Consider the following 55,237-nt stretch of genomic DNA (forward strand, 5'->3'; position numbering starts at 1 on the left):
CGGGCTTACAACGGAGGGGGGGGGGGGGGGGGGGGGGGGGCCCGCCCCCGGCGGGCCCCGCCCCCGGGGGGGGGGGGGGGGGGGGGGGGGGCGGGGGGGGGGGGGGGGGGGTTGCGGGGCCCCCCCCCGGCGCCGGTTCAGTACTTGGTGACGACCACGCTGTCGCTGTAGAGCACCACGTCCGGTCCGCCCGTCGGGTACGGGATGTTCTTGGCCGGGTTCCAGTTGGCGCGGTAGATACCGGTCTTGAAGTACGGTGCCTGGTTCTGGTGGTAGTTGTTGAGACCGTTGTAGGCGCCGACCTGCACCCCGTCGCGCAGGACGGTGATCGCGCCCGGGGTGGTGTCGGTGGACCAGGCGATGTCGAAGGCCCACTGGTTCCAGTGCCCGAACTGCACCGTGCCGAGCGGGATCACGGCTTCCTGGACGGTGGTCGGATCGGTCAGCCAGTGCACCTTGAGCCGCCAGCTGCCGTCCTTGACGGTGAGCGCGATCGGCGGCTTGGTGTCGCTGCCGTCGGCGAGCGGGTAGCCGTGCCACTGGGCGACGATGGTCTCGGTGGAGGTCTGCGCCCAGTCGGCGGGCAGGTAGTCGGCCAGGGCGAAACGGTAGCTGCCCCAGCCGAGGGCGTTGACGGCGACCTCGGCGCGGTAGGACTGCCCGTCGTTGGGCACGCTGAACCGGGCGGCCTGCCCGGTGCCCCCGGCGGGCGCGCCGGTGACGGTGATGGAGCCGTTGCCGTCGATGCGCTGGCGGGTCCAGTTGGCGACGGTGCCGGACTCGAAGTCGTCGGCGAAGACGACCGAGGCGGCCGTAACGGCACCAGCCGCCGAGGGGACACCGGCCGCCGTGGCGGCGTGGGCGGTCCAGGCGGGTGCGGCGGTGACGCCGAGGGCCAGGGCGGCGGTGAGGACGGCACCGGCGAGGCGGCGCTGGGGCTGGCGGGACATGGGTCGGGTTCTCCTCGGGGCGTACGGACGGGTGACCGGGGTGCGGCCGGCCGACGGCTGCGTCAGCCGGCCCGGCGACAGGACCGCGTCGCCGGCCCGACCCAGGTCGGGCTCGACCAGGCCCACTGGTCGTTCGTCTGCCGGACCCGTACGTGGTAGAAGTCGGCGTCCCCGGCCGGGCGTTCGTCCACCAGGTCCAGTTCGGCGGTGAGCTCGCGGGCGGGCACGGCCCGGTCGAAGCGGTAGGCGCCGGAGACGAACCCGCCGGTGAATCCGCTGCGCGGCCCCTCCAGCAGCTCGGCGACGGACCAGGAGGTGTCGACACCGTTGACGACGGCGGCCAGCCGGGTGCGGGCGTCCCCGGCGACCCGCAGCGAGAAGCCCTGGGTGCTGTCGGTGGCGGTGTTGGGGTTGCCGTCGGTCACGGTGCGCAGCCGTATCTCGGCAGGCCCGGTGCGCTGCCAGTCGGACGGCCGGTGGTCCGCCGGTTCGGCCTCCGCCGGGGCGACCGTCTCGGATCCGCGCAACCTGGGCTGGACGTCCAGCAGTCGACCGCCCTCGACGCGCAGGGTGACGTCCCAGCGGACCGGCTCGCCGCGCCTGCCCCAGCCGACGGCGAAGCCGAGCGTGCCGTCGAATCCGGTGGACGAGCCCTCGCCGCCCAAAAGTTCGTGGCGGCTGACGCGGTGGATCGGGACGCCGTTGCGCAGCACCTCGACATGGTCGAGGGCGTCCCGGCCGTGCACGGTGGCCCGGATCCGGCGGCGGGCCGCGGGGGCGGTCTCGGCGCCCATCGGGGTGTCGTTGACGGAGGTGGCGAGCAGGATGCGGTCGCCCGTGATGGCGTAGGTGCGGCGCTGCTGGATCGCGTCCCAGATCCCGGTGCGGGTCAACTCCGGCGCCCAGACGGCCAGTCGTCCGTGGCCGTGGCTGCCGGGGAAGGCGCTGTGGTGGTCGGTGGAGCCGATCAGGCCGAACCGGTGGCCCAGCCGCAGACCGTGCACGGCGGTGCCGGTGGTGTCGCGTGGGCCCATGGTGTGCAGATAGGCGCGCGGAGCCTCGTCGGACTCGGCGCAGCCGTGCATCGACATCATCTCCACCACCGGGGCGAACTCCTCGGTGTAGGTGGACCAGTTGATGCCGCGCCGTCCGGTGCCGTAGCCGATGTGGTGCGGGATCGCCCAGGTCCGGACGCCCTCGGCGGCGAGCCGGCGCAGCCGGGCGCGCAGTTCCTCCAGACTGCCGGCCCGGATGATCTCGCCGCGCGGGCCGTCGAAGTACACGCAGTGGTCGCCGTAGGCGAGGCTGTGCCACTCGAAGGACTGGAAGGTGACGAAGCGCCCGTCCTGGTGGGCGGCGGCGGTGACCTCCTGAACGTGCTCCCAGCGCCGGGCGAGCCGGGCGAAGCCCTCCGTGTGGTAGTCCACCAGGGAGGCCAGTTCGGGGGTGCGTTCGGGCAGGTCGTGCCACCAGCCGTGGCCGGTGACGCTGGCGAAGTCGAGCTGGAGCCGGGCGTTGGCGTAGGCGTCCTCGATGGACCCGTGGCCGTAGCTGATGCCGCAGTGGTTGTGGATGTCGCCGACGTACAGGCCGAGACCGCCGTAGCCGGGCGCGTCGGTGGTGGGGGCTGTCATCGGGTCGGTCGTCCTCTGCGGTCTTTTCGGGGTGCCGGTGCGAGGGTCGCTGGCCCGACATTTGATTGACTCTGAGAAGAAGTCTTTCCCGATCTTCCGGAGGTGGTCAAGGCCAGAGCGGTCGGTGTTGTCCGATCGCCACAGGGTGAAACACGGGATTCACAGAAGCTCGCAGGCCACACAGGGAGGCGCCCAGGCCACGGCCTGGCGGTGGCGATGGGCGCACCATTCCCTACTTTCTATCGATCTGATAGAAACTGCCGGAGCCCATCACCCGCCTCGACAAGGACGGTCCACCGTGCCCCCCACCGCTCTGCCCACCCCTCCCGACCTCGGCGGCTCGATCGTCGTCCGCGCCCCCGAACGGCCCGAGCCCGGCTACTGGGCCGGCTGCCCGAGCATCCGCTACGAGGCCGACCGCGACCGTTTTCTGCTCACCTACCGCGAGCGCCGCCCGCGCGGCCTGGACGGCGGCGCCGGCGGCGGACGCGACCGCGGCTGGCGCTGCGCGGTGGCCGAGAGCACCGACGGCGTCGAGTTCCGGGACCTCTGGTCGGTGGAGCGCGCCGAACTGGACTCCCCCTCGATGGAGCGCTTCGCCCTGCTGCGGCGCGACGGCTCCTACCTGCTCTACCTCAGCTACGTCGACCCGGCCGACAACCGCTGGCGCATCGACGTCGTCCGGGCCGACTCCCCGGACGCCTTCGACCTCGCCACCCGCACGCCGGTGCTCACCGCGGCCGGCACCGGCACCGAGGGCGTCAAGGACCCGTACCTGCTCGAACACGACGGCGCCGTCCAGCTGTTCGCGACGGTCTCCCGGGCCCGGGCGTTCTCCCCCGAGGAACGCGCCGCCGCCCACGCCGACGCCGACATCCACACCACCGGCCTGACCGTCCAGCCGAGCGCGCTCGCCGTCTCACCGGACGGTCTGCGCTTCACCGCCCCGGCGGGCCGGGGTTCGGAGGTGCTGGACGTGGGCGCGGGCTGGGACGCGTACGAGTCCCGGATCACCGCCGTCCTGCCGGACGGCCGGGGCGGCTGGCTCGCGCTCTACGACGGCTCCGCCGACGCGGGCGGCAACTACGAGGAGCGCTGCGGCCTCGCCGTCTCCACCGACCTGTGCGACTGGCGGCGGCTCGATGAGGACGGTCCCTGGCTGGGCGTCCGCTACGCCGACGTGGTCGCGGCCCGGGGCAGTTGGTACCTGTACTACGAGCAGACCCGCGCGGACGGCGCGCACGAACTGCGGGTCGCGGTGCTGGACGAGTTCGCCGGGCTGCGGCCGTAGCGGACCGCGACCCCGACGAGCCGCAGACGCCGGGGGCGTGGCCCGGGAGCGTGGCGGCGTCACTCCTCCCGGGCCGCGGCCACCACCTCGGTCATGGCCGGCAGAAAACACCGGGCCGTCGCCAGTTCGGCCGCGTCGAAACGGCCCATGGCCCCCACCGGACCGGCGATCAGCGGCCCGAAGAACGCCTGCCCGAGCTCCATCGCGCGTTCCTCGACCACCAGCCGGACCTTCCGCCGGTCCCCCGGATCGCGCTCGCGGCGGATCAGGCCGAGCCGCTCCAGGCGGTCCACCAGCCCGGTGGTTCCGGCCGAGTTCAGCCGCAGCGCCCCGCCGAGCCGGCCGGGCGTGACCACCCGCCCGGCGCGGGCGGCGTCCAAGCAGGGTGACCAGCGCCCGCAGATCGGTCGGGTGCAGACCGTGGCGGCCGGCGAACTCGGCGCCGAACAGGTCGAGTTCGACGGTCAGCCCGCGCAGCAGGTGGACCAGCCGCACCGGGTCCCGCGGTTCGTCCTCACGGCTGTCCACCTCACTGCCCATCCGGTCCTCCACCCTGCCGTCCTTTCGCCCGCACGTCACGACGGTCCCGCGCTCGGCGGGGTGCCGGGGCTGCCGGCCTGGCTGGACGCGGTGCTCGACGGACCCGGCGTCACCGAGGCCGATCTCTGCGGCCACTCGTACGGCACGTGGATCGCCCTGGAGTACGCGCTGCACGCCCCGGCGCGGGTCGGCCGGCCGGCGCCGCTCGACCCGGCCCAGTGCTTCGCGGGCTTCCGCCCCGGCTACCCGCTGCGGGCGCTGCCGCTCTTCCTCCCGCCCCGCAGCGCCGCGCGGGCCCGCTCGTAGCTGGACTGGGAGAGCCGGGGCGACGGCCTCGACGCCGACTGGCGCGAGGTGTACGCGCTCGGGCACGCCGGCTTCCCGGCCTCGCGGGTGGTCACCGGCCCCCGGCCGACCGCCGACCGCCTGCGACGGCTCACCGCACCGGTGCTGGTCCTGCCGGCGGAGCACCGCCGCGCGCACGACGCCCTGCGGGTGGCCGACCGGGCCAGGGGCGCCCTCCCCGAGGCCGCGGTGACCGTCCTGCCCGGGGTCTCGCACCACACCCTCCCGATGGCCCGGCCCGCCGAACTCAACCTCCGGCTCACGGACTTCCTGGCCGCCCGCCCCTGACCGGCACGACAGCAGCCCCCGGACGGACACGGCGAACACGGTCGCCCAGGACTGTCCTTGCCGGCCGCTAAGGTGCGACGCATGCAATCGCTGATCACCGCCATTGTCGAACACGACGAGGCTGCCCGCTTCCTGGCCTGGCCGGGCGACTTCGACCTCGGCCGGGGGGACCACGGCGAGGAGGTCCACCTCGCGTCAGGCGCGGCGCTGGAAGGCTTCGCGGGCGATGGAGCCGGGGGCACGTACTTCTTCTGCGGCGATGGTGCCGAGGAACGTCCAGTCCTGTATGCGGATTCCGAAGGCGGCGCGGCTCTGGTCGCGATCGGCTTGCCGGAGCTGCTGCGGCTCCTCCTGGTCGCACCCTGGTGGCGCGACTGCCGGGCGTTCACCGCGGAGGAGAGCCGCGAGCTGGCGGCCGAGTACGTGGAGGACATGCCCGACCTGACAGTTCGGCGGGACCGCGCGGCTGCGGCTCTCGGCATCGACCTCCCCACTGAGGCCGAAGTCCTGGCTCGCCTGCGCGAGGTCGCCACCGAGGCGGGCAAGGACTTCACTCTGGTCTTCACGCCGGAGGGTGAGCCATACGATCCGCTCATCAGGGGCTGAGCGGCATGCCCCCGTTACCGGCATTTCAGCGTCACCGGCGGTGCGGACCGCCGGCACGTCACGGCCCGCGCCCCGGAGCGGGTCACCGCTGGACGGTGACCGCCTCGATTCGGCTGAAGTCTGCGGCGGCGAGGTCCTCGTCGCGGATGACGTAGTAGAGCGGGCATTCGGTGAAGTCCGGGCGCCCCGCATCGAGCAGGATCCGTTCCGGGCCGAGGCCGTGCGGCGGCACCACGTACTGGTCCGTCTCCCGGTCGGGGCCGAGCAGCACCAGGTACGCGTGGCGCTCCGGCGCGACGTCGAAGGCGGCGGACCCCAGCGCGGCCAGACGGTCGGCGGCCTCGTCGGGGAGGTCGACGAGCGGCTCGTCGTGGAACCGCTCGACCCGCGCCAGCATGGCCTTGCCGACGGCGTACAGCGGGGCCGGCGGGCCGGTGAACTCCCACGGCGGGGCGCCCCAGCCGGCGGTGGCATCGGCGAACGCCGGATCGGAGGCCACATCGTAGGGCGTGGTGTCGGCGGCCACCCCGTCCGGGAAGAAGAGGACGGTCACCGGGTCGCGGCCACCGAAGCCGTCATGGCCGAGGAAGAAGAAGTAGAGCAGGCCGTGGGACGGCAGCAGCCCGTTGACGTCCTCCCGCGAGACCTCCGCCAGATCGATCTGGGCGACGAAGCAGTCCGGCAGCGCATCCGGTCCGGACCCGGTACACGGCCACCTGAAGCCGGGCGGAACGGTCGGCACGCCGCCGCAGCGGGAGAACGGCTCCGGCCCCTCGAAGCCGGCGGGGCGCGGCCCCAGGGCGATTCCGTGCTCGGCCACCTCCACCAGCTCGCGCTCCCACGGCGCGAGCCCGGCCTCGCCGATCAGCCGTCGAAGCGTCCGTTCGTCACCGGCGGTTACAGGGTTCGGGCGCATCATGCCGTCACTCTACGGACCCCCGATGACACACTGCGGCCGTTCGGGCCTTCCCTTCACCCGCCGGCCCCACCGCGCCGTTCAGGGCGAGGAGGCACGCCCCCTCACTCCTCCGCTCCCACCAGGCCGTCGATCAACGCCCGCAACGCCACCGCGAGTTCGGCACAGTGCGCGCCCGGCCCGCGGTACGGGTCCGCCGCCTGGGCGCGGGCCAGGTCCGGCAGCCGCCGGGCGTCGACGGAGGCGAAGACGGTGCGGCGCTGGCTGGGTTCGCGGGGTGGGCTCACCGGGTGGTCGGCGAGCAGCTCGCCGAGGACGAGGTGCCAGCAGGACCGGTAGGCCGGCATGGCCCGGGCGGGCGGGAGGCCGGCGGCCATCAGGTCGGCGAGGCAGGCGTTGCTGAAGTGGAGGGCGTTCTCGGCGACGAGTTCGCCCCGGATCAGGATGTGCAGCACCCAGGCGTGTCCGGCCATGTAGTCGTGGGCGTCACACAGACGCCGCAGCAGCCGGGCCTTCGGATCGGCGCCCGGCACGTCCACCGGCAGGCCTGCGGCGATCTCCTCCAGGACGGCCAGCAGGAGCGCGTCGCGGTCGGTGACATGCCGGTACAACGAGGCCGGCGCGGTACCGAGTTCGGTCGCCACGGCACGCATCGTCAGGGCTTCGATCCCGTCGCGCTCGATCACCCGGCGCCCGGCCGCGACCACCCCGGCCGTCGTCAGCCCGGGCCGGGGGCGACGGCGTCCGTACCGGCCCCGGTCGGCCGCCTCGCCCGGACCGCCCGTCCCGCCGGAACCGCCGGACTCGCCGGATGCGGCCGGACCGCTCTGCTCAGACATCCCGTCATCCTGCCACGGCACCCCCTCCCAGCAGCGCGCTTGCACACGCCATTAAGTAAGGCTTACCTTACGCGAACAATGTTCGCATCGGAGGTCGCCATGCCCCAAGCCGCCCCATCCACCGTCAGGACAGCACCCGCCGGGCCCAGCTCCCCCACCCACGGCCACTCCCGCCCCGGCATCGTCCTCGCGACCGTCTGCGTCTGCCAGCTGATGGTCACGCTCGACGCCAGCATCGTGAACATCGCGCTCCCCGCCATGGGCCAGGCGCTCGGCTTCGCCGACAGCGCGCTGCCGTGGGTGGTCAACGCCTACGCACTCGCCTTCGGCGGCCTGCTGCTGCTCGGCGGCCGGATCGCCGACCTCGCCGGGCACCGCCGCGCGCTGCTCTCCGGGCTGGTGCTGTTCGGGATCGCCTCCGTCCTCGGCGGGCTCGCCCAGACCCCCGCCCAGCTGATCGCCGCCCGCGCCGGGCAGGGCGTCGCCGGCGCGGTGCTGGCTCCGATCAGCCTGACGCTGATCATGGTGACCTTCGCCGAGGGACCGGCCCGCGCCCGCGCACTGGGCATCTGGTCGATGGTGACCGCCGGCGGCAGCGCACTGGGCGTCCTGCTCGGCGGCGTGCTGACCGACCTGCTCGACTGGCGCTGGGTGTTCTTCGTCAACGCGCCCATCGTGCTGGTGGCCGCCCTGCTGGCGCTGCGGTCGATACCGGCCGTCCGCCCGCAGCGCACCGGCCGGCTGGACGTCGTCGGCGCGGTGTTCGGCACCACCGCGATGACCGTCCTGGTCTACGGGCTGATGGAGACCGACCGCCACCCCTGGGGCTCGGCCCGGACGCTCGGCACCCTCGGCGCGGCCCTGCTGCTCGGCCTCGCCTTCGTGGCCTGGGAGGCCCGGTTCGCCGCCGCGCCGATCGTGCGGCTCGGCGTGCTCAAGGTCCGTACGGCGTGGGTCGCGAGCGTGATCGTCACCCTGATCGGGGCCTCGATGCTGGTCGGCTTCTACTTCTGTTCGCTGCACCTGCAGAACGTGCTGCACTACGGCCCGCTGGCGGCGGGCGCGGCGTTCCTCCCGTTCTGCGCCGGGACGATGGCGGGCAGTATGGTCGCCGGCCGGCTCACCGCCCGCTTCGGCGGCCGGGCCGCCCTCACCGGCGGCCTGCTGCTGGCCGGCCTCGGGATGCTCTGGTTCGGCGGGCTCGACGAGTCGTCCGGCTATCTGACCGCGTTCGTCGGGCCGTCCCTGGTGGCCAGTGTGGGCATCGGGATCTGCATGGTCACCAACACCTCGATGGGCACCTCGGGGGTCGCCCCGCACGAGGCCGGGCTGGTCAGCGGGCTGCTGAACGCCGGGCGCCAGTGCGGCGGCAGCATCGGCCTCGCGGTGCTCTCCACTCTCGCGGTCACCGCCACCCGGCACGCGTCCGAGTCGGGTGACACACCGGCGGCGGCACTGGCGGCCGGGTACGACCGGGCGTTCGTGGTGACCGCCGCGCTGCTGGGTGCGGCGGCCGTGATCGCGGTGCTGTTCGTGCCGCGCTCGAAGCCGGGCCCGAAGGCCGTCCCGCAGGGGGAAGCCGCCGCGGCCGGCGAGGTGGCACTCGACGAGGCGCGCGACGCGGCCGCACGACGGTGAACCGCGCCGGGCCGCCGCCTCCGCGCCAGGCGGGGCGGCGGCCACGAGCGGTCCCGGTCAGCCCCGGTCGGTCTCGGTCAGCCCCGGTCGAATCGGCGGGCGACGTCGCGGCCGGTCGCGGCCCGGTAGACGCCGCAGCCGGTAGCTCCGGTGGACACCGCGGTCAGTAGATCAGGTAACCGGGCCGGTGCCCCTCGTCCTCGATCTCCCCGGCCGCCTGGGCCCGCAACTTGCGGGAGAGCGCCTCCAGGGCGCGGGACGCCGCGACCTCCTCGCCGATCCGGGCGAGCGGACGGTCCTCCGCGCTCTTCACGGACTCCCCGTGGGCGCTGAGGCCCGGCGCTCTCGCCCCGGTCAGCCTCGCGTCGCACCCCGTGTGCACACCGTCTTCCTCGAAGCTCAGCTCCACATCCCAATGGTTGTGCATGCCACACCTCCTGGCGCCGGCCCCCGTCGCGCCTGCTCGGACCGGCACGGATGCCGGAGCACACGGCCGCTCACAAAGCCGCTCACACCAGCGTGCGCCCGCCACGCCCACGGCGGCAAGCGCGGCCGGACCGGCCGACGCCCAGCCCCGGCGGTACGCTGGCCAGAGCGCGCCGCGACCGCCGTCGAACCCAGAGACCGCCGGGGCGGCGCCATCAGCAACGTTCGGGTGGTCCCTCCGTGGCGGTCTTCCTTCTCGCATTGAGCGCCGCCTGCTGCCTGGGCCTCGGCTTCGTCCTCCAGCAGCACGCGGCGCAGCGGGCCCCTCGTGCCGATCTGCTGCACTGGCGCCTGCTGCTCGACCTGATGCGGATGCCCGAGTGGCTGCTTGGCACCGGCTTCATGGTCAGCGGTCTGGTGCTCTCCGCGCTCGCGCTCAACCAGGGCGAGGTCTCCCTGGTCGAACCCCTGCTCGCGACCAACCTGCTGTTCGCCATGGCGCTCTCCCGGGTGCTGACCCGTCAGAGCCTCGGCCGCTCGGGCTGGGCCGGGGTGCTGTTGCTCGGCCTCGGGGTGACGGCCTTCATCCTGGCCGGCCGCCCCACCGGCGGCGGTCCGCCGGCCGGGGAGCTGCGGCACTGGCTGGTGGTCGGGACGGTGGTCGGGCTGACCCTGCTGCTGGTCTCGCTCGCCCGTCGGCTGCCGCTGTTCGAGGAGGCCACCCTGCTCGCCCTGGCCGCCGGTCTGCTCTACGGGCTCCAGGACGCGCTCACCCGGACGACGACGCAACGCCTCGACCACGACGGGCTGGACGCCGTCCTGCGCAGCTGGCAGCCGTATGCCGTGGTGGCGGCGGGCGTGGTCGGACTGCTGCTGGTGCAGAGCGCCTTCGAGGCCGCACCGCTGCGGATGTCACTGCCCGCGCTGACGGCGGCCCAGCCGCTCGCCGGGATCGCCTGCGCGGTCGGTTTTCTCGGCGACCGCCTGCGGATCACCCCCGGCGCGCTGGCCTGGGAGTCGGCCGGGCTGCTGGCCATCGTGGTCGGGGTGATCGTCATCGGACGCCACCCGGCGATGCCCGGAAGCGTCGGCGACCCGCCCAAGGACGCCGGCGGGCCGCCCGACCTCGAGCGGGCCGGTGCCGAACGGGCCGGTGCCGAGTCGCCGACGGCCGGCAGCGGCACCGGAACCGAGAACGCCGGAACCGAGAACGCCAGGGCCGGGAAGACCCGGGCCGGGAGCGCCGACGACACCAGACCTGCCCGGTAGCCGGCGGGCCGGCGGATGTGCTGGAGCGCGCAGGCGGATCTGGTCGCCGGCGGAGTGGTCTCGGGCATCGGTGTGCTCTGCCTGGCGAGGCGCTCCGCGCCGGACGGCCGGAACGGCTGCCGCTGGCGGCGCTCCCGCTCGTGCTGGGCGTGCATCAGCTGGTCGAGGCCGCGGTCTGGCTCGGCGCGGACGGTGAACTTCCTGCCGGACCGGCCGGGTGGGCCCGGACCGCACGGGCGGCGATCGCGCTGCCCATGCTGCCGGTGCTGGTCCCGGCCGGGGTGTGGTGCGCGGCCCACGAACCGGGCCGGGCGGGCGGTCCGCACCGCCGGAAGGCGCTCGCCGGCCTCGCCCTGCTCGGCGCGCTCGTCGCCGTCCCGCTGGCGGTGGCCGCCGCGACCCACCCCGTGACGGCCACGGAACACGGCCGCACCCTCACCTACGGCATCGGCGTCCCGCACCCGGCCGCCCTGCTGACCGGCTACCTGCTGACCACCGTCGGCGCCCTGCTGCTCAGCGGCGACCGCCTGCTGCGCCGCCTCGGCGTGCTCACCGGCGCGGGGGCCGTCCTCTGCTCGGTACTGTGGCGGCTGGCCTTCGTGTCGATCTGGTGCGCGCTGCCGGCACTGGTCGGTGTCGTCCTGCTCCACTGGGCCGGCCGCCCGGCCCGCTTCTGACCCACCCGTCGGCAGGTCGGCCCCGCCCCTCCCCAGGGCCCGGATCACCTCCTGACACCCCTACGCCGACACCGCCGACCGCTCGGGCGACGCCGAATCGGGGACGTCCGCCGCCTGCCCCTGGCCGCGGAGACGGTCCATCTCCCGCCACTCCGGGCGGAGGCCGGCCAGCATGGTGGTGGCGAAGTACAGGCCTCCGCTCACGAACAGCACGGGTATCAGCCCGGCGAAGGCCACCGCCGAACCGGCGAGCAGGCCGCCGAGCGGGATCCCGGCCCAGGCCAGGGAGTCACCGAGGGCGCGGACGCGGCCGAGCAGGCGCCGCGGCACGCGCTCGAACAGGACCGCACCGAGGATCGGGTTGAGGAATCCCGAGCCGAAGCCACCCACCGCGAACACCGCGAGCACGGCCCACATCGGCGCGTCCAGCGCGAGGACCAGGAACCTCGGCGCCCCGCAGAGCAGGAAGCCCGCGAAGAACACCGCCCGGCGTGGGAGCCGGTGGGCGACGGCCGCCGCTATCAGGCTTCCGGTGACGGCCGCGATCCCCCAGGCGCTGCCGGTCAGGCCGATGGCGGCCGGGCCGCCGCCGGACTCCCGGGCCCAGACCGGCACCAGTACCGTCATGAAGCCGGCGTCCAGCAGGTTGGTCACCGCCAGCATCACGATGACGGTGAGCAGCAACGGCTCGCCGCGGAGAAAGGTGAAGCCCTCCCGGAACATCCGCCAGTAACCGGCCTGCTCGCCCGGCTCGCCCAGCGCTTCCCGCTCGTCCTGCACCTTGGTGCCCTCCGCCGCCGGCTGCGCGGCGGCCACCGCCCGCCCCATGCCCCGGGGCAGGGCGAGCGCGATGACCAGCGAACCCAGCGCGAAGGCGGCCGCGTTGACCGCCAGACCGGCCATCGGCCCCAGCAGCGCGACCAGACCGCCGCCCACCGCCGGGCCGACCGTGGAGGCCAGCCGTTCGGTGACTCCCGAGAGCCCGGTGGCCCGCTCCAGCGGCACCCGGGCCCGGTCGGCCGCCTCGGGGACCATCACCTCCTTGGCCAAGTCCCCCGGCCCGCGCGCCGCGCCGACCACCGCGACCATGATCAGCAGCAGCCAGAACGGCAGCACGCCCAGACCGTGCAACAGCGGGACGAGGCCTGCGGCGACGGCGCTCACCGCGTCCGTCGTCCAGGAGACGACGCGCGGGCCCAGCCGGTCGATCAGCGGCCCGGTGAACGCCTTGACCAGCACATACGGCGTCATCTCGACGAAGGCGACCAGGCCCGTCATGGTGGCGCTGCCGGTGGTGGCCAGGACGAACCAGGGCAGGGCGATGGCCGAGACCCGGGTGCCGGTCAGCGAGACGGCCGTCGCCGCGAGCACCCCGGCCAGCGGCCGGACGCTGCGCGGCGGTGCGGCAGCCGGCGAGTCCACGGCCGTCATGACCGCTCCCCCGATCCGGCCGAAGCGCCGTCGTCCCCGCCCTCGCCCTCGGGATCGGGCAGCAGCTGGACGACCACCGCCACCCGCTCGGTGCCGTCCGGAGCGGCCCCCTCGGTGTCCGCCCTGCGGTAGCGCCCGACGACGGCCGCCAGCTCCTCCGCCAGCCCGTGGGCCTCCTCGGGGGTGAGCCGCAGCCCCCAGTCGCTGAGATCGAGCGCGTGCCGCCAGTCGCGAGGCATGGTCTCGTACGCGTTCAGGGCCCGCTGCGCGGTCAGCGTGTGTACGGCAGCGATCGACCGCAGGTAACCGAGGGCGGCCTCCGGCTCCTCGTCGGCCAGCTCCATGTCCGTCCACCAGGTGAGTTGGTGGACGGACCTCCACCACCGCTCGCGGGCGTTGCCGCGCTCGGTGTCCTCCGCGACGAAGCCCGCGGCGGCGAGCTGGCGCAGGTGATAGCTGGTCGCGCCCGAGGTCAGCCCCATCCGCTCGGCGAGCCTGGTCGCGGTGGACGGGCCGTGCCTGCGCAGCAGCCCGATCAGCTGGACCCGCACGGGATGGGCCAGGGCCCGCAGGCCCTTGGCATCGAGGACGACATCGGTCTGCGGGTCCGAACTGTGCGGCCACCGGCGTTCTTCGGTCATGGCAGCAGCGTAGAACCGCAAACAGTTCTTCGCAAAGGGTTATTTGCGAAGAAGTATTGGCGGTTCCGTCGCGCACTGCGGACGACAGGCCGACGCCAGGCCCGGGCTCCGGGTGAACGGCAGGAGGAAAGCACGAAGCCCGGGGACGGAACCGTCCCCGGGCGACTGGACCGCGGCCTCGCGCCGCCGGCCCGAGCAGGGCCACCCGAACAGGGCGGCCCGCCCACACGGGTCAGTCGCGGGCCACCGGGAGGGTCAGCACCAGGGTGAGACCGCCGCCGGGCGTCTGTTCGGCCTCCAGACGGGCGCCGGCCGCGCTCACCAGGCCCTGCACCGCCAGGCCGACCGGGCCGCCGGGGCGCCCGCCCTCGATCAACCACGGGCGCGCCCCGGGGAGTTCGCAGGCACCGCGGTCCACCACCCGGATCTCCACCCACGCCTTCTCCTGCCCCGAGTACCCCGACTGCCCCGCATACCCCGAGCGCGTCGAGGACCCCACCTGCCCCGACCGCCCCGGCCCACCCGGTCCGGTCACCGCGTCCGCCCTGACCAGCACCCTGCCACCGAGCGGGCTGCGCCGGATCGCGTGATCGACCAGCCCGGCCAGCGCCGACTCCAGTCGACGGGCGTCCGCGACCACGACCGGCAGACCGACCGGCACCCGGTTGGCGACCTGGGCCGCCCGACCGCCGCCGCGCAGCACCCGCTGCACCAGCTCGGCCACCTGGACGTGGTGCGCCTGCGCGGGGCAGCCCTCCGGGCGGTCCGTCCAGTGCACCCGGTCCAGTTCGGGCCGGGACAGCACCCGCGGCCCGGCCATCGAGCCCGGGTGGGACCGGCCCGGGCCTTCGTCGGGTTCGCCGACGCCGTCCCCGCCCACGCCGAACCCGCCGCCGAAGCCCCCGAACGCGCCGAACCCGCCGAGCGCCCGGGCACCCGACGCGACATAGGCCCAGAGCTTCCCGCGTGCCATCGCTGTACCCCTCGCGCCTCACCGGCGGCCACCGTCAGGTGCGCGGCGGGCCGGAACGGGCCGCCTCACCGGCCCTTCCGCCAAGCCTGCGCCCGCACCGGACGGGTGACAATCCGGCTCCAGGGCGCGAACCAACCACCGCACCCCGCCGAACGGCTGGACCCGTACCCCCCGAGCGGCGGGGCGCGCCCACCCTCCGGCGGAGCGCACCCGACAACACCAGAGCCCCGGCGCACCGGAACACCCCCGCGCCCCCGACCTCCCCGACCGATCGGCCCACCCGGCCCGATCACCCCGCCCGCCCTAAACTGGCCCTGTGCCCCGGCTCAACGACCAGGTCCAGGAACTGCTCCAGGAGTACGCCGACCTGATCTCGATCACCGGCGGGGACGCCTTCCGGGCCCGCGCCTACGAGAAGGCCGCCCGCGCGGTCGGCGGATTCCCGGAGGACGTCGCCGGGCTGGACACCAAGGGGCTCCAGCAGATCCCCGGCGTCGGCAAGTCCACCGCCGAAAAGATCGCCGAGTACCTCGCGACCGGCCGGATGGAGTCCCTGGAGAAGCTGCGGGCCATGATCCCGGCCGGCGTCCGCGAGGTGATGGCCGTCCCCAGCGTCGGTCCCAAACGCGCGCTCGCCCTCTACCGCGACCTCGACATCGCCTCCGTCGACCAGCTCGCCGAGGCGATCCGCGCCGAACGGCTGCGCGAGGTGCCCGGGTTCGGCGCGCGCAGCGGCGAGAAGATCCTGCACGGCATCGAACTGCTGCGGCAGTCCGGCGGGCGGACGCTGCTCGACGCGGCCACCGAGCAGGCCGAGCAGATCGTCGCGGCGATCGCGGCCGTGCCGGGCTGCACCCGCTGCGCCTACGCGGGTTCGCTGCGCCGGATGCGCGAGACCGTCGGCGACATCGACGTGCTCGCCACCGCCGAGGACTCCGCACCGCTGATGGCCGCGCTCGCCGGACTCCCGTACGTGGCCGAGGTGATCGCGCAGGGCCCGACCAAGACCTCGGTGCGCACCGCCAAGGGCCTCCAGGTCGACCTCCGGGTGGTGCCGGAGGAGGACTGGGGCGCGGCGCTGGTGTACTTCACCGGCTCCAAGGCGCACAACATCAAGCTGCGCACCATGGCCGTCCGGGCCGGGCTGAAGCTCTCCGAGTACGGGCTGTTCGGCGCCGAGAGCGGGAAGAAGGTGGTCTCGGCGACCGAGGAGGAGGTGTACGCGGCGCTCGGTCTGCCCTGGATCGCACCGCCGCTGCGCGAGGACCGCGGCGAGATCGAGGCGGCCCTGCGCAGCGAACTGCCGGACCTGGTCACCCAACGCGACCTCCGCGGCGACCTGCACACCCACACCGATCTCACCGACGGCCTGGCCACCCTGGAGGAGATGATCGACACCGCGGCCGCCCGCGGCTACGCCTACTACGCGGTCACCGACCATGCGCCGGACCTGGTCATGCAGCGGATGACGGACGAGAAGATGCTCGCCCAGCGCGAGCGGCTGCGCGAACTGGCCGGCCGGCACCGGCGAATGCGCCTGCTGCACGGCACGGAGCTGAACATCGGCCCCGACGGGGGTGTGGACTGGCCCGCCGAGTTCCTGGCCGGGTTCGATGTGTGCGTGGCCTCGGTGCACTCGCACTTCGGCGCCGACCGGGCCGCCCAGACCCGCCGCCTGATCCGCGCCTGCGAGAACCCCTACGTGCACGTCATCGGCCATCTCACCACGCGGCGGATCGGCCGGCGCGGGCCGATCGACGTCGATCTGGACGCCGTCTTCGAGGCGGCCGCCCGGACCGGCACCGCGATCGAGATCAACAGTTCGCCGCAGCGGCTCGACCTGCGGGACGAGGACGTGCTGCGGGCGAAACGGCACGGGGTGCGGTTCTCGATCGACAGCGACGCCCACTCCACCCCGCAACTGGCCTACCCGGTGTACGGGATCGGCACCGCCCAACGGGCCTGGCTGACCGCCGAGGACGTGATCAACACCTGGCCCTGGCAGCGGCTGAAGCGGTTCCTGCGCAAGGACGCGCTGCGGTGATGACCGCCCCGGGGCCACGCCTCGCGCCACCGGTCCGGAATATTCCCGAATTGCCCGATTCCGGACCGGAAACCCCTGGTGCCTGGGCCATAAGAGGCGCATGATGGTAGTGAACCTGCGAGGTAACAGTGGGAGTTTGACCGCAGGAGGCAGTGGCGACAGATCGAGACGGATCAAGGTCTGCCGCTGGTACCTCGGTCGACGATCGAACTAACAGGCCGGAGGACGTAGTCCGGAGGCCACCCCGGCCTCGCAGGTTCACCGGTGCCCGGAACACCGCAGGCCGACGCCGGACACCCCCGGGGCGTCCCGGGGCCTCCGGGACGGTTCAGGGTGCGCGGCCCCCGGCGGCCGGCACCGGGTACCCCATCTCCCAGGCGTGCACGGCGATGCCGACCCGGTTCGGCACGTCGAGCTTGCGCTGGATGCTGGCGACATGCGTCTTGACCGTGCCCGGTGAGATGAACAGCTCGGCGGCGATGTCCGCGTTGGTCCGGCCCGCCGCCACCTGTCCGGCGATCTCCACCTCCCGCTCGGTGAGCGGCACCACCGGTCCGGGCCGCCGCTCGGCACGCCGGGGCGCGGTGACGTGTTCCAGCAGGCGGACGGTGACGGACGGGCTGATCAGACTCTCGCCGCCCGCCGCCGCCCGGACCGCCTCGGCCAGCAACGCCGGGCCGGAACGCTTCAGCAGAAAACCCGACGCGCCGTACCGCAGGGCCGGATAGACGTACTCGTCGAGGTCGAAGGTGGTCAGCACGACCACCCTGACCGGGGTGACGGCACCCGGTCCGGCCAGCCTGCGGGTCAGTTCCAGGCCGTCCATCCGGGGCATCCGGATGTCGACCAGAGCGACGTCGGGGCGCAGCTGCCCGGCGAGTTCGAGCGCGGCGGCGCCGTCGGCGGCCTCACCGACCACCTCGATGTCGGGCTGGGCGTCCAGAATCCGCCGCACGCTCCGGCGGACCGCCTCCTGGTCGTCCGCGATCAACGTGCGGATGGGCTGCGGGTTCGGGCTCGTCACGCCGAGCAGTCTCGCACGCCGACGGCCCCGGCCACACCGGGCCGCGTCGGCACCACGCCCCCGGGCGCACCACCACCCCACCCGGACACCGGAGGCAAGGACGGCCGGTGTCAGGAGGCGTTGCCCCCGAGGTCGGTCGCCCGGCCGTCGCGCAGGACGGTCAGACCGCGCGGCACCTCCACCCGGAACCTCACATCGCAGTTGGCGATGCCGTTGCAGCCGGCCCTGAGGTCGAGGGCATCACCGTCCAGGCTCCAACTGGCTTCCTTGGAACCGATGACCCGCGCTTCGAACCAGCGGATCACCCTGACATCCTGACGGTCCGTCGCGACCAGGTCGGTGGGGAGGCCGTGGGCACGCACGTCGAGGGTGGTTCCGCCGTAGCTGAAGACCTTCTCCTCAGGGGTGGCGTCCTTCGCCGTCGCGCAGCCGGTGACGGCGGCCGACGAGACGAAGGCGGCCAGGACCAGGGCCAGAACGGTGGCGGGCGCCCGCCCGGAAGACGCCCGGGCAGACATTCGGGGAAACGCCCGGCGGACGGACGGGGTGCTGGTCATGAGGTGGATCCTCCGGCAGGAGCGGGTCGGTGACGACTACGAGCCTCGCCGCTGCGCCCGCCGCTGCCATCTGCCGTTCGGCAGATACCCGGAACCCGGCCGACCGCGCGCCCCGCCCGGGCCGGGCCGCCTACCGCACCGGCAGCACACAGACGGTCCGCCAGCCGGACGGCCGGTGCGGGCCCGCCTCCAGGGTGCCGCCGTGCGCCGCGGCGCGTTCGGCCAGGCCCGCCAGCCCGGTGCCGCCGCCCACGCGACGGCGCAGCAGGCCCTTCGGGCCGCGCGCCGCCCCGCCGTCGTTCGTCACCGACACCTCGACCGCCCGGCCGGGACCGGCCGTCACCCGGACGGCCACCTCGGTGGCGCCCGGCGCGTGCCGCCGCACATTGGTCAGCGACTCCAGGACGACGGCGTACACGGTGGCCTCGGCCTCGGCGGAGAGCGCTCCGGTGGCATCCGGCGCCAGCTCGACGGTGGCGCGGACCTCGGCACCGGCGGGGCCGGTCGTGGTGAAGCGGCCGACCAGCTCCGGAAGATCCGCCAGCCCGCGGATCCGGGTGGCACCGGACGTCCGGCCGGCCGCCGCCGCGTCGGACTGCGGGTCGCGCAGGGCGCCCACCATCTCGTCCATCGAGTCCAGCGCCCGCAGTCCGGCCTCCTCCAGGCGGCGCAGCAGTGCGGCCGTCTCCTCCCGGTCCTGGCCGGGCAGCTGTCCGGCCTGTGCCTCCAGGACGATGCCGGTGATCTCGTGGGCGACGAAGTCGTGCAGTCCCCGGGCCACTTCGAGTCGCTGTTCGCGGCGGGCGCGAGCCACCGCGCGCTCCCGGCGGGTGTCCAGCACGCGCAGGTAGAGGCCCGCCCCGGCGACGCCGACGGCCGGGAGGAGCGAGAGCAGGAGGGCAACCAGCGAGTCCTGCCATCCACCGTGCGGGGTCCGCAGGGTGAAGCGCAGCGGCACCAGGAGCGTCGCCAGGCCGACCAGGGCCGCCACCGCGCCCACCCATCGGCCCGGCACCCGGCGTATCGCCCGGCCGAGCAGCACCAGAAGGGCGAGCCACTCGAAGGGCAGCCAGAACGCGGGGAGCCGGTAGAGGCCCGAGTAGCCCGCGTCGAGTGCCAGCGAGGCGGCGGCCACGACGACGGCGGCCGCCCCGAGCGTCACCCTCCGGGCCGGCCACCGGACCGTCGCCACCAGCACCGCGAGCGCGGCCATGGCGGCGACGAGCAGGGCCGCCGCGCGGTCACCCGGGCGGGCCGGCACCACCGGGGCCAGCAGCACCAGGACGGCGCCGGCGGCCAGCAACCGGCGAACCGGGGCGACGAAGGCCGGGGGCGGAGGGTCGGTACGCATGCGCCCGAGCCTACGGGGCCGGTCCCGGCGGTACGGCGGGCACGGCCCTCCCGGGGGAGGGTGGAATCTTCCCCGGGCGGAGCGATTCCACTCCTGTGCGGCAGAACTGACGGACCGCAGGACACCGGAGCGGATCCGGCCGCAGCCGGGACGCCGTCGCCACGGGCGTGATCACCCGGGGCGAGGCACCGTGGTTCCCCGGTCGCCGGCTCGTGGGCTCCAAGGTCTCGATCACCGTCCAGGACAACGGCCGCGCCGACCGGTGCGGCCGGCTCCGGGCAGCGTTCGGTCGGCCCGTCCCGGACTGCCGGGGCGCGGTAGCGTTCATCCGCACCGGCAGTGGCAACTTCACCGTGCGGGGCTGACGCCCCGGACCATCCCCGGAGGACGGCCCGATGATCGACGACCGCGCGACTCCCGCCGTCCCCGCCGCCCAGGACCGGGCCGCCCACCTGGTCACCGTCGGCCCGCCCGGACACGTCACCCGCTCCGCGCCACCCGCCGTGTTCACCGGCCCGACGGGCGCCGGCCGGTGACCCCCGTGCTGGACTACCGGCAACTGGCCGCCGTCGGACCGTACTTCGCCCTGGACGTCGCCACCGCCCCCGGGGAGGGCCCGCCCCCGGGCTTCCGGCCGCTGCGCGAGCTGTACGCCGGCGGACCGGACTCGTTGCTGGCGGGGCGGGTGCGCGTGGTGGCGCAGCGACTGGGCACCGCCGAGCCCCGGGTGGCGGCGTCGATCCTGCACCTCGGGCTGGCCGCCCGGTTCTGGTCGGTCGGCCTCGGCTCGGCCCTCCTGCTGGGCGTGGTGCCCGACCTGGACCCGGACCGCGCCCGTGTCCGGGTGCCCGACCAGGGGCCGATCGATCTCTGGACGCCGTACGCACCCGCGCCGTCCGGACGTGAACCGCTCACCGAGCGGCTCCACCAGTCCGTCGTCCAGGGCCAGTTGACGCCACTGGGAGCGGCCGTCCGAACGGTGGCGCCGATCGCCGGCCGGCTGCTCTGGGGCAACGCCGCGTCCGCGCTGGCGGGCGCGCTGCGGATGCTGGACGCCCACGGGGCACCCGGCCACGGCCGTGCCCTCGTCGCGGAGTTGCTGGACCGCCCGCCGCTGGCCGGCACCGGTGTGCTGCGCGCCCTCGGACCGCGCGACACCGCGTTCCGCCGGAACAGTTGCTGCCTGTACTACCGCGTCGGCCCGGGCGCCGGGGTCTGCGGCGACTGCTGCTTCACCCGCCCGCCTGGGCCCCGGGCCGGGTAGCGGCCCGCCCCTGACCGGCGGCCCCCGCCCGGGCGAGCACACTGCCGCGGCCCGGGCCCCTCGTACAGGGCCGCGCCGACCAACAGCGTGCCGCCGAGCAACAGCCCGCGGGGCCCCCGGTCAGACCAGCTCGAACACCCCGTAGGAGAAGCCCTCGGCCCGCAGCTCCCCGTCCACCATCCGCACCCCTTGGACGTCCAGCGGCCGGAGCGCGCCCGGCCCGAACCGCACCGCCCCCGGCTCGCGCCTCGGATTGACGGCCACCAGGTACCGCCCGGCCCGGGTGTACACCAGCGGGTAGCCGACATGCCGCACCTCGACCGTGCCGCCGGCGCCGAGGCCGGGGTGGGCGCGGCGCAGCGAGATCAGCCGGCGGACGGTGTGCAGCAGGGAGGTCGGATCGGCCCGCTGGGTGGCGACGTCGGGGCGGTGCGGGTCGGGGTCGACGGGCAGGTAGAGCCGCTCGGGCGGCGCCGTGGAGAAGCCCGCGTTCGGGCCCGGTTCCCACTGCATCGGGGTGCGCGAGCCGGCCCGGTTGTAGTGCGGCCCGAGCACACTGCCCTCGACGTCCGGGAGCCCGGGCAGGTACCGCATGCCGATCTCGTCGCCGTAGTAGACGGCGGGCAGGGTGGGCCAGGTGAGCTGGAAGGCGAAGGCGGGGGCGAGTTGCTCGGCGGTGCGCGGGCCGGTGGCGAGCCGGGAGAAGTCGTGGTTGGCGGTGGGCAGGGCGATATGGCCCGTGCCCCCGGTGAGTTCGGCGGCGGAGCGCCAGGCGTCCAGGAAGGTCTGCGGGGTGCCGCGGCCCTCGGCCTCGAAGTAGCAGGGGCCCTGTGTCCAGCGCTCCTCGGCGGCGCCGGCGCCGTTGTTCCACAGCGAGCGCAGCGGCAGGCCCCGGTCGGGGCCGCCGAACTGGAGGAAGAAGTCGGCGTGGAACCCGGCCGCGACGGCGACGGCCGGGTCGCCCCACTCGGCGAACAGCGCGGCCCCCGGGTGGGCGCGGTCGAGCCAGTCGCGCAGTTCGGTCCAGAGTTTGGCGGTCTCGACGAAGCCGGGGTCGTCCTTGACCAGGGAGGAGGCCATGTCCACCCGGAAGCCGGCCAGGCCGAGGCCGAGCCAGTGCGCCATGATCTCCCGCAGGGCGGCGCGGTTGGCGCGCGGCCCGTCGGCGTCCACCGGCTGGCGCCAGGGCTGGTCGGAACGGCGGTGCGCGTAACCGAAGTTGAGCGCGGGCTGACAGTCGAAGAAGTTCGGCCGGTACCAACCGGGCCGACGGCCGGGCGAGGCGACGAAGCCGTCCACCGGGCGGTCGGACCAGATGTAGCGGTGGTCACCCGGGTCCTCGGCGGCGGCCAGGAACCACGGGTGCCGGTCCGAGGTGTGGCCGGCGACCAGGTCGAGCAGGACGCGGATGCCCTTGCGGCGGGCGGCCTCGACCAGCGCGACCAGGTCGTCCGTGGTGCCGTAGCGGGGCGCCGGGGCGAGGTAGTCGCTGATGTCGTACCCGGCGTCACGGAACGGCGAGGCGAAGCAGGGGTTGAGCCAGACGGTGTCGACGCCGAGCCAGGCGAGGTGGTCGAGGTGCCCGGTGATGCCCGCGAAGTCGCCGATGCCGTCGCCGTCGGAGTCGGCGAAGGTCTGCGGGTAGATCTGGTAGAGGACGGCGTCGGCCAGCCAGTCGGGGCCGGGTCGGGTCGAGGTCATGGGGGTGGATCCTCCTGCCGGGTGCCGGGGGCCGGGCTAACGATTGTCGTCCGATCCCGGCCGTCCCGACAGTCCGCGTCAGGCGGCTCGTGTCGCACACGCCTCCGTGAACGCCTTGGCCCGGCGGGTGATCTCGGCCCAGTCCCCGGCCGCGACGACGGCCGGCGGCACGACGTCGGTGCCGGCGCAGACCGCGAGCGCGCCGTGCGCGAGGAAGTCCGCCGCGTTGCCCGCGTTGACGCCGCCGGAGGCGACCAGCGGCACCTCCGGGTAGGGGCCGTGCAGGTCCTTGAAGTAGCCGGGGCCGAAGGCCCTGGCCGGGAAGATCTTGACGGCGGCGGCCCCGAGGTCGACGGCCTGGGCGACCTCGGTAGGGGTGAGCGCGCCGAGCACGACCGGCACCCCGGCGGTATGTGCGGCGTGCGCCACCTCGGGCCGGCAGCCGGGGGTGACCAGGAAGGACGCGCCGGCCTCGACGCCGCGCTCGGCCTGCTCGGCGGTGAGCACGGTACCGACCCCGACCCGCCAGCCCTCGGCCGAGGCCCGGCGCAGATGGTCCGTCACATCCGGTGTGGTGTAGGTGAATTCGGCCCAGGTGATGCCGCCCTCGGCGAGCGCGGCGCAGAGTGCGGCGGCGTCCGGTATCCGGGGGGCGCGGACGACGGCGATCACCGGCTCGGCGGCCAGCGCGGCCCGGGCGGTGGCGAGCACGGACTGCGCCGGAGCGGACCGCGCGGAAAGGGGCTGTGCGGGAAGGGGCTGTGCGGGGCTCATGCGGCTCGGGTCCCTCGGTCGGTTCGGCGCAGGGCGCGGCCCGGGCGGGCGCCCGTGGTGCGGCCCTGCTGGATGACGGCGGTGCCGTTGACGAAGACGTACTCGATGCCCGTGGCGGGCCGGCGGGGCTGGTCGAAGGTGGCGGCGTCCTGGACGTGTTCGGGGTCGAAGAGGACCAGGTCGGCGTGGTGGCCCGGGGCGATCAGGCCGCGCCGGTCCAGCCGGAGCCGGGCGGCGGGGCGGCCGGTCATCCGGGCGATCGTCTCCTCCAGCGTGAGGACGCCCAGCTCCCGGCTGTAGCGGGCGAGGTACCGGGGGAAGGTGCCCCAGGCGCGCGGGTGCGGCCGGGCGCCGACCAGCAGGCCGTCGCTGCCGACGGTGTGCGCGCGGTGGCGCATGATCGTCCGGACGTTCTCCTCGTGGCCGACGTGCTGGAGGATGGTGGTCGCCAACTCGTCCCGGCACAGCAGGTCGAGGAAGACCTCGGTACCGGACCGGCCCTGTTCGGCGGCGAGTTCGGCGACCGTCCGCCCGACCACCGCGGCCAGGCCGGGGGCGCGGACGCCGGAGATCTGGATGGTCTCCCAGTCGGTGACCACCCCGTGGCAGCCGTCGCTGCCCTTCTCCTCCACCTCGTACCGGATCCGCTCGCGGGCGTCCGCCTCGCCGAGCCGGGCCAGGGTGGCCTGCGGGCCGCCCTCGGTGGCCCAACCGGGCAGCAGGGCGGCCAGGGTGGTGGAGCCCGGCAGGTAGGGGTAGCTGTCCAGGGTGAGGTCCACGCCGTCGTCCAGCGCCCGGTCGACGAGGTCCAGCAGTTCACCGGCCCGCCCCTGGTTGACGCCGAAGTTCATGGTGGCGTGGGTCAGGTGCAGCGGGCAGCCGGAGCGGCGGGCGATCTCCACCATCTCGGCGTAGCCCTCCAGCGCCCCGGCCCCGTAGGAGCGCTGGTGCGGCGCGTGGAAGCCGCCGTGCGCCGCGACGACGGTGCACAGCTCGACCAGTTCGGCGGTGTCCGCGTACATCCCCGGGGTGTAGGTGAGGCCGCTGGAGAGGCCGACCGCGCCCTCGCGCAGTCCCTGGGCCAGGAGTTGGCGCATCAGGTCGAGTTCGGCCGCGCTCGGTGCCCGGTTCTCCCAGCCCATGGCGAGCATCCGCAGTGAGCCGTGCGGCACCAGGTAGCAGGCGTTGACGGCGACGCCGGTGCGGTCCAGCCGGTCCAGGTAGCCGCCGACGGTGCGCCAGTCCCAGTCGAAGCCCTCGGGGTCGCCGTTCCAGCCGGCGATCTGGCGGCGCAGCGCGGCGAGCGTGCCGTCGTCCACCGGCGCGTAGGACAGGCCGTCCTGGCCGAGCACTTCGCAGGTGACGCCCTGGGTGACCCTGGCGGGGTGCTCGGGTTCGAGCAGCAGGGCCAGGTCGGAGTGGGCGTGCATGTCGATGAAGCCGGGTGCCAGGACGAGCCCGTCGGCGTCCACCTCCCGGACGGCGCCGAGGCCGTGGCCGATCTCGGTGATCAGTCCGTGGCTGACCCGGACGTCCGCGCGGTACCGCTCGGCGCCGGTACCGTCCACGACCGTGGCACCCTTGAAGACGAGGGCCTGCCCTTCCGCCTGAGGCCTCATCAGAAATACGTCCGCACCAGGCCGGTGACCTTCGGCTCGGGGCTGTCCGCGTCGTCCAGCACCGGGATCATCGTCCACTTGTCGAAGGCGGTGCACGGATGCGAGACCCCGAGCCGCAGGACGGCACCGACGGGGGCGAGGTCGCCCGCGTCGCGCAGGAAGGCGTGCTGGTCGTTCAGCGCGGTGATCCGGGCGGCCGTCCCGGCCAGCCCGGGCCCGCCCCGGACGAGTTGCGGCTCCGGCAGGCCCTCGTCGAACGGCAGGTCGCGCTTGCCGGCGTCGAGCAGGGCCAGTTGCGGCTCGGGGCGGGAGACCACCCGCGCCCAGCCGTGCAGGGCGCTGCGGAACGGCGCCTGGCCGGCGCCCCGCCCGAGCGGCGAGATGCCCCGGTAGAAGCCGTCGTCGTGCGCCACGTACGCGCCCGAGCGCAGCACCACGAGGGCGTCCGGCAGCCCGGCCAGCTCCTCGACCACGAGGTCGAAGTAGGCGCTCCCGCCGGCCGACACGATCGGCTCGGCGCCGCTGGAGCAGGCGGTGGAGAGCCGCCCGTGCAGATCGGCGAGGGCCCGCAGATAGCCACGGACGGTGGCCAGCCCCTCCTCGCTCGCGTCGTGGGCCAGCGCCCCCTCGTAGCCGCCGACGCCGGCCAGCCGCAGGGTGGGCGCACGCAGTACCGCGGCGGCGATCTCGACGGCCTCCTCGACGCCGCGCGCTCCGGTGCGCCCGCCGGGGCCGCCGAGTTCGACCAGCACCTCGACCGGCCGTTCGGCGCCGGCCGCGCGCAGGGCCTCGTCCATCAGCCGGACGCTCTCGGCGGAGTCCACCCAGGAGACGAAGGCGAACGACGGGTCGGCGGTGAGCTCGGCCGCGAGCCAGCCCAGTCCGGCGGGGTCGAGCAGCGTGTTGGCGAGCAGGATCCGCTGGACGCCGAAGGCCCGGGCCACCCGCACCTGCGGCAGGTTGGCGAGGGTGATGCCGTGACTGCCTGCGGCGAGCTGCGCCTGCCAGAGCGCGGGCGCCATGGTCGTCTTGCCGTGCGGGACGAGGGCCACCCCCGCCTTGGCGCACCACTCGGCCATGGTCCGCACGTTGTGGTCGACCGCGGCGGCGTCCAGGGTGAGCAGCGGGGTGCCGAGGCCGGCGAGGGCGGGCCGGGTGGCGAGGTAGTCGCGGACGCTCAGCCCCCAGGCCTCGGGCGGCAGTGCCTTGAACCGCCAGTCGAGCACCTCGTCGGCAAGGGCCGCCACCTTGCCGGCGTCGATGCCCGGCCCGGTGCCGCTGCTTGCGAAGGTCTGTTCCACGGTCTTCCTCCATCGCCGATGTTGCAACATACGCAACGAGGGTTGCACATGCTGGCATCACGGTTCTAGCATCGGCGCCGGACGAAGGTCAACGGAACGGTCAGCCGCAGGACACGAGGAGCCCAGCAGATGCCACGACAGGACCAGGCCGTGAGCTCGGGCACCCCGCCGCGCCGCACCCCGGCGGTGGAGGCGGTGTGCGTGGGCGAGTCGATGGCCGTCCTGCTGCCCGACCGGCCGGGCCCGCTGGAGTCGGTGGAGAACTTCCACCTCTCGGTCGGCGGCGCGGAGTCCAACGTGGCGGGCGCCCTGGCGGCGCTCGGTGTGCCGAGCGCCTGGATCAGCCGGGTCGGCGACGACGGCTTCGGCCGCCGCCTGACCGGCGAGGTCGCCGCACGCGGGGTGGACGTGTCCGCGGTCGCCGTCGACCCGCACCGCCCGACCGGCCTCTACCTCAAGGAGGTGGGCGGCAGCACCGGCCGCCGCCACGACCTCGGGCCCGGCCGCAGCCGGCTGCACTACCACCGCCGCGGCTCCGCGGCGTCCGCGCTCTCCCCCGCCGTGCTGGACGATCCGGCCGCCGCCCGGCTGCTGGCCGGCGCCCGGCTGCTGCACCTGTCCGGCATCACCGCCGCCCTCTCCGACGACTGTCTGGAGCTGCTTCGCGCTCTGCTGGCCGACCGCCGCCCGGGCCGTCTGGTCAGCTTCGACCTGAACTGGCGCCCGGCCCTGTGGCGCGAGCGCGACCCGGCCGTCCTGCCGCCCCTGCTGGACGCGGCCGACGTGCTGCTGCTCGGCTCCGACGAGGCGGAGGCCGCCTTCGGCACCGGCGACCCGGACGCGCTGCGCCGCCTCTTCCCCTCCCCCGCCACCGTGGTGGTCAAGGACGCCGCCCGAATGGTCACGGCCCTGCACCGGGACGGCACCGCCGTCACCGAGCCGGCCCTCGCCGTCGAGGTGGTCGAGGCCACCGGAGCGGGCGACGCCTTCGCGGCCGGCTATCTGGCCGCCACCGTGCGCGGCCTGGACCAGCGCAGCCGGCTGCGGCTCGGCCACCTCAGCGCGGCCTGCGCGCTCACCGCCCACGGCGACCAGGCCGAGCTGCCGCCCGAGCCGGTGGTCACCGCCCTGCTGACCGCCTCCCCGGGGGACTGGGCCGCGACCCGGGTCTCGGCGGATGGCATCGTGTCCCCGGTACTGCCCGTGGCCGGGGGCGGTGCCCCCGACCCTCGACCGGCCGCGTCCCCGGCCCTTGGAGCACGATGAGCCAGACCGTCACCCGCGCCCTGCGCATCCTCGCCGAGCTCGGTGAGGGCGAGCGCTCCCTCGACCAGCTGGCCGAGGTGCTCGGCGTGCACAAGACCACGGTGCTGCGGCTGCTCCAGAGCCTCGAAGAGGAACGTTTCGTCTACCGGGACCCGGCCTACCGCTACCACCTGGGCGCCGGACTCTTCGCCCTCTCCGGCCTCGCCCTGGAACAGCGCGGGATCCGCCGGATCGCCGCGCCGCACCTGGCCGGGCTGAACGCGGCCACCGGTCAGACCGTCCACCTGGCCGCGTACGAGGGCGGCGAGGTGGTCTACATCGACAAGTACGACTCCCGCCACCCGGTGCGGATGTACTCCCGGATCGGTCTGCGCGCCGCCCTGCACAGCGCCGCCGTCTCCAAAGTGCTGCTCGCCGACCTGCCGGTGCCCGAGCGCCGCCGGGTGGTGGCCGGGATCGACTTCATCCCGCACACCGCGCACACCCTGGCCACCCCCGAGGCCCTGCTCGCCGAGCTGGAGAAGGTCTCCGCCCAGGGCTGGGCGCAGGACCACGCCGAGCACGAGGCCTTCATCAACTGCGTGGCCGCGCCGATCCGGGACGCCAGCGGCCAGGTGGTCGCCGCCGCGTCGATCTCCGTCCCGGACGTCGTGCTCCCCTACGAGCAGGTGCTCGAACTGCTGCCGCAACTGCTCGCCACCACCCGCGCCGTCTCCGCCGACTGCGGCCAGCCGCCGCACGCCGGACCGGCCGCCCCGACCGCCTGACCCACCATCACCAACCGAGGAAGCACCGCATGAGCGACCAGCAGCCCGTCAACGGCAAGACCGAGATCCGCACCGACGGCGCCCCCGCCCCGGCCTGGATGTTCTCCCAGGGCGTCCGCAAGGGCCCGATCCTGCAGGTCTCCGGCCAGGGCCCGCAGGACCCGGCCACCGGCGAGTACCTGTACCACGGCGACGTCAAGGCGCAGACCCGGCGGACGCTGGAGAACGTCAAGGCCATCGTCGAGGCCGGCGGCGCCACCATCGAGGACGTGGTGATGTTCCGCGTCTACCTGACCAAGCGCGCCGACTTCCCGCTGATGAACGAGGTCTACGCCGAGTTCATCGACGAGAACGTCAAGGCCGGCGGGGTGAAGCCCTGCCGCACCACGATCTTCGTCGAGCTGCCGCAGGAGCCGATGCTGGTCGAGATCGACGCGCAGGCCGTGATCGGCTGAGCCGCCCGAGGCGGTACGCGCCGGGGCCCGGACGACCAGTCGGCCGTCCGGGCCCCGGCGCTTTCGTCCGCCGTCACCGGCCGGCGGTGACCGCCTGCTCGGCGGCCGCGCCGCGCGCCACCACCCGGGCGGCGCCCCTGGCCTCGCGCCGCTCCAGGGTGCCGGAGAGCAGGGCGACGCCCAGCGCGGCGACGGTGAGCAGCCCGCCGACCCAGTTCGGCGCGTCGTAGCCGAGCCCGGCGGAGATGACCAGCCCGCCGAGCCAGGCGGAGAGCGCGTTGCCCAGGTTGAACGCGGCGATGTTGGCGGCCGAGGCCAGCGTGGGCGCGCCGGCGGCCTGGTCCATCACCCGCTTCTGCAGCGGCGCGACGGTGGCGAAGCCGAACAGGCCGATCAGCGGGATGGTGATGATCGCGCCGGCCTTGCTGTGCGAGGCGAAGGTGAAGGCGAACAGCAGCACCGCCAGCACCGCCAGGATCACGTACAGGCTGCGCATCAGCGCGCGGTCGGCGAACCAGCCGCCGAGCAGGTTGCCGACGAACAGCCCGATGCCGAACAGGAAGAGCAGCCAGGTGACGCTGGTGTCGGCGAAGCCCGCCATCTCGGTCATCATCGGCGTGATGTAGGTGAACATCGCGAAGATGCCACCCCAGCCGAACACCGTCATGGTCAGCGCGAGCCAGATCTGCGGCCGGCGGAAGACCGCCAGCTCCGGGCCGAGCCGGGCCCCCTCGGCGCGCCGCTGGACGGGCACCAGCGCGGCGATGCCGGCGAACCCGATCACGCCGAGCGCCGCGACCACGTAGAAGGTGGACCGCCAGCCGAAGTGCTGGCCGAGCAGGGTGCCCATCGGCACGCCGAGGACGTTGGCGGCGGTGAGCCCGGTGAACATCAGGGCGATGGCGCCGGCCCGCTTCTGCGGGGCGACCAGATCGGCCGCGACCACCGAGCCGATCCCGAAGAACGCGCCGTGCGCGAAGGCCGCGAGGATCCGGCCGACCATCAGCAGGCCGAAGGCGGGCGCCACGGCCGAGACCAGGTTTCCGGCGATGAACAGGCCCATCAGCATCAGCAGCATCCCCTTGCGGGGGATCCGGGTGCCGAGGACGGTGAGCAGCGGTCCGCCCACCACGACGCCGAGCGCGTAGCCGGAGATGAGCAGGCCCGCGGTGGGGATGGACACCGAGAAGTCGCCGGCGACCTCGGGCAGCAGGCCCATGATCACGAACTCGGTGGTGCCGATGCCGAAGGCGCTGATCGCCAGCGCCAGGAGCGCGAGGGGCATGAGAGTCTGCTTTCCAAGACGATTGCATGTGCAACTACCAGCGCCGACAATACGTCTACCATCTAGATACTTGCAAGCGCCGGATATTGCCTAGGTGAACATACGCCACGCTTGCCAGCACCCCTCGGCACGATTAGGTTAGGCTCACCTAACTTACTGGAGGTCAGCCATGAGCCCCGTGGACACCACGGCACCCGAGGCGCCGGAGGCGCCCGAACCCACCGCCGCCGAACGGGTCTGCAGTCTGCTCACCGCCACCTCCTCCGTGGTGATCCGCGCCTGCGGCGAGCACCATGAGCTGGACACCCCGATCGCGGTACAGGGCTCCCGGCTGCGCCTCCACGCCCCCCTCGACGCGCCGCTCACCCTCGCCGCCACCCGCGCGCAGGACGGGCTCGCCGTCGTCCTGGACCTCACCGACATCGCCCCGGTCGCCGTCCGCGACCGCGTCCGCGGCCGGCTCTCCCTGGCCGGCCGGCTCCACCTGGCCCACCTCGCCGACGACGGGCTCGGCGTCCACCTGCGCCTGGACGTCGCACACGCCGTCCTCTCCACCCCGTACGGCACCACCGCGCTGACCGGCGCCGACCTCGCCCTCGCCGGGCCCGACCCGCTCGCCCGCTACGAGGCCGGCCTGCTCACCCACCTCGCCGACGACCACCCGGACGCGCTCGCCGTGCTCACCCGCCTGCTCGACCCGGACCTGCTCGCCGAGCGGCCCGGGATCCGCCCGCTGGCCCTCGACCGGTACGGCCTGGTGCTGCGCCTGGACCACCCGCACGGCCACCGCGACGTCCGTCTGGTCTTCCCCGAACCCGCCCGGGACGCGGAAGAGTTCGGCCACCGGGTACACCAGCTGCTGACCGCCGCGCACCGCGCGCTGCCCGCCCACCGGATCTGAACCAGGCCACCGGTCAACGTGGCTGACCAGACGTCAACTTCCCTTGGCGTCACGTAAAACGAAAACGGCCGGCCCGGCTCGCGAGAGGATTTCTCGCGAGCCGGGCCGGCCGACTGGGCGTGTCCCGCGCCCAGGGTGCCACTGTCGGTGCGGCGATCACCCGGTCGAGCGGTCACCCGACATGACCATCCCGAGTGGCCGTACGCCCCGCACCCAGCGGTGGTTCTGATGCCCGATCAGATGGCGACGCCGTGCGCCCGCAGGTAGGCGATCGGGTTGACGTCCGTGCCGTACCCCGCACCGGTGCGGATCTCGAAGTGCAGGTGCGGACCGGTCACGTTGCCGGTCGCGCCCGAAAGGCCGATCTGCTGGCCGGCGGTGACGGTCTGGCCGATCCTGACGCCGATCGAGGACAGGTGCGCGTACTGGGCGTACTTGCCGTCGGCGAGCTTGATCTCGACCTCGTTGCCGTAGGCGCCGCCGTTGCCGGCCTTCACCACGGTGCCGCCCGCGACGGCGCGCAGCGGGGTGCCGGTGGAGACGACGAAGTCGGCGCCGGTGTGGTGGCCGGAGGACCACATCGAGCCGGCCACGCCGTAGGCGGTGCCGAGCTTCGGGCTGGCGACCGGGGAGACGTAGCTGGCGACGCCGGCCACGGTAACCGGGGCCGGGGTGGCGGGCTTGGCGACCTCGATCTTGGTCTGGACCGGGGTCTGCGGGGCGGGCTTGACCGGCTTGGCGGTCTGAACCGGCTTCGGCGCGGCGGCCGGAGCGGCCGGAGCAACCGGGGCGGCCGGCTTGGCGGCCTCGGCCGGAGCGGCGGCCTTGGCGCCGAGCGCGAGCTTCTGGCCCGGGAAGATCAGGTTCGGGTTGGCACCGACGACCGAGCGGTTCTGCTCGTACAGCGCCTGCCAGCCACCCTCGACCTGCTTGGCGTCGGCGATCTTCGACAGGGTGTCCCCGCCGACGACCTGGTAGCTCTGCTCGACCGGCGCGGCTGCCGGGGCGGCCTGCTGCGGGGCGGCGGCCGGGGCGGCGTCGGCGGTCGAGGAGTTGCTCTGCCGGGGCTTCGCGGCCGGCGCGGTGTGGGCCTGGGCGCTGATCGCGGTCACCAGCGGAAGGGCGAAAGCGGCGCCGGTGACGGCGGTGGCGATACCGATGCGGGCGGCGCGGGGCAGGGCGATACGACGAGCCTGTGCGGGCATGGAAGATTTCCTCTCCGACGCCTACGAGGTGAGCTGTCGGGTTCGGGCTGGAGTTGCCCGGCCGCAATGCGGCTTCACCCCAAGCCGGACCGTGAATTCCGGTCCGGCGACTTACCTTTGGGTCCCCCGCTCCTGCCGTACAGAGTTCAGTTCGCACCACCGGGCAGCGGCAGGACTAGGCGTTCCACCCGGTGGCCGCCCGGGCCGTGGCCGGGCGGTCGCTGAACTAAAACCCATCCGTACGGGCTAAGCAATGTCGATCACGTGAAGTCACCACAAAGCCCCGAGGCGTCGTGACACTCCGAATGATCGGCTGCACAGTACGCACACAATCCATTGACCTGGAGCGACCGCCCGGCGACACTCCGCCGATATCCGCGTCAGTACGCATGCGATCACCTACGGAATGCCATTCGCCGACACACCCCCCGGTGACCCTTGTCACGTCGGCCCGCGGGGCGCACGATCGGGCGGTGGCCACCTCCGAGGCCGGCACCCTGCGCCTGGGCACCGCGCAGGGTCGCTGGGTACTACTGGCGACGGTGCTCGGCTCCAGCATGGCGATGCTCGACGGCACCGTGGTGAACGTCGCCCTGCCCCGGATCGGCGCCGATCTGGGCGCCCCCCTCGCCGCCTTGCAATGGACGCTCAACGCCTATCTGCTGACCCTGGCCGGGCTGATCCTGCTCGGCGGCGCGCTCGGCGACCGCTACGGCCGCCGCCGGGTGTTCCTGATCGGCGTGGTCTGGTTCGCGGTCGCCTCGGCGGCCTGCGCCGCCGCGCCCACCATCGGCGTGCTGGTCATCGCCCGCGCCGTGCAGGGCATCGGCGGCGCCCTGCTCACCCCCGGCTCACTGGCGATGCTCCAGGCCGTCTTCCACCCGGACGACCGCTCGGCGGCGGTCGGCCTCTGGTCCGGCCTCGGCGGGGTGTCGGCCGCGGTCGGGCCGTTCCTCGGCGGCTGGCTGGTGGACGGCCCCGGCTGGCGGTGGATCTTCCTGCTGAACGTCCCGCTCGCCGTCCTGGTGGTCGCGGTGGCGGCCCGGCATGTGCCGGAGAGCCGGGACGAGAGTGCGACCGGCCGGTTCGACGTCCTCGGCGCACTGCTCGCCGCCCTGACCCTGGGCGCGATCACCTACGCGCTGACGGCGGCCGGTGGAGGGGTGTCCGCGTCCGTCTGGGTGACCGGCGTGGCCGGCCTGCTGCTGGGGGCGGCCTTCGTCTCGGTGGAGCGCCGCAGCCCGGAGCCGATGCTGCCGCTCGGCCTCTTCTCCTCCCGGCTGTTCACCGCGGTGAACCTGGTCACCCTCTGCGTGTACGCGGCCTTCAGCGGAGTGTTCTTCCTCCTGGTGGTGCAGTTGCAGACGGTCTCCGGGTTCTCCCCGCTGGTCTCCGGGCTGTCCCTGATCCCGGTCACCGTCCTGATGCTGGCCCTGTCGGCACGCGCCGGGCGGCTCGGCAAGCGGATCGGCCCGCGGCTGCCGCTCACCGTGGGCCCGCTGCTCTGCGCGGGCGGTGTGCTGCTGATGCTGCGGATCGGCCCCGGCGCCTCGTACTGGGCGGACGTGCTGCCCGCCGTCACCGTGCTGGGCTGCGGGATGGTGCTGCTGGTCGCGCCGCTGACCGCCACGGTGCTGGCGGCGGTGGAGGTCCGGCACGCGGGCATCGCCAGCGGTGTCAACAACGCCGCCGCCCGGGCCGCCGGCCTGCTCGCGGTCGCCGCCCTGCCCGCCCTGGCCGGTCTCAGCGGCGAGGCCTACCGGGTGCCCGCCTCGGTGGACTCGGCCTTCCACACCGCGATGCTGATCTGCGCCGGGCTGCTGGTCGCCGGCGCGATGGTGGCCGTCACCACCGTCCGGGGCAATGTGCTGGCCCCCGAGGACCACCGCCCGGTGGCCGAGCCGGACTGCCAGTGGTCCTGCGGCACCAACGCCCCGCCGCTCGACCCGGGCCACGTCGACGCCGGAACGGCCGAGGGCCCCGCCACCGGAACGGCGGCAGGGCCCTCGGCGAACTGACGGCACACCGGCGCAGGCGCGGCGTCAGTGCAGACGGGGCGTCAGAGGATGTCGCCCGGCGCGTACTTGGCGGCCTCCGGGTACGCGGCCGCGACGGCCTCGACCCGGCGGACCACCTCGGCGACCTGGGCGCCGGCCGCACCGGTGAAGGAGAGCCGGTCGGCGAGCAGCGCGTCCAGGGCGGCCCGGTCCAGCGGGATCCGCTCGTCGGCGGCCAGCCGGTCCAGCAGCTCGTTCTCCCGGGCGCCGGCCCGCATCGCCAGCGCGGAGGCGACGGCGTGCTCCTTGATGACCTCGTGCCCGGTCTCCCGGCCGACGCCCGCCCGCACCGCACCCATCAGCACCTTGGTGGTGGCCAGGAACGGCAGGTAGCGGTCCAGCTCGGCCTCGATCACGGCCGGGAAGGCGCCGAACTCGTCGAGGACGGTCAGGAAGGTCTCCAGCAGGCCGTCGAAGGCGAAGAAGGCGTCCGGCAGCGCGACCCGGCGGACCACCGAGCAGGAGACGTCGCCCTCGTTCCACTGGTCGCCGCCCAGCTCGGCGGTCATCGAGGCGTAGCCGCGCAGGATGACGGCCAGGCCGTTGACGCGCTCGCAGGAGCGGGTGTTCATCTTGTGCGGCATCGCGGAGGAGCCGACCTGGCCCTCCTTGAAGCCCTCGGTGACCAGCTCGTGGCCGGCCATCAGACGGATGGTCTTGGCCAGGCTGGAGGGCGCGGCGGAGAGCTGGACGAGGGCGGTGAGCACCTCGAAGTCCAGCGAGCGCGGGTAGACCTGGCCGACGCTGGTCAGCACGTTCTGGAAGCCGAGGTGGCCGGCCACCCGGCGCTCCAGCTCGGCGAGCTTGTCGGTGTCGCCGCCGAGCAGGTCCAGCATGTCCTGGGCGGTGCCGACCGGGCCCTTGATCCCGCGCAGCGGGTAGCGGGCGATCAGCTCCTCCAGGCGGCTGAAGGCGACCAGCAGCTCGTCGGCGACGGTCGCGAAGCGCTTGCCCAGGGTGGTGGCCTGCGCGGCCACGTTGTGCGAACGGCCGGCCATGACCAGCTCGGCGTGCTGGGCGGAGAGACGGCCGAGGCGGACCAGGACGGCCACCGTGCGGTCCCGCACGTGCTCCAGCGACTGGCGGATCTGCAGCTGCTCGACGTTCTCGGTCAGATCCCGGGAGGTCATCCCCTTGTGGATCTGCTCGTGACCGGCGAGCTCGCTGAACTCCTCGATCCGGGCCTTCACGTCGTGGCGGGTGATCCGCTCACGGGCGGCGATGGAGCCGAGGTCGACCTGGTCGACGACGCGCTCGTAGTCGGCGACGGCGGTGGCGGGCACCTCGACACCGAGGTCCTGCTGGGCCTTCAGGACGGCGAGCCACAGGTGGCGCTCGAGGACCACCTTGTGCTCGGGGGACCACAGCTGGGCCAGGGTCGCCGAGGCGTACCGGGAGGCCAGGACATTGGGGATCTGGGGCTTCGCGCTCACGCTTCGCAAGCCTAACAGCCGAGGTCAGCCGGAACGGCCGCGCATCGGGTAGGCTGGGTCACTTGAGCACGGAAAATTAGAGGCACTACAAACTCCTCACCGCAAGGATACCACATCGATGGACGAATTTCCAGCGGAACCGACAGCCCGCCCGGGAGCACCAGCACATCCGGAACCGGCGGCGAACCCTGCCGTACCCCCGGAGCCGTCGGCGGCCGAGGCGCTCGCCGAGGCCCTGCGCACCGAACAGGCCTGCCTCACCCGGCTGTACGCCCGACTGGACACCGTCCGGGAGGAGACCCGCCGCACCCTGGACGGCGTCCTCGCCCAGGCCGGCGCCGGCGGTACCCACCAGGCCAGGCTGGAGCGCGAGGTCCGTGCCACCGAGGCCGCCCGCCGGTGCGCCCGGCTGGACGCCGTCGAACGCGGCCTCTGCTTCGGCCGGCTCGACGCACGCGACGGCACCGTTCACCACATCGGCCGCACCGGACTGACCGACGAGGAGTACGAGCCGCTGCTGCTGGACTGGCGCGCCCCCGCCGCCCGCCCCTTCTACACCGCCACCCCGGCCGACCCCGGCACCGTGGTGCGCCGCCGCCATCTGCACACCCGCGACCGCACCGTCACCGGCCTGGACGACGAGGCCCTAGACCTGGCCGGCCTCGGCGAGGAGGGCCGGCGCACCCTGGTCGGCGAGGCCGCCCTGCTGGCCGCGCTGGGCCGCGAGCGCACCGGCCGGATGGGCACCGCGGTGGCCACCATCCAGACCGAGCAGGACCGGGTGATCCGCGCCCCGCTCTCCGGCGCCCTGGTCGTCCAGGGCGGCCCCGGCACCGGCAAGACCGTCGCCGCCCTGCACCGCGCCGCCTACCTGCTGTACACGCACCGCGCGGTGCTGGAGCGGCGCGGCGTGCTGGTCGTCGGCCCCAGCCCGGCCTTCCTGCGCTACATCGACCAGGTCCTGCCCGCGCTCGGCGAGACCGAGGTGGTGCTCTGCACCGTCGGCGGACTCTTCCCCGGTGTCGACGCCACGGCCTCCGACACCCCCGCCACCGCCGTCGCCAAGGGCGGCCCCTGGATGGCCGACGTCCTCCAACGCGCCGTCCGGACCCACCAGTCGGCGCCCGCCGACGGACTCGACCTCGGCGACGGGCTGCGTCTGTCGCACCGGGTCTGCGCCGAAGCCCGCGCGGCCGCCCGCGGCCTGCGGCTGCCGCACAACCGGGCCCGCGGGTTCTTCCTGCGCACCCTGCTGGACGCCCTCGCCGTCGCCCAGGCGCTCGTCCTCGGCCGCCAGTACGACGAGGAGGAGGCCCGCTACGCCCCGCGCGAGCTGTGGGAGCGGCCGGACGTCCGGGCCGCGCTGGGCGCGCTCTGGCCGAAGCTGACCCCCGAGGGCCTGGTCGAACGGCTGCTCACCGACCGGGCCCTGCTGACCGCCGCCACCCCCGGCCGCTCCCCCGCCGAACGCGCCGCGCTGCTCCGCCCGCCGGGCGGCCCGTGGACGGTCGAGGACGTCCCGCTGCTGGACGAGGCCGCCGAGCTGCTCGGCGAGGACGACGCCCCCGCCCGCGCCCGGGCCCGCGCGGCGGAGCGCGGCCGGGCCGATGAACTCGCCTATGCCCAGGGCGTGTTGACCATCACCGGGCAGACCGGCAACGCCACCCTGGACCCAGCCCTGCTGGCCGATCGGTTCCACGACGACGGCCCGTACCGCTCCACCGCCGAACGGGCGGCCGCCGACCGCACCTGGGCGTACGGACACGTGGTGGTCGACGAAGCGCAGGAGCTGTCCGCGATGGCCTGGCGGGCCGTACTGCGCCGGGTGCCGACCAGCTCGCTGACCGTCGTCGGCGACCTCGCCCAGACCGGTTCGGCGGCCGGCGCCCGGTCCTGGGCCGAGATGCTGGACCCGCATCTGGCCGGCCGCTGGCGCGAGCAGCGGCTGACCGTCAACTACCGCACGCCCGCCGCCATCATGAGGCCGGCCGCGGCCGTCCTGCGCAGCGTCGCCCCCGACCAGCGGCCGCCCGAGTCCGTCCGCGACGACGCCGAGCCGCCGAGCGCCGTCCACGTCCCGGACGCCGACTACACCACCGCCCTGGCCCGGCTGCCCGCCCCGGTCGGCACCCTCGGCGTGATCGCGCCGGACGCCCTGGCCGCCCGCTCGGGGTGGCTGACGGTCGCGGGCTGCAAGGGACTCGAGTTCGACACGGTGGTGGTCGTCGACCCGGCCGCCATCCTCGCCCAGTCCCCGAAGGGCGGCCAGGACCTCTACGTCGCCCTCACCCGGGCCACCCGCCGGCTCACCCTGCTCCACCACGCGCCGCTGCCCGCAGTCCTCGCCGCAGCACTCTGACCCACCCGCTCCAGCGCGCCGGCCGGGCCACCGTTCCCGCGCCGGCGCGCTCGGCCCGGTCCAGGCTGTCCTCGATCAGGGCGTCGCGCAGCGGCCGGTAGACCAGCGGCCGGCTCAGCCGCGCCGGACCGCGGGTACGCATCGCCAGGGTGTGCCGCAGCACCGTCCGCCGCCACCTGCGCGCCGACGGCGCCCTGCCCGGGCACGCCGAGGAACTGGCCCGGTGCTCCACCGCCCGGCTGCTGGCTACTGCGGGCTGACCGCCCGGCCGCTCAGCACCGGCAGCACCTGGGAGCAGATCGAGTGCAGGGCCACCCGCTGCTCGTCGCTCATCGCCTCGAAGGCCTGGTGGGTACGGGCCATCTCGCCGCGGATCAGGCCCAGGATCGCCCGGCCCTGCTCGGTGATGACGACGATCTTGACCCGCCGGTCACCGGCCGCGGCCTCACGGTGGGCCAGGCCCAGCGACTCCAGCCGGTCGACGATCCCGGTCACGTTCGAGGCGTCGCAGCCGAGCCGCCCGGCCAGCGCCCGCATCGGCACCGGCTCCTGCACCGCCCCCAGTGCCTTGGCCTGCGAGGAGGAGAGGCCATGCCGGGCCGCCGCCGCCGCGAAGTCCTGGAAGTACGCGGCGCCCACGGCGGCCAACACCTCCATCAACTCGGGGTTGGTCGGTACGGTCGTCGTCGCTGTCGAACCCATGGGGTCAGCGTACGACCGAGTGCTTCAGTAACTCAAGCTTTGACCACAGCAAAGGTCCGCCGGCCAACCGCTCACCCGCTCTTCCTCCGCCCCACGGCACCCGCCTCCCCGCCCGCGGGGCAGCGGCCGGAACGGCGGTCAGAGCACCAACTGGTCGAAGAGCCGCCGCAGTTCCGCCTCCGGATCGGCGGTCAGCCCGGTGTGCACCGGCCCCGGCTGGACGATCGCGCTGCGCGGCGCCGTCAGCCAGCGGAACCGCTGCCCGGGGCTGTCGGCCGCCGCCGGACCGGCCGGCGGGCCGCCCACGCAGACCGCCTCGATCCCGTGCAGCGCGCGGCGCACCCCGGCGACGTCCGCCACCGGGTCGAGCGCCAGCAGCCGGCCCTGGTCGAGGTGGGTCCGGGCGGCCAGGTGCCCGCTCTGCCGGCAGTACAGCAGCACCCCGACGTTGACGCACTCCCCGCGCTCGACCCGGGGCACCGCCCGGATCACCGCGTACTCGTAGTCGTGCAGCTCGGCGACGGCCGGCAGGGCCGGCGGCAGGGGCTCGGTCATGCGGACACCTCCGGCAGCCAGTCGCGCGGACCGGCCAGTCGCTCGGTGAGCTGGGCGCGGTACGCGGCGCGCACCGCCTCGGGCGAGTCGAAGCCGGGTTCGTCCGCCAGCCAGACGTCGGGGATCTGCGCCACCGCATCCTCGATCGCCGCCTCGGCGATCGGGGCGAGCGCCTTGTCGGCCGCCGACAGATCGGGCTCGGCCCGCAGCAGCGCGTGGTCGGAGGCGTCGTACGGGCGGCGGATCCAGGAGGCCGCGCCCGCCCAGTGGTGATGGAAGATGAGGCTCGCACCGTGGTCGATCAGCCGCAGCCCGCCGGTGGCGACCAGCAGGTTGGGGTTGCGCCAGGAGCGGTCCACATTGCCGATCAGCGCGTCGAACCAGAGCACCTGCCCGGCCAGTCCGGCGTCCACGTCGAAGCAGAGCGGATCGAAGTTGAGCGCGCCGCTGACAAAGGCCATGCCCAGGTTGACTCCGCCGCTGGCCCGCATCTGGTCCTGGATCAGCGGGTCCGGCTCACTGCGGGCGAGCACCGGATCCAGATCGACGGTGACCAGCTCCGGCACCGGAAGGCCCAGCCGGCGGCCGAGTTCACCCGCCAGCACCTCCGCCACCAGCGCCTTGCGGCCCTGCGCCGCGCCGACCCATTTCAGGGCGTACAGCCGTCGGTCGTCCGCCTCGACCAGGCCCGGCATCGAGCCGCCTTCTCGCAGTGGCGTCACATAACGGATCGCCGTCACCTCGGTGAGCACGCCCGACAGCCTATCGGGCATATGCGCGAGGCGGGTAACTCCGGCGCGTCTGCGCCATCCGCGCCTCCCCGGTGGCAGCCCACGCTGCTCCGTGCGAGTGTGGCGGGCAATAGGGCGCGTCTGAGGCCCCGGACCCTGCACTGGACGACCTGCGCTGTAAGGGATGAACGATGGAACGACCTCGGATCCTGATCGTGGGCGGCGGCTTCGCCGGACTGGAGTGCGCTCGCCGCCTCGAACACAAGCTCACGCCCTCGGAGGCGGAGATCTCGCTGGTCACGCCGTTCAGTTATCAGCTCTACCTCCCGCTGCTGCCGCACGTGGCCGCCGGGGTGCTGACTCCGCAGTCGGTCGCGGTCTCGCTGCGCCGCACACTGCGCCGCACCCACATCGTTCCCGGCGGCGCGATCGGGATCGACCCGCGTTCCAAGGTCTGTGTGGTCCGCAAGATCACCGACGAGGTGGTGGCGCAGAAGTACGACTACCTGGTGCTCGCCCCCGGCAGCGTGACCCGCACCTTCGACATCCCGGGCCTGACGGACTACGCGCGCGGGATGAAGACGCTCGCCGAGGCGGCCTACGTCCGCGACCACGTGATCGCCCAACTCGACCTCGCCTCGGCCACCCTGGACCAGAAGGAGCGCGAGTCCCGGCTCCAGTTCGTGGTGGTCGGCGGCGGCTACGCGGGCACCGAGACCGCCGCCTGCCTGCAGCGGCTGACCACCGCGGCCACCAAACGCTACCCACGGCTGGACGCCCGGCAGATCAAGTGGCATCTGATCGACATCGCGCCCAAGTTGATGCCGGAGCTGGGCGACGCGCTGGGCCTCGCCGCCCTGGAGGTGCTGCGCGAGCGCGGCATCGAGGTCTCGCTGGGCGTCTCGGTGGCCGAAGTCGGCGCCGAATCGGTGAAGTTCACCGACGGCCGGGTGCTGCCCTGCCGCACGCTGATCTGGACGGCGGGCGTCGCGGCCAGCCCGCTGATCGGCACGCTGGACGCCGAGACGGTGCGCGGCCGGATCGCGGTGACGGCGGAGATGCGGGTGCCGCAGTTCCAGGGCGTGTTCGCGCTCGGCGACGCGGCCGCGGTGCCGGACCTCTCCAAGGGCGACGGCGCGGTCTGCCCGCCGACCGCCCAGCACTCCGCCCGCCAGGGCCGGGCGGTCGCGGACAACGTGCTCGCCGCGCTCCACAACCGACCCCTGGAGCCCTACTACCACAAGGACTTGGGCCTGGTGGTGGACCTCGGCGGCAAGGACGCGGTCTCCAAGCCGCTGGGCGTGGAGCTGCACGGGGTGCCGGCCCAGCTGGTGGCGCGCGGCTACCACCTGATGGCGATGCGCACCAATGTCGCCAAGTTCCGGGTCGGCGCCAACTGGCTGCTGAACGCCACCGCCGGAGACGACTTCGTCCGCACCGGCTTCCTGGCCCGCCAGCCCGCCCGGCTGCAGGACTTCGAGTACACCGACGCCTATCTGACGAAGGATCAGGTAAGAGCGCACGCCGAGGCGCTGCTCGCCAAGGGCTGACCGGAGCCGGGGCGGCCGCCGCACAACGGCCGCCCCGGCTCCGACCCCGACTCCGGCTCCGGCTCAGATCAGCCGCGAGCCGACACCGCCCGTCCCCAGCACGGCCGCCAGGTCCTCGGCCAGCCGCCGCGCGTCGGCCGGGTCCAGCTCCGCGATGGTGAGCCTCATCCCCGGCGGGGACTGCATCCGGTAGCGCGCGCCGGGCGCCGCCACCCAGCCGCGCTGCACCAGGGCGACCAGCGCGGACGTCTCGTCCGGCACGGGCACCCAGACGTTCAGCCCGCTGGCGCCGTGCGCCTCGATGCCACGCGCGGCCAACTCCCCCAGCAGCGCGTCCCGGCGCTCCCGATAGGCGGCGGCCACCCGCCCGGCCGGCGCCGCGTCGGTCCGCCACAGTTCCGCGACGGTGCGCTGCAGCAGATGGCTGACCCAGCCGGCCCCGAGCCGCTGCCGGCCCGAGACCCGCCCGATGGTGTCCTCGTCCCCGACCGCGACCGAGAGCCGCAGGTCCGGCCCGTACGCCTTGGCCGCCGAGCGCACCACCGCCCAGCGTTCCGGGCCGGAGCCGACCAGCGGGTGGTACGGCTGGTCGACGATGCCGTGCCCGTGGTCGTCCTCGATCAGCAGCACCCCGGGGTACCCGGCCAGCACCTCGCGCAGCTCTCCGGCCCTGGTGGCGGTGAGCGCGGCCCCGGTCGGGTTCTGCGCGCGGCTGGTGACGATCACCGCGCGGGCGCCGTCCGCCAGCGCCCCGGCGAGCGCGTCGGGCAGCGGGCCGTCGTCGTCCAGCCGGACAGGCGCGGGCTTGAGGCCGAGCGCGGGCAGCAGGTCCAGCAGGCTCCCCCAGCCCGGATCCTCGACGGCGACGGCGTCGCCGGGGCGCAGCCGGGTGGCGAGGATGCGCTCGATGGTGTCGAGCGAGCCGGAGGCGACGGCGATCGGCCCGTCGGGGAGGCCGTCGGCCGCGAAGGCGGCGCCGGCGAGGGCGAGCAGCCCGGGGTCGGCGGCCGGGTGTCCGTACTGCACCGGCTCGCGGCGGGCGGCCTCGGCGGCGGCCGCGAGGGCCGGGGTGAGGTCGGGCAGCTGTGCCGGGTCGGGGTTGCCGCCGGACAGGTCGCGGGCGTGCGGGGGCACGGGCACGCGGATCTGGTCGCGCGGGGTGAGCGCGGGCCTGGGGAGGATGCGGCTGCCCTTGCGGCCGGCCGTCTCGATCACCCCGCGGTCGCGGAGCAGCCGGTAGGCGGCGGCGACCGTGTTGGGGTTGACGCCGAGCTCGCCGGCCAGGTCGCGCAGCGGGGGCAGTGGGGTTCCGGGCGCGAGCCGTCCGCTGCTCACGCCCTGCTCGACGTCGGCCGCGATTTCGCTGGCGCGCCGCCCCTTGATCGGATAGTCTCCTAGCACAAAACAGATTATGCACTAGTACATAGAGGTTGTCATGTCTGGCGGCACCCCGGTTTACTCCCGCACCCCGCGCACCACCCCGACCCGCTACAAGGACCGCGCCACCTGGGAGCAGGACGCGATCCACGCCATCCTCGACAGCGCTTACATCTGCCACCTGGGTTTCATCGCCGACGGCGCCCCGGTCGTCCTGCCGACCATCTACGCCCGCGTCGGCGACCGCCTCTACGTCCACGGCTCCACCGGCAGCCGTCCGCTGCGCGGCGCCGCGGGCGACCAGGGCCTGCCGGTCTGCGTCACCGTCACCCTGGTCGACGGCCTGGTGCTGACCAAGTCCGCGTTCAACCACTCGGTCAACTTCCGCTCGGTGGTCGCCCACGGCACCGCCCACCAGGTCACCGACCCGGAGGAGCTGACGACCGCGCTGGACGCGCTGGTCGACCACGCCGTCCCCGGCCGCTCCGCCGAGGTCCGCCCGGCCAACGCCAGGGAGCTCGCCGCCACCGCGGTGATCCGCCTCGACCTGGACGAGGTCTCCGCCAAGACCCGCGCCGACGGCGCCGACGACGACGAGGCCGACCTCGGTCTGCCGCACTGGGCCGGCGTGGTGCCGGTCGCCACGGTGCACGGCACCCCCGAACCGGCCGCGTCCACCACCGTTCCGCTCCCCGCGCACCTGCGCGACCTCTCCCGCTGACGGGGGCCCGACGATGCTGATCAGGTCCTGGGACCGGGGCGACGAGGCCGAGTGGCGCGCCTGGCTCGCCGAGGGCCGCGACTTCGGCCTGCTCGCCGCCAACGGCCCGCCCGGCCAGGGCCCCGTCCTGGTCCCCACCCACTTCCTGCTGGACGCCGAGCGCGGCGAGGTCCTGCTCCACCTCGCCGCGCCCAACCCGCTGCTCGCCGCCGTCCGGGCCGACCCCCAGGTGACCCTCTCGGTGACCGACGACTACGTCTTCGCCCCGGGCCACTGGCGCGGCGAGCCCGGCACGCCGACCAGTTACTACGCCTCCGTCCAGTTCTCCTGCACCGCCGAGCTGGTCGAGGACGCGGCCGGCAAGGCGGAGATCCTCAACCGCCAGCTGGCCCACTTCCAGCCCGAGACCCCGCAGATCCGGGTCACCCCCGGCGACAGCCCGTTCGGCCGGCTCCTCCCGGGCCTGCGCGGGCTGCGGCTGACGGTCCGCGAGGTGCGCGCCAAGTTCAAGTACGACGACAAGAAGCCCGCGGCCGAGCAGCACGCCATCGCCGACCGCCTGGCCGAACGCGGCCGCGGCCTGGACACCGCGGCCCGGGTCCAACTGCTCCGGCGTAACGCCCGGCGGAGCGGGTAGCAGCGCTGACACCACGTCACCCGATCGGCTCGATCTCGGGCGGGATCCACCGACTACTGGTCGGATGTGAGACGAATCCCGCCCATCCGGATGCCGGCGGGCCCGTCCACTCGGGGAGCGCGCATGTCCACACTCGACAGTCATCAGGCGTCCGGCGAGGCGCACCTCGGGCACGTCGTGTTCATCTCCGCCGCCGCCGCGATGGGCGGCTTCCTGTTCGGCTACGACAGTGCGGTGATCAACGGCGCGGTGACGGGCATCCAGCGGCACTTCGGGGTGGGCAACAGCGAGACCGCCTTCGTGGTGGCCATCGCGCTGCTCGGCTCGGCGGCCGGCGCGGTCATCGCGGGCCGGCTCGCCGATCACCTCGGCCGGGTCCGCACCATGCTGCTCGCCGCGACCCTCTTCGCGATCAGCGGTGCCGGCTCGATGTTCCCGCCGAGCATCCAGGTGCTCGCGGCCTGGCGGGTGGTCGGCGGCATCGCGATCGGCATCGCCTCCGTCATCGCGCCCACCTATATCGCCGAGGTCGCCCCGACCGCCTACCGCGGCCGGCTCGCGTCCTTCCAGCAGATGGCGATCGTGCTCGGCATCACCGTCTCCCAGCTCGCCAACTGGGCGCTCAACCAGGCCGCCGGCGGCGAGTCCACCGGCCACCTCGGCGGTATCCAGGCCTGGCAGTGGATGCTCGGTGTGGAGACCGTCCCGGCGCTGGTGTACGGCCTGATGGCGCTGGCCATCCCGGAGTCTCCGCGCTATCTGATCGCCGACCACCGCGAGGAGCAGGCGCGCAAGGTGCTGCTGGAGGTGGAGGGCGCGGGGGTGGACCTGGACGCCCGGGTCGCCGAGATCCGCGCGGTGCTGGAGTCCACCCACAAGCCCCGGCCGAAGGACCTGCTGGGCGGCCGGTTCGGGCTGCTGCCGATCGTCTGGGTCGGCATCGGCGCCTCGGTGTTCCAGCAGTTCGTCGGCATCAACGTGATCTTCTACTACTCGTCCTTCCTCTGGCAGTCCGTCGGCATCAACGAGGCCAACTCACTGCTGATCAGCCTCTCCACCTCGATCATCAACGTCATCGGAACGGTGGTCGCGATGGCGCTGGTGGACCGGATCGGCCGCAAGCCGCTGGCGCTGGCCGGTTCGACGGGCATGGCGATCGCGCTGTCCACCGCCGCCTGGGCGTTCTCCTACCGGCACGGCACCGGCGACACCGCCACGCTGGACAACACCCACGCCACGGTCGCGCTGGTCGCCGCGCACGTCTTCGTGTTCTGCTTCGCGTTCTCCTGGGGCGTGGTGGTCTGGGTCCTGCTCGGCGAGATGTTCCCCAACCGGATCCGGGCGCTCGCCCTGTCGGTCGCCGCCTCGGCCCAGTGGATCGCCAACTGGGCGATCACCGTCACCTTCCCCGATCTCGCCGACTGGAACCTGTCGGCGACGTACGTCGTCTACGCCGCCTTCGCGCTGCTCTCGATCCCCTTCGTGGCCTTCTGCATCAAGGAGACCAAGGGCCGCGCCCTGGAGGAGATGGGCTGACGTACAGACCCCCGCAGTCGTCGCCGCGCCGCGCGGCCCGTCCCACCGAGAGGAAGCCATGCCTGATCAGGGCGGCTCCCGGCAGAACGTCACCTTCCCGAGCAACGGGCGTCGGGCCCACGGCTATCTGGCCCGTCCGCCGCAGGGCGTCGGCCCCGGCCTGGTGGTGGTGCAGGAGTGGTGGGGGCTCACCTCGCACATCGCGACCATGGCGGACCGCTTCGCCGCCGAGGGCTTCACCGTCCTCGCGCCCGACCTGTTCGGCGGTGCCACCACCCACGACAGCGCGGAGGCCGCCCGGCTGAGGCGCGAGCTGCCGGTCGAGCGGGCCGTGGCGGACCTCGGCGGCGCGGTCGACTTCCTGCTCGGGCTCGACGGCGTGGTCGGGGACGCCGTCGGGGTGGTCGGCTTCTGCATGGGCGGCGGCTTCGCCCTGCTGCTCGGCGCCGCGGCGGGCGACCGGGTGGCCGCCGTGGTCCCGTTCTACGGGCTCCCGCCGGACCAGGACTTCGACTACCGGGGCCTGACCGCGCACGTCCTCGGCCACTTCGGCGAGCGGGACCGCTCGATCCCGATGGCGGCCGTGGACGAGGCGGCGATCCGCATCGGCGAGGCGACCGACGTCCGCCCCGAGATTCATTTCTACCCGGCCGGGCACGCCTTCATGAACGACGAGAACCCGCTCGGCGGCTACGACCCGCTCCAGGCCCGGACGGCCTGGCGGCGCACCCTCAGCTTCCTCCACGGCCACCTCGGATAGGGCCTGCCCCGCGCCCCGCCCCGTACCCGCCCCACCACCGCCGGTAAGGCTCGAAAACCCGCTGGACAGCTGACAGTTCGCCCGGCATAGTCTCCAGGTGCCCAGCCAACCCGCACGCCGCCCCCGCTTCCCCTGGGCCGGCCGCAACTACCGCATCCAGACCGCCGCCACCGTGATCAGCGGCCTCGGCAACGCCGGCGCCCCGATCGCCACCGCCTTCGCCGTCATGGACAGCGGTGGCTCCACCGCCGAGGTCGGGTATGTCACCGCGGCCCGTCTGGTGCCGGTCGTCCTGCTGCTGATGGTCGGCGGCGCCCTCGCCGACCGGCTGCCGCGCCACCACGTCATGGTCGCGGCCAATCTGTTCAACGCCCTCTCCCAGGCCGTTCTGGCCGCCCTCGTCCTCTCCGGCCACGTCCAGCTCTGGCAGTTGATGCTGCTCTCCGCCGCCGGCGGCGCGGGCCACGCCTTCTACGCCCCGGCCTCCGAGGGCATGATCATGCAGAGCGTGTCGACGGAGCACGCCGGGCGGGCGTTCTCGGTCTTCCGGATGGCCCTCAACTCGGCCCAGATCGGCGGTATGGCGCTCGGCGGCGCCCTGACCGCCGCCGTCGGCCCCGGCTGGGTGCTCGCGCTGGACGCCGGATGCTTCCTGGTCGCCGCCTGCCTGCGCTTCCTCCTGGAGGCGGAGGCCGCGCCCACCGCCGGCGCCGGGCCCGGCATGCTGCGCGATCTGCGCGAGGGCTGGCAGGAGTTCGCCTCCCGGCGCTGGCTCTGGGTGATCGTCCTCCAGTTCGCCGTCCTGATGGCGTGCATCACCGCGGTGGACGCGGTCTACGGGCCGATCGTCGCCAAGGAGCAGCTCGGCGGCGCCGGCGACTGGGGTCTGGCGCTGGCCGCGCACGGGATCGGCCTGGTCGTGACCGGCCTGGTGATGGTCCGCTGGCAACCGCGCCGGATCCTGCTCGTCGGCAACTACGGCGTCTTCCTCTTCGGCCTGCCCGCCCTGGCCCTGGCCGTGGCCGCGCCGCTGCCGGTCCTGGTTGCCGTGATGTTCCTGTCCGGCGCCGGGGTCACCGTGTTCGGCGTCAACTGGATGATCGCCCTGCAGCAGGAGATCCCGGCCGAGATGTTCTCCCGGGTCTCCGCCTACGACCAGCTCGGCTCGCTCTCCTTGGCACCGGTCGGAACGGCCCTGGCCGGCCCGGCCGCCGACGCGCTCGGCCTCTCCGGCGCCCTCTGGGCCTGTGCGGTGCTCTGTCTGCTGCTCAGCGCCGTCGTCCTGCTGGAGCCGCAGGTCCGCCAACTCTCCCGGCGCGCCGCCCGGCCCGCCGAAGCCGCCGTGCCGACCGGTACGGAGGCCACCGCCGTCCGCTGAGCGCCCCACCTGACCCGTACGCCCCGCCGGTGGCAACCACCGGCGGGGCGTCCCGCGTCCGACCAGGAAACGACGGAGTCGAACCTGGGGCGCCCGATGCCGAAACCACTGCTCTTCCTGGACGTCGACGGTGTGCTCAACCCGGTCTGTCCCGGCCCGGAGAACGATTTCGACACGCACACCCTGCTCGGCTACAGCGTGCTGCTCTCGGCCCGGCACGGCGAGTGGCTGCGCGAACTGGCCGGCACCTACGAACTCGTCTGGGCGACCACGTGGGAGGAGAAAGCCAACATCCACATCGCCCCCGCGATCGGCCTGCCCCGCCTCCCGGTGGTCCGCTTCGCCGGCTACGTCCCGCAGCCCGGCGACCCGCGGGTGCCGCTGATGGACCTGTTCTCCGCCCACAAGTGGGCACCCCTGCTGCGGTACGCCGCGGGCCGTCCGTTCGCCTGGGTCGACGACGTCATCCCCGGCTGCCTGGTCCGCCGGGCGCTCTGGCGGCGCGACCGCGTCCTGCTGCCGATCGACCCCGGCCAGGGCCTCGAACGCCGGCACGTGGACCGGCTGCTCGCCCGCCCGCCGCGCACCCCGGCCGTCCCGTTCCCGGTCAGCCGGTCGGCAGCCAACTGACGTGCCCGGCCAGCAGCGCGTACCCGACGAAGGCCACCGTGTCGATCAGCGCGTGCGCCACCACCAGCGGCATCACCCGCCCCCACCGCCGGTACAGCAGGCAGAACACCGCGCCCATCACCATGTTGCCGATCAGCCCGCCGACCCCCTGGTACAGGTGGTACGAGCCCCGCAGCACCGAACTCGCCACCAGCGCGGCCGGCCAGGACCAGCCCAGCTGCCCGAGCCGGCGCAGCAGGTAGCCGAGGACGACCACCTCCTCCAGGATCGCGTTCTGCCAGGCGGAGGCGAGCAGCACCGGGATCCGCCACCAGACGTCGGGCAGCCCGGAGGGTGCCACCGTCAGGTTGTAGCCGGCCGCCTGGGAGGCCAGGTAGAGCGCGAGCCCCGAGCCGCCGATCGCGGCGGCGACGGCGGCGCCCCGGCCGAGGTCCTTCAGCTTCTGCCCGAGGTCGAAGCCGAGCACCCGCAGCGCGGCGCCCTCGCGCACCAGCAGATAGCCGACCAGTACGACCGGCATCAGGCCGCGTCCGATGTAGTACAGCTGCCAGGTGAGGTCCAGCCAGGGCCGGCCGGGGGCGCGCGAGCCGTTCAGGGTGGCGACCTGCTGGCCGAGCTTGAGCGGCTCGGTGAGCGAGCCCGTGAAGCTGATCAGCGCGGCGATGCCGCTGGCCCCGAGCGAGAGCCCGAGGACGGTCAGCAGCTCCACGCCGAGCAGCCGGCGCGTGGGCGTCGCGGTCTCCGGTGCGGTCGGGACGGTGGTCACGGGGGGCTCCAGCGGGCGGGCGTCGCTCCGGCCGTCGGCCGACCGCCGGAGCGGTCATCCTGCCACAGGGCTGCTCCTAGCCCACCGGCCAGGTGTGCACCGGCTCGCCGCCGCGCATGTGCTCGATGTACCGCCGGGTCATCGCGGCGAGCGCGGCCGACCGGTCCATCCCGAACTGCTCGCGCAGCCGGTGGAAGGTCGCGCTCTGCCAGGAGGCTCCGTTGACGCGGCGCAGGCAGCGCTGCTCGATGATGCCGAGGTAGCGGTCCCGGTCGGCGGGCTCCACGCCCCACTCGTCCAGTCCCTGGTACGCCATCGGCAGCAGTTCGTTGAGCACCAGGTCCACGGCGGAGACGGTGGCCAGCCCGCCGGCCCGCCCGGCCCGGCCGCGCTGCGGCCACTGGAAGACGGCGTCGATGCCGTACCGGGCGGCCTGCTGGAAGTTCTCGTCCGCCCGGTCGAACGGCAGCCTGGTCCAGATCGGCTTCGGCTGTTCGGCCAGCACCCGGACCAGCCCGTAGTAGAAGGCCGCGTTGGCCAGGGTGTCGGCCACCGTCGGGCCGGCCGGCAGCGCCCGGTTCTCCACCCGCAGGTGCGGCACGCCGTCGCTGACGTCGTACACCGGGCGGTTCCAGCGGTAGATGGTGCCGTTGTGCAGGCGCATCTCGGCCAGCCTCGGGATCCCGCCGGAGGAGAGCACCTTGGCCGGGTCCTCGTCGTCGCAGATCGGCAGCAGCGCCGGGAAGTAGCGGAGGTTCTCCTCGAACAGGTCGTAGGCGGAGTCCACCCAGCGCTCGCCGAACCAGGTGATCGGGCGCACGCCCTGTGCCTTGAGCTCCGCCGTACGGGTGTCGCAGGCCTGCTGGAAGAGCACCGGCCTGGTCTCCCGCCACAGCTCCCGTCCGAACAGGAACGGCGAGTTGGCGCCGAGCGCGAGCTGCGGGCCGCAGAACGCCTGGGCGGCGTTCCAGACCGAGGAGAACCGCTCGGGGGTGACCTGCAGATGCAGCTGCAGGGAGGTCGCGGCGGCCTCGGCCACCATGGTGATCGACTCCAGCTGGAGACGCTCGACGCCCTCGATGTCCAGGGTGATGTCCTCGCCCCGGGCCGCCACGATCTGGTCGCTGAGCAGGCTGTAGCGCTGGTTGTGGGACATCGCGTCCAGCCCGGTGTGGTCGTGCTCCAGGGTCGGGAGGATGCCCACCATCACGATCCGGGCCCCGGCCTCGGCGGCCCGCCGGTCGGCGTAGCGCAGCCCGGTGTCGATCTCCTCCCGCAGTTCCTCGAAGACGTGCCCGCAGAGCCGGTGCGGGGTGATGTTGACCTCGATGTTGAACTGGCCCAGCTCGGTCTGGAAGTCACTGGAGCCGATGGAGCTCAGCACCTGCGCGTTGCGCATCACCGGAAGACCCTGCTCGTCGGCCAGGTTGAGCTCGATCTCCAGGCCCACCACCGCTCGCGGGCGGTCGAAGCGCTCCTCGCGCAGCATCCGCCCCAGCGCGTCGAGACAGGACTGCAGCTTGCGGCGGTACTGCTGTCGGTCCGACAGGTCCGCCCGCGTCGCCACGACCTTCTCGCCCATGGTCCCCTCCTCCTGAGCCCACCCGGCCGACCGACCGTGCAAGCATCATGCCCGCCTGGAAGATCGATACCCGAGAGCTTCGAATGGCTTGCAATGCAAGGAAACTGATGGACTTTCAGCGCATCTGCCGACTTGCCCGGCGACACCGCCTGTGATAAACAGGTCACCCTGCGCACCTGTTCGAGTAGAATTCGCACTGCACTGCGCTCCGGCCGGTCTGCTACTGCTCCGAAGCCCTCGTCGACTGCAGCAGCCGCGCCGGCACCGCGATCATGCACAACCGGACACGGCCAGGTCCCGTCACCGATGACACACCGCGCCACGCCGGTATGCCGCACTCGCACGCCGATCTCGCACGGAGAGGCGACCTCGCCATGACTCTGCAGACCCCCCAGCCCCCGCCCAGTGCCCTGCGCGCGGTCCTCGCCGCGCTCGACTCGGAGACCGCGCTGCGCCAACCCGCCGCCGCAGCGCTGCTCCACCCGGCCGGCCCACTGCTCCCCGCACACCCGCTCGCGGTCTACGTCCTGGACGGGCCACGCCCCGAACTCCGCGCCGCCCGGCGAACGGGCTGGCGCTTCCTGATCAAGGACGGACCCGAGGTCGCCGCCGCGGCGGAGGTCGTACAGGGCGTGGAGGGCCACGCCTTCTCCCACTTCACCGCCGGGCCGTACCTGGACTCCACCGTCCGGGCCCTGCGCCAGGCCTGGCAGCTCGCCCAGTCCTCCCGGGCCCGGCAGCAGCCCAGACTGCTGACCTTCCCCGGCCAGTACGCGACGGCGCTGTGGCTGCACAGCCCGGACGCCGGCCCGGCCTCGGACCTGCTGATCCCGCTGGCACCGGCCCCGCTCGGGGTCACCGCGCACCGCGCCTATCCGGCCGGCGACCTGCTGGCGGCCCTGGCACGGACACCGCTCGCCGGGTCGCTGCTGCTCGGCTCGCCCTGAGGCCCCCCACGGCACCCCACCGCCCTGCCCGCCCACCCGGGCGGGCCATCGGGCATGGCCTTCCCGGGCCAGCCGGACGATGGCCCGTCCGGGGGTGATTCACCCGCTACGCCACCTGAACGGGTGATCTCTGCCCGGGGGTTGTGGCGCGTGTCACGAAATCGCTGCGCGATCGTCCCCGGATGCCGACACTGGGAACCAGCGTGGAAGAACCCCCTGTCCTACCCACTTGAGCGCCGGCCCACACCTGGCCCGGCGCCGGACAGGATCCGGCTACCGCGGCGGCTCCCGATGGTCATCCGTCGGCCGCACCACGGGGTGGATCGCAGAGCGAAGCGAGGGTACGCGAATGTGCCAGCACCGTCCTGAGTGCCCGTCGGCCGAATCCGAGGACCGCGAGGCGGCCGTACCGGTGGCCTGCCACCCGGAGCAGGGCTGGAGCCTGCTCTGCAACGGCGTCCTGCTCTTCGAGGACACCGGCGAACTGCTGCCCGACGGCCGGGTGATCGCCCCGCGCCGCGCCGTCGCCCACGCCGCGTAGACGGCCGGGGCGACACAGGACGGGGCAGGGCCCCGGCGGAACGTTCCGCCGGGGCCCTGCCTGTGCCGTCCGGGCTACGTCAGGAGCCGTACTCGTCCAGCGGCGGGCAGGAGCAGACCAGGTTGCGGTCGCCGTACGCGCCGTCGATCCGGCTGACCGGCGGCCAGTACTTGTCCGCCGGGTTGACGCCGGCCGGGAAGACCGCCTCCTGCCGCGAGTAGCCGTGCGCCCAGTCGCCGGCCAGGGCGGCTGCGGTGTGCGGGGCGTTGCGCAGCGGGTTGTCCTCGGCCGCCCACGCGCCCGAGCCGACCTTCTCGATCTCGGCCCGGATCTCGATCATCGCGTCGCAGAACCGGTCGATCTCGTGCAGGTCCTCGGACTCGGTCGGCTCGATCATCAGGGTGCCGGCCACCGGGAACGACATCGTCGGCGCGTGGAACCCGTAGTCGATCAGGCGCTTGGCGATGTCGTCCACCGAGACGCCGGTCTCCTTGGTGAGCGGGCGCAGGTCGATGATGCACTCGTGCGCGACCAGGCCGCCGGGGCCGGTGTAGAGCACCGGGAAGTGCGGGGCCAGCCGCTTGGCGATGTAGTTGGCGTTCAGCACCGCGACCTGGGTGGCGTGCTTGAGCCCCTCGCCGCCCATCAGCCGGACGTACGCCCAGGAGATCGGCAGGATGGCGGCCGAGCCCCAGGGCGCGGCCGAGATCGGGCCGACGCCGGTGGCCGGGCCGGCCTCCGCCTGGAGCGGGTGGTTGGGCAGGTACGGCGCGAGGTGCCCGCGCACCGCGACCGGGCCGACGCCGGGGCCGCCGCCGCCGTGCGGGATGCAGAAGGTCTTGTGCAGGTTCAGGTGCGAGACGTCCGCGCCGAACTTGCCCGGCTTGGCGAGGCCGACCAGGGCGTTCAGGTTGGCACCGTCCACGTACACCTGGCCGCCGGCCTCGTGCACGGCCGCGCAGATGTCGGTGATCTGGGTCTCGTACACGCCGTGGGTGGACGGGTAGGTGACCATCAGCACGGCGAGGCTGTCGCGGTGCTTCTCGATCTTGACCTTGAGGTCCTCGACGTCCACGTCGCCGTCGACCAGGGTCTTGACCACGACCACGCGCATGCCGGCCATCACGGCGGAGGCCGCGTTGGTGCCGTGCGCGGAGGACGGGATCAGGCAGACGTCACGCTGGGTGTCGCCGTTGGCGTGGTGGTAGGCGCGGACGGCCAGCAGGCCGGCCAGCTCGCCCTGGGAGCCGGCGTTCGGCTGGATGGAGACGGCGTCGTAGCCGGTCACCTCGACCAGCTGCTGCTCCAGCTGACGGATCAGGGTGAGGAAGCCCTGCGCCTGGTCGATCGGCGCGAAGGGGTGCAGCTGGCCGAACTCGGGCCAGGTCACCGGCTCCATCTCGGTGGTCGCGTTGAGCTTCATGGTGCAGGAGCCCAGCGGGATCATGCCGCGGTCCAGCGCGTAGTCCCGGTCCGACAGACGGCGCAGGTACCGCAGCAGCGCGGTCTCCGAGCGGTGGCTGTGGAAGACCGGGTGGGTCAGGTACTCGTCCTCGCGCAGCAGCGCGGCGGGCAGCGCGTCGGCGCCCTCCGCGACCTCGACGCCCTCGACGCCGAACGCGGCCCAGACGCCCGCCAGGTGCTCGCGGGTGGTGGTCTCGTCGGTGGAGACCGAGATCCGGTCCTCGCCGTCCTGGTAGACGTTGATGCCGTGCTCGCGGGCGGCCTCGGCGATCGCGGCGGCGCGGCCGGGGACGACGGCGGTGACGGTGTCGAAGAACTCGCCGTGCAGCAGTTCCACGCCGCCGGCCCGCAGGCCCTCGGCGAGGGCGGCGGCGTAGCGGTGGGTGCGCCGGGCGATGTCCGCCAGGCCGTCCGGGCCGTGGTAGACGGCGTACATCGAGGCCATCACGGCGAGCAGCACCTGGGCGGTGCAGATGTTGCTGGTCGCCTTCTCGCGGCGGATGTGCTGCTCACGGGTCTGCAGCGCCAGGCGGTAGGCGCGGTTGCCGTCGGCGTCGACGGAGACGCCGACCAGGCGGCCGGGCAGCGAACGGGCGTACTCGGCGCGCACCGAGAGGTAGCCGGCGTGCGGGCCGCCAAAGCCCATCGGCACCCCGAAGCGCTGCGAGGTGCCGCAGGCGATGTCGGCGCCGAGCGAGCCCGGGGACTTCAGCAGGGTGAGCGCCAGCAGGTCGGCGGCGACGGCGACGATCGCGCCGAGGCCGTGGGCCTGCTCGATGACGGGGGTGAGGTCGCGGACCACACCGGTGGCACCCGGGTACTGGAGCAACACGCCGAAGACACCGCGCTCGACGATCTCGGCCGGGATGCCCGCGGAGAGGTCGGCGACGACGACCTCGACCCCGGTCGGCACGGCGCGGGTGTTGACCACCGCGAGGGTCTGCGGCAGGGTCTCGGCGTCGACCAGGAAGACACCGCCCTTGACCTTGGTGACGCGGCGGGCCAGCGCCATCGCCTCGGCGGCCGCGGTGCCCTCGTCGAGCAGCGAGGAGCCGGAGGTGGGCAGGCCGGTCAGGTCGGAGACCAGGGTCTGGAAGTTGATCAGCGCCTCCAGGCGGCCCTGCGAGATCTCCGGCTGGTACGGCGTGTAGGCGGTGTACCAGGCCGGGTTCTCCAGGACGTTGCGGAGGATCACCGGCGGGGTGAAGGTCCCGTAGTAGCCCAGGCCGATCATCGGCTGGAGCACCCGGTTGCGGCCGGCCAGCTCGCGCAGCTCCGCGAGCACCTGGGCCTCGCTGCGACCCGCGGGCAGGTCCAGACCGGTGATGGAGCGGATCGCCTCGGGCACGGCGGTGGCGGCGAGCTCGTCCAGCGAGCCGTAGCCGACCTGGGCCAGCATCTTCTCCTGCGCGGCGGCGTCGGGGCCGATGTGGCGGGTCTCGAAGGGGCTGGCCTGCTCAAGCTCGGTGAGGGTCGCGGCGCTGGTGGAGCGTCCGGCGTTCGGCTGGGCGTTCATGGTGGTCGAGGCCTCCT

General features: G+C 73.9%; 51 protein-coding genes and 1 riboswitch. Of the genes, 25 read left to right on the forward strand and 26 right to left on the reverse strand.

Going from position 1 to position 55,237, the window contains the following annotated elements; all coding sequences use genetic code 11:
• Nucleotides 1-137: 137 nt before the first annotated feature.
• Both ACIQIB_RS05505 and ACIQIB_RS05510 read right to left on the reverse strand, forming a co-directional pair.
• Nucleotides 138-950, reverse strand: coding sequence for a polysaccharide lyase (locus tag ACIQIB_RS05505; protein ID WP_363609056.1), 813 nt, complete (start codon nt 948-950; stop codon nt 138-140).
• Nucleotides 951-1,012: 62 nt separating this feature from the next.
• On the reverse strand, nt 1,013-2,584 hold the full coding sequence (locus ACIQIB_RS05510) for a DUF3604 domain-containing protein (RefSeq protein WP_363609058.1): 1,572 nt from the start codon (nt 2,582-2,584) through the stop codon (nt 1,013-1,015).
• 298 nt (nt 2,585-2,882) lie between these two features.
• On the opposite strand from ACIQIB_RS05510, the gene ACIQIB_RS05515 reads away from it, so the two are divergent.
• Nucleotides 2,883-3,875, forward strand: a complete 993-nt coding sequence (locus ACIQIB_RS05515; RefSeq protein ID WP_400756846.1) for a hypothetical protein — start codon at nt 2,883-2,885, stop codon at nt 3,873-3,875.
• A gap of 59 nt (nt 3,876-3,934) precedes the next feature.
• Here ACIQIB_RS05515 and ACIQIB_RS05520 read toward each other — a convergent pair whose 3' ends face one another.
• Nucleotides 3,935-4,255 carry a MarR family winged helix-turn-helix transcriptional regulator gene (locus ACIQIB_RS05520; protein ID WP_400756848.1) on the reverse strand — a complete coding sequence of 107 codons (321 nt, stop codon included), beginning with the start codon at nt 4,253-4,255 and terminating at the stop codon, nt 3,935-3,937.
• Between ACIQIB_RS05520 and ACIQIB_RS05525 the strand changes: the two genes are divergently transcribed.
• From ACIQIB_RS05525 to ACIQIB_RS05535, 3 genes are all read left to right on the forward strand, one after another.
• Nucleotides 4,224-4,721, forward strand: coding sequence for an alpha/beta fold hydrolase (locus ACIQIB_RS05525; RefSeq protein WP_400756851.1), 498 nt, complete (start codon nt 4,224-4,226; stop codon nt 4,719-4,721). The two genes, ACIQIB_RS05520 and ACIQIB_RS05525, sit on opposite strands and share 32 nt — an antisense overlap.
• A gap of 48 nt (nt 4,722-4,769) precedes the next feature.
• Nucleotides 4,770-5,048: a hypothetical protein gene (locus ACIQIB_RS05530; protein ID WP_363609064.1), complete on the forward strand. Its 279-nt coding sequence runs from the start codon at nt 4,770-4,772 to the stop codon at nt 5,046-5,048.
• Nucleotides 5,049-5,129: 81 nt separating this feature from the next.
• The gene (locus ACIQIB_RS05535; RefSeq protein WP_400756854.1) at nt 5,130-5,654 is read left to right on the forward strand and encodes a hypothetical protein; all 525 of its coding nucleotides are present in this window, start codon (nt 5,130-5,132) and stop codon (nt 5,652-5,654) included.
• Nucleotides 5,655-5,736: 82 nt separating this feature from the next.
• On the opposite strand, the gene ACIQIB_RS05540 is transcribed toward ACIQIB_RS05535, so the two are convergent.
• Both ACIQIB_RS05540 and ACIQIB_RS05545 read right to left on the reverse strand, forming a co-directional pair.
• On the reverse strand, nt 5,737-6,573 hold the full coding sequence (locus tag ACIQIB_RS05540; protein WP_400651258.1) for a DUF1963 domain-containing protein: 837 nt from the start codon (nt 6,571-6,573) through the stop codon (nt 5,737-5,739).
• A gap of 101 nt (nt 6,574-6,674) precedes the next feature.
• Nucleotides 6,675-7,409, reverse strand: coding sequence for a TetR/AcrR family transcriptional regulator (locus ACIQIB_RS05545; protein ID WP_400756856.1), 735 nt, complete (start codon nt 7,407-7,409; stop codon nt 6,675-6,677).
• 99 nt (nt 7,410-7,508) lie between these two features.
• Here ACIQIB_RS05545 and ACIQIB_RS05550 point away from each other — a divergent pair, with 99 nt between their 5' ends.
• On the forward strand, nt 7,509-9,047 hold the full coding sequence (locus ACIQIB_RS05550) for an MFS transporter (protein WP_400756859.1): 1,539 nt from the start codon (nt 7,509-7,511) through the stop codon (nt 9,045-9,047).
• Nucleotides 9,048-9,210: 163 nt separating this feature from the next.
• Here ACIQIB_RS05550 and ACIQIB_RS05555 read toward each other — a convergent pair whose 3' ends face one another.
• On the reverse strand, nt 9,211-9,474 hold the full coding sequence (locus ACIQIB_RS05555; protein WP_400756862.1) for a dsRBD fold-containing protein: 264 nt from the start codon (nt 9,472-9,474) through the stop codon (nt 9,211-9,213).
• A 239-nt stretch (nt 9,475-9,713) separates the two neighbouring features.
• On the opposite strand from ACIQIB_RS05555, the gene ACIQIB_RS05560 reads away from it, so the two are divergent.
• Nucleotides 9,714-10,742: a DMT family transporter gene (locus ACIQIB_RS05560; RefSeq protein WP_400756864.1), complete on the forward strand. Its 1,029-nt coding sequence runs from the start codon at nt 9,714-9,716 to the stop codon at nt 10,740-10,742.
• A gap of 149 nt (nt 10,743-10,891) precedes the next feature.
• A complete protein-coding gene (locus ACIQIB_RS05565; RefSeq protein ID WP_400756866.1) occupies nt 10,892-11,419 on the forward strand; it encodes a DUF6629 family protein in 528 nt (175 codons plus the stop codon).
• A gap of 60 nt (nt 11,420-11,479) precedes the next feature.
• Here the strand turns inward: ACIQIB_RS05565 and ACIQIB_RS05570 are convergent, their stop codons facing one another.
• From ACIQIB_RS05570 to ACIQIB_RS05580, 3 genes are all read right to left on the reverse strand, one after another.
• Entirely contained in the window at nt 11,480-12,850 is a 1,371-nt protein-coding gene (locus ACIQIB_RS05570; protein ID WP_400756869.1) for an MFS transporter, read from the reverse strand.
• Complete coding sequence (locus ACIQIB_RS05575; protein ID WP_400756871.1) at nt 12,847-13,491, reverse strand: ArsR/SmtB family transcription factor; 645 nt, start codon at nt 13,489-13,491, stop codon at nt 12,847-12,849. Before ACIQIB_RS05575 ends, ACIQIB_RS05570 begins: the two co-directional genes overlap by 4 nt.
• Nucleotides 13,492-13,723: 232 nt before the next feature.
• Nucleotides 13,724-14,464 carry a sensor histidine kinase gene (locus ACIQIB_RS05580; protein ID WP_400756873.1) on the reverse strand — a complete coding sequence of 247 codons (741 nt, stop codon included), beginning with the start codon at nt 14,462-14,464 and terminating at the stop codon, nt 13,724-13,726.
• Between the two features lie 316 nt (nt 14,465-14,780).
• Here ACIQIB_RS05580 and polX point away from each other — a divergent pair, with 316 nt between their 5' ends.
• A complete protein-coding gene (polX, locus tag ACIQIB_RS05585) occupies nt 14,781-16,508 on the forward strand; it encodes a DNA polymerase/3'-5' exonuclease PolX (RefSeq protein WP_400756875.1) in 1,728 nt (575 codons plus the stop codon).
• A 328-nt stretch (nt 16,509-16,836) separates the two neighbouring features.
• On the opposite strand, the gene ACIQIB_RS05590 is transcribed toward polX, so the two are convergent.
• The 3 genes from ACIQIB_RS05590 to ACIQIB_RS05600 form a co-directional block, all read right to left on the reverse strand.
• Complete coding sequence (locus tag ACIQIB_RS05590) at nt 16,837-17,532, reverse strand: response regulator transcription factor (RefSeq protein ID WP_363609088.1); 696 nt, start codon at nt 17,530-17,532, stop codon at nt 16,837-16,839.
• A 110-nt stretch (nt 17,533-17,642) separates the two neighbouring features.
• Entirely contained in the window at nt 17,643-18,089 is a 447-nt protein-coding gene (locus ACIQIB_RS05595) for a hypothetical protein (RefSeq protein WP_363609090.1), read from the reverse strand.
• A gap of 130 nt (nt 18,090-18,219) precedes the next feature.
• Nucleotides 18,220-19,440 (reverse strand): sensor histidine kinase, encoded by a 1,221-nt coding sequence (locus ACIQIB_RS05600; protein ID WP_400756876.1) that lies wholly within the window; start codon nt 19,438-19,440, stop codon nt 18,220-18,222.
• Nucleotides 19,441-19,835: 395 nt separating this feature from the next.
• Here ACIQIB_RS05600 and ACIQIB_RS05605 point away from each other — a divergent pair, with 395 nt between their 5' ends.
• Nucleotides 19,836-19,976, forward strand: coding sequence for a hypothetical protein (locus tag ACIQIB_RS05605; protein WP_363609095.1), 141 nt, complete (start codon nt 19,836-19,838; stop codon nt 19,974-19,976).
• Nucleotides 19,973-20,704 carry a (2Fe-2S)-binding protein gene (locus ACIQIB_RS05610; protein WP_400756877.1) on the forward strand — a complete coding sequence of 244 codons (732 nt, stop codon included), beginning with the start codon at nt 19,973-19,975 and terminating at the stop codon, nt 20,702-20,704. Before ACIQIB_RS05605 ends, ACIQIB_RS05610 begins: the two co-directional genes overlap by 4 nt.
• A 120-nt stretch (nt 20,705-20,824) precedes the next feature.
• Here the strand turns inward: ACIQIB_RS05610 and ACIQIB_RS05615 are convergent, their stop codons facing one another.
• The 4 genes from ACIQIB_RS05615 to ACIQIB_RS05630 form a co-directional block, all read right to left on the reverse strand.
• Nucleotides 20,825-22,405 (reverse strand): alpha-amylase family glycosyl hydrolase, encoded by a 1,581-nt coding sequence (locus ACIQIB_RS05615; protein WP_400756878.1) that lies wholly within the window; start codon nt 22,403-22,405, stop codon nt 20,825-20,827.
• A gap of 78 nt (nt 22,406-22,483) precedes the next feature.
• On the reverse strand, nt 22,484-23,179 hold the full coding sequence (locus ACIQIB_RS05620) for a bifunctional 4-hydroxy-2-oxoglutarate aldolase/2-dehydro-3-deoxy-phosphogluconate aldolase (protein WP_400651223.1): 696 nt from the start codon (nt 23,177-23,179) through the stop codon (nt 22,484-22,486).
• Nucleotides 23,176-24,798, reverse strand: coding sequence for an amidohydrolase family protein (locus ACIQIB_RS05625; RefSeq protein ID WP_400756879.1), 1,623 nt, complete (start codon nt 24,796-24,798; stop codon nt 23,176-23,178). Before ACIQIB_RS05625 ends, ACIQIB_RS05620 begins: the two co-directional genes overlap by 4 nt.
• The gene (locus ACIQIB_RS05630) at nt 24,798-26,099 is read right to left on the reverse strand and encodes an alanine racemase (RefSeq protein ID WP_400651219.1); all 1,302 of its coding nucleotides are present in this window, start codon (nt 26,097-26,099) and stop codon (nt 24,798-24,800) included. The genes ACIQIB_RS05625 and ACIQIB_RS05630 overlap by 1 nt, the downstream gene beginning before the upstream one ends.
• 129 nt (nt 26,100-26,228) lie before the next feature.
• Between ACIQIB_RS05630 and ACIQIB_RS05635 the strand changes: the two genes are divergently transcribed.
• The 3 genes from ACIQIB_RS05635 to ACIQIB_RS05645 are packed head-to-tail and all read left to right on the forward strand — an operon-like array spanning nt 26,229 to nt 28,587.
• Complete coding sequence (locus ACIQIB_RS05635) at nt 26,229-27,365, forward strand: sugar kinase (protein ID WP_363609106.1); 1,137 nt, start codon at nt 26,229-26,231, stop codon at nt 27,363-27,365.
• Nucleotides 27,362-28,132, forward strand: coding sequence for an IclR family transcriptional regulator (locus ACIQIB_RS05640; RefSeq protein WP_400756881.1), 771 nt, complete (start codon nt 27,362-27,364; stop codon nt 28,130-28,132). The genes ACIQIB_RS05635 and ACIQIB_RS05640 overlap by 4 nt, the downstream gene beginning before the upstream one ends.
• A gap of 29 nt (nt 28,133-28,161) precedes the next feature.
• A complete protein-coding gene (locus ACIQIB_RS05645; protein WP_363609110.1) occupies nt 28,162-28,587 on the forward strand; it encodes a RidA family protein in 426 nt (141 codons plus the stop codon).
• A 73-nt stretch (nt 28,588-28,660) separates the two neighbouring features.
• Here the strand turns inward: ACIQIB_RS05645 and ACIQIB_RS05650 are convergent, their stop codons facing one another.
• The gene (locus tag ACIQIB_RS05650) at nt 28,661-29,872 is read right to left on the reverse strand and encodes an MFS transporter (protein WP_400756882.1); all 1,212 of its coding nucleotides are present in this window, start codon (nt 29,870-29,872) and stop codon (nt 28,661-28,663) included.
• Between the two features lie 169 nt (nt 29,873-30,041).
• Between ACIQIB_RS05650 and ACIQIB_RS05655 the strand changes: the two genes are divergently transcribed.
• Nucleotides 30,042-30,773 carry a DUF2470 domain-containing protein gene (locus tag ACIQIB_RS05655; protein WP_400756883.1) on the forward strand — a complete coding sequence of 244 codons (732 nt, stop codon included), beginning with the start codon at nt 30,042-30,044 and terminating at the stop codon, nt 30,771-30,773.
• Nucleotides 30,774-31,009: 236 nt separating this feature from the next.
• Here ACIQIB_RS05655 and ACIQIB_RS05660 read toward each other — a convergent pair whose 3' ends face one another.
• Nucleotides 31,010-31,978, reverse strand: coding sequence for a peptidoglycan DD-metalloendopeptidase family protein (locus tag ACIQIB_RS05660; RefSeq protein WP_400756884.1), 969 nt, complete (start codon nt 31,976-31,978; stop codon nt 31,010-31,012).
• 3 nt (nt 31,979-31,981) lie between these two features.
• A riboswitch (cyclic di-AMP (ydaO/yuaA leader) is annotated at nt 31,982-32,140 on the reverse strand.
• Between the two features lie 395 nt (nt 32,141-32,535).
• On the opposite strand from ACIQIB_RS05660, the gene ACIQIB_RS05665 reads away from it, so the two are divergent.
• A complete protein-coding gene (locus ACIQIB_RS05665; RefSeq protein ID WP_400756901.1) occupies nt 32,536-33,996 on the forward strand; it encodes an MFS transporter in 1,461 nt (486 codons plus the stop codon).
• Between the two features lie 41 nt (nt 33,997-34,037).
• Here the strand turns inward: ACIQIB_RS05665 and purB are convergent, their stop codons facing one another.
• Nucleotides 34,038-35,468 (reverse strand): adenylosuccinate lyase, encoded by a 1,431-nt coding sequence (gene purB / locus ACIQIB_RS05670; RefSeq protein WP_363609119.1) that lies wholly within the window; start codon nt 35,466-35,468, stop codon nt 34,038-34,040.
• A gap of 118 nt (nt 35,469-35,586) precedes the next feature.
• On the opposite strand from purB, the gene ACIQIB_RS05675 reads away from it, so the two are divergent.
• The gene (locus ACIQIB_RS05675; protein ID WP_400756885.1) at nt 35,587-37,827 is read left to right on the forward strand and encodes a HelD family protein; all 2,241 of its coding nucleotides are present in this window, start codon (nt 35,587-35,589) and stop codon (nt 37,825-37,827) included.
• A 246-nt stretch (nt 37,828-38,073) separates the two neighbouring features.
• Here ACIQIB_RS05675 and ACIQIB_RS05680 read toward each other — a convergent pair whose 3' ends face one another.
• The 3 genes from ACIQIB_RS05680 to ACIQIB_RS05690 all read right to left on the reverse strand — a co-directional run bounded on the left by ACIQIB_RS05680 (nt 38,074) and on the right by ACIQIB_RS05690 (nt 39,836).
• A complete protein-coding gene (locus ACIQIB_RS05680) occupies nt 38,074-38,529 on the reverse strand; it encodes a MarR family transcriptional regulator (RefSeq protein WP_363609123.1) in 456 nt (151 codons plus the stop codon).
• A 138-nt stretch (nt 38,530-38,667) separates the two neighbouring features.
• Complete coding sequence (locus ACIQIB_RS05685) at nt 38,668-39,084, reverse strand: DUF3037 domain-containing protein (RefSeq protein ID WP_363609125.1); 417 nt, start codon at nt 39,082-39,084, stop codon at nt 38,668-38,670.
• The gene (locus ACIQIB_RS05690) at nt 39,081-39,836 is read right to left on the reverse strand and encodes a HipA family kinase (RefSeq protein WP_363609167.1); all 756 of its coding nucleotides are present in this window, start codon (nt 39,834-39,836) and stop codon (nt 39,081-39,083) included. The genes ACIQIB_RS05685 and ACIQIB_RS05690 overlap by 4 nt, the downstream gene beginning before the upstream one ends.
• Nucleotides 39,837-40,006: 170 nt before the next feature.
• Between ACIQIB_RS05690 and ACIQIB_RS05695 the strand changes: the two genes are divergently transcribed.
• On the forward strand, nt 40,007-41,365 hold the full coding sequence (locus ACIQIB_RS05695; RefSeq protein ID WP_363609126.1) for an NAD(P)/FAD-dependent oxidoreductase: 1,359 nt from the start codon (nt 40,007-40,009) through the stop codon (nt 41,363-41,365).
• Between the two features lie 63 nt (nt 41,366-41,428).
• Here the strand turns inward: ACIQIB_RS05695 and ACIQIB_RS05700 are convergent, their stop codons facing one another.
• The gene (locus ACIQIB_RS05700; RefSeq protein ID WP_400756887.1) at nt 41,429-42,766 is read right to left on the reverse strand and encodes an aminotransferase class I/II-fold pyridoxal phosphate-dependent enzyme; all 1,338 of its coding nucleotides are present in this window, start codon (nt 42,764-42,766) and stop codon (nt 41,429-41,431) included.
• Between the two features lie 34 nt (nt 42,767-42,800).
• On the opposite strand from ACIQIB_RS05700, the gene ACIQIB_RS05705 reads away from it, so the two are divergent.
• From ACIQIB_RS05705 to ACIQIB_RS05730, 6 genes are all read left to right on the forward strand, one after another.
• Nucleotides 42,801-43,463 (forward strand): pyridoxamine 5'-phosphate oxidase family protein, encoded by a 663-nt coding sequence (locus ACIQIB_RS05705; protein ID WP_363609130.1) that lies wholly within the window; start codon nt 42,801-42,803, stop codon nt 43,461-43,463.
• Nucleotides 43,464-43,476: 13 nt separating this feature from the next.
• Complete coding sequence (locus ACIQIB_RS05710; protein WP_363609132.1) at nt 43,477-44,100, forward strand: FMN-binding negative transcriptional regulator; 624 nt, start codon at nt 43,477-43,479, stop codon at nt 44,098-44,100.
• A 123-nt stretch (nt 44,101-44,223) separates the two neighbouring features.
• The gene (locus ACIQIB_RS05715; protein WP_363609134.1) at nt 44,224-45,636 is read left to right on the forward strand and encodes a sugar porter family MFS transporter; all 1,413 of its coding nucleotides are present in this window, start codon (nt 44,224-44,226) and stop codon (nt 45,634-45,636) included.
• Between the two features lie 58 nt (nt 45,637-45,694).
• Nucleotides 45,695-46,396 carry an alpha/beta fold hydrolase gene (locus tag ACIQIB_RS05720; RefSeq protein WP_363609136.1) on the forward strand — a complete coding sequence of 234 codons (702 nt, stop codon included), beginning with the start codon at nt 45,695-45,697 and terminating at the stop codon, nt 46,394-46,396.
• A 97-nt stretch (nt 46,397-46,493) separates the two neighbouring features.
• Nucleotides 46,494-47,774, forward strand: coding sequence for an MFS transporter (locus ACIQIB_RS05725; RefSeq protein ID WP_363609138.1), 1,281 nt, complete (start codon nt 46,494-46,496; stop codon nt 47,772-47,774).
• A 96-nt stretch (nt 47,775-47,870) separates the two neighbouring features.
• Nucleotides 47,871-48,404, forward strand: a complete 534-nt coding sequence (locus tag ACIQIB_RS05730) for an HAD domain-containing protein (protein ID WP_363609140.1) — start codon at nt 47,871-47,873, stop codon at nt 48,402-48,404.
• Here ACIQIB_RS05730 and ACIQIB_RS05735 read toward each other — a convergent pair.
• Together ACIQIB_RS05735 and ACIQIB_RS05740 are read right to left on the reverse strand one after the other, a co-directional pair.
• The gene (locus ACIQIB_RS05735; RefSeq protein WP_400651191.1) at nt 48,382-49,170 is read right to left on the reverse strand and encodes a CPBP family intramembrane glutamic endopeptidase; all 789 of its coding nucleotides are present in this window, start codon (nt 49,168-49,170) and stop codon (nt 48,382-48,384) included. The genes ACIQIB_RS05730 and ACIQIB_RS05735 overlap by 23 nt on opposite strands.
• Nucleotides 49,171-49,246: 76 nt before the next feature.
• Nucleotides 49,247-50,752, reverse strand: coding sequence for a glutamate--cysteine ligase (locus ACIQIB_RS05740; RefSeq protein ID WP_363609143.1), 1,506 nt, complete (start codon nt 50,750-50,752; stop codon nt 49,247-49,249).
• A gap of 374 nt (nt 50,753-51,126) precedes the next feature.
• Here ACIQIB_RS05740 and ACIQIB_RS05745 point away from each other — a divergent pair, with 374 nt between their 5' ends.
• Nucleotides 51,127-51,699, forward strand: coding sequence for a hypothetical protein (locus ACIQIB_RS05745; RefSeq protein ID WP_363609145.1), 573 nt, complete (start codon nt 51,127-51,129; stop codon nt 51,697-51,699).
• Nucleotides 51,700-52,048: 349 nt separating this feature from the next.
• Nucleotides 52,049-52,240: a DUF5999 family protein gene (locus ACIQIB_RS05750; protein ID WP_363609147.1), complete on the forward strand. Its 192-nt coding sequence runs from the start codon at nt 52,049-52,051 to the stop codon at nt 52,238-52,240.
• Between the two features lie 79 nt (nt 52,241-52,319).
• Here the strand turns inward: ACIQIB_RS05750 and gcvP are convergent, their stop codons facing one another.
• Nucleotides 52,320-55,220, reverse strand: a complete 2,901-nt coding sequence (gcvP, locus tag ACIQIB_RS05755; RefSeq protein WP_363609149.1) for an aminomethyl-transferring glycine dehydrogenase — start codon at nt 55,218-55,220, stop codon at nt 52,320-52,322.
• Nucleotides 55,221-55,237: the final 17 nt, after the last annotated feature.

Origin of the sequence: Kitasatospora sp. NPDC092286 (assembly GCF_044755565.1) — a bacterium.
GTDB lineage: Bacteria > Actinomycetota > Actinomycetes > Streptomycetales > Streptomycetaceae > Kitasatospora.

Bases quoted from the DNA above. Each gene is read 5' to 3' on its own strand.
- ACIQIB_RS05505 (WP_363609056.1), bottom strand. From the start codon at position 950: ATGTCCCGCCAGCCCCAGCGCCGCCTCGCCGGTGCCGTCCTCACCGCC.
- ACIQIB_RS05510 (WP_363609058.1), bottom strand. From the start codon at position 2,584: ATGACAGCCCCCACCACCGACGCGCCCGGCTACGGCGGTCTCGGCCTG.
- ACIQIB_RS05535 (WP_400756854.1), top strand. From the start codon at position 5,130: ATGCAATCGCTGATCACCGCCATTGTCGAACACGACGAGGCTGCCCGC.
- ACIQIB_RS05540 (WP_400651258.1), bottom strand. From the start codon at position 6,573: ATGATGCGCCCGAACCCTGTAACCGCCGGTGACGAACGGACGCTTCGA.
- ACIQIB_RS05545 (WP_400756856.1), bottom strand. From the start codon at position 7,409: ATGTCTGAGCAGAGCGGTCCGGCCGCATCCGGCGAGTCCGGCGGTTCC.
- ACIQIB_RS05550 (WP_400756859.1), top strand. From the start codon at position 7,509: ATGCCCCAAGCCGCCCCATCCACCGTCAGGACAGCACCCGCCGGGCCC.
- ACIQIB_RS05555 (WP_400756862.1), bottom strand. From the start codon at position 9,474: ATGCACAACCATTGGGATGTGGAGCTGAGCTTCGAGGAAGACGGTGTG.
- ACIQIB_RS05570 (WP_400756869.1), bottom strand. From the start codon at position 12,850: ATGACGGCCGTGGACTCGCCGGCTGCCGCACCGCCGCGCAGCGTCCGG.
- ACIQIB_RS05575 (WP_400756871.1), bottom strand. From the start codon at position 13,491: ATGACCGAAGAACGCCGGTGGCCGCACAGTTCGGACCCGCAGACCGAT.
- ACIQIB_RS05580 (WP_400756873.1), bottom strand. From the start codon at position 14,464: ATGGCACGCGGGAAGCTCTGGGCCTATGTCGCGTCGGGTGCCCGGGCG.
- ACIQIB_RS05595 (WP_363609090.1), bottom strand. From the start codon at position 18,089: ATGACCAGCACCCCGTCCGTCCGCCGGGCGTTTCCCCGAATGTCTGCC.
- ACIQIB_RS05600 (WP_400756876.1), bottom strand. From the start codon at position 19,440: ATGCGTACCGACCCTCCGCCCCCGGCCTTCGTCGCCCCGGTTCGCCGG.
- ACIQIB_RS05605 (WP_363609095.1), top strand. From the start codon at position 19,836: ATGATCGACGACCGCGCGACTCCCGCCGTCCCCGCCGCCCAGGACCGG.
- ACIQIB_RS05615 (WP_400756878.1), bottom strand. From the start codon at position 22,405: ATGACCTCGACCCGACCCGGCCCCGACTGGCTGGCCGACGCCGTCCTC.
- ACIQIB_RS05620 (WP_400651223.1), bottom strand. From the start codon at position 23,179: ATGAGCCCCGCACAGCCCCTTCCCGCACAGCCCCTTTCCGCGCGGTCC.
- ACIQIB_RS05625 (WP_400756879.1), bottom strand. From the start codon at position 24,798: ATGAGGCCTCAGGCGGAAGGGCAGGCCCTCGTCTTCAAGGGTGCCACG.
- ACIQIB_RS05635 (WP_363609106.1), top strand. From the start codon at position 26,229: ATGCCACGACAGGACCAGGCCGTGAGCTCGGGCACCCCGCCGCGCCGC.
- ACIQIB_RS05640 (WP_400756881.1), top strand. From the start codon at position 27,362: ATGAGCCAGACCGTCACCCGCGCCCTGCGCATCCTCGCCGAGCTCGGT.
- ACIQIB_RS05645 (WP_363609110.1), top strand. From the start codon at position 28,162: ATGAGCGACCAGCAGCCCGTCAACGGCAAGACCGAGATCCGCACCGAC.
- ACIQIB_RS05650 (WP_400756882.1), bottom strand. From the start codon at position 29,872: ATGCCCCTCGCGCTCCTGGCGCTGGCGATCAGCGCCTTCGGCATCGGC.
- ACIQIB_RS05655 (WP_400756883.1), top strand. From the start codon at position 30,042: ATGAGCCCCGTGGACACCACGGCACCCGAGGCGCCGGAGGCGCCCGAA.
- ACIQIB_RS05660 (WP_400756884.1), bottom strand. From the start codon at position 31,978: ATGCCCGCACAGGCTCGTCGTATCGCCCTGCCCCGCGCCGCCCGCATC.
- ACIQIB_RS05665 (WP_400756901.1), top strand. From the start codon at position 32,536: ATGGCGATGCTCGACGGCACCGTGGTGAACGTCGCCCTGCCCCGGATC.
- ACIQIB_RS05675 (WP_400756885.1), top strand. From the start codon at position 35,587: ATGGACGAATTTCCAGCGGAACCGACAGCCCGCCCGGGAGCACCAGCA.
- ACIQIB_RS05680 (WP_363609123.1), bottom strand. From the start codon at position 38,529: ATGGGTTCGACAGCGACGACGACCGTACCGACCAACCCCGAGTTGATG.
- ACIQIB_RS05685 (WP_363609125.1), bottom strand. From the start codon at position 39,084: ATGACCGAGCCCCTGCCGCCGGCCCTGCCGGCCGTCGCCGAGCTGCAC.
- ACIQIB_RS05695 (WP_363609126.1), top strand. From the start codon at position 40,007: ATGGAACGACCTCGGATCCTGATCGTGGGCGGCGGCTTCGCCGGACTG.
- ACIQIB_RS05705 (WP_363609130.1), top strand. From the start codon at position 42,801: ATGTCTGGCGGCACCCCGGTTTACTCCCGCACCCCGCGCACCACCCCG.
- ACIQIB_RS05710 (WP_363609132.1), top strand. From the start codon at position 43,477: ATGCTGATCAGGTCCTGGGACCGGGGCGACGAGGCCGAGTGGCGCGCC.
- ACIQIB_RS05715 (WP_363609134.1), top strand. From the start codon at position 44,224: ATGTCCACACTCGACAGTCATCAGGCGTCCGGCGAGGCGCACCTCGGG.
- ACIQIB_RS05720 (WP_363609136.1), top strand. From the start codon at position 45,695: ATGCCTGATCAGGGCGGCTCCCGGCAGAACGTCACCTTCCCGAGCAAC.
- ACIQIB_RS05730 (WP_363609140.1), top strand. From the start codon at position 47,871: ATGCCGAAACCACTGCTCTTCCTGGACGTCGACGGTGTGCTCAACCCG.
- ACIQIB_RS05740 (WP_363609143.1), bottom strand. From the start codon at position 50,752: ATGGGCGAGAAGGTCGTGGCGACGCGGGCGGACCTGTCGGACCGACAG.
- ACIQIB_RS05745 (WP_363609145.1), top strand. From the start codon at position 51,127: ATGACTCTGCAGACCCCCCAGCCCCCGCCCAGTGCCCTGCGCGCGGTC.
- ACIQIB_RS05750 (WP_363609147.1), top strand. From the start codon at position 52,049: ATGTGCCAGCACCGTCCTGAGTGCCCGTCGGCCGAATCCGAGGACCGC.
- gcvP (WP_363609149.1), bottom strand. From the start codon at position 55,220: ATGAACGCCCAGCCGAACGCCGGACGCTCCACCAGCGCCGCGACCCTC.